General features: G+C 39.7%; 55 protein-coding genes (2 of these 55 cut by a window edge). 27 read left to right on the top strand and 28 right to left on the bottom strand.

Annotated elements, in window-relative coordinates:
- From ATE92_RS09455 to rluF, 11 genes are all read left to right on the top strand, one after another.
- Positions 1-658: the 3' portion of a heme A synthase gene (locus ATE92_RS09455; RefSeq protein WP_100803472.1), read on the top strand. Its footprint begins 368 nt before the window's first position; the window shows 658 of its 1,026 coding nt (coding positions 369-1,026); its start codon lies beyond the left edge, outside the window; its stop codon occupies positions 656-658.
- 35 nt (positions 659-693) lie between these two features.
- The gene (locus ATE92_RS09450) at positions 694-1,206 is read left to right on the top strand and encodes a hypothetical protein (protein WP_100803471.1); all 513 of its coding nucleotides are present in this window, start codon (positions 694-696) and stop codon (positions 1,204-1,206) included.
- 103 nt (positions 1,207-1,309) lie between these two features.
- On the top strand, positions 1,310-2,368 hold the full coding sequence (locus tag ATE92_RS09445) for a nucleoid-associated protein (protein ID WP_100803470.1): 1,059 nt from the start codon (positions 1,310-1,312) through the stop codon (positions 2,366-2,368).
- Between the two features lie 89 nt (positions 2,369-2,457).
- Positions 2,458-3,357, top strand: a complete 900-nt coding sequence (locus ATE92_RS09440; protein WP_100803469.1) for an ABC transporter ATP-binding protein — start codon at positions 2,458-2,460, stop codon at positions 3,355-3,357.
- A gap of 5 nt (positions 3,358-3,362) precedes the next feature.
- Positions 3,363-4,199, top strand: coding sequence for an ABC transporter permease (locus ATE92_RS09435; RefSeq protein ID WP_100803468.1), 837 nt, complete (start codon positions 3,363-3,365; stop codon positions 4,197-4,199).
- A 122-nt stretch (positions 4,200-4,321) separates the two neighbouring features.
- Entirely contained in the window at positions 4,322-6,706 is a 2,385-nt protein-coding gene (locus ATE92_RS09430; protein ID WP_198515612.1) for a gliding motility-associated C-terminal domain-containing protein, read from the top strand.
- A gap of 97 nt (positions 6,707-6,803) precedes the next feature.
- Complete coding sequence (locus ATE92_RS09425; protein WP_100803466.1) at positions 6,804-7,613, top strand: class I SAM-dependent methyltransferase; 810 nt, start codon at positions 6,804-6,806, stop codon at positions 7,611-7,613.
- A 20-nt stretch (positions 7,614-7,633) separates the two neighbouring features.
- On the top strand, positions 7,634-8,146 hold the full coding sequence (locus ATE92_RS09420; RefSeq protein WP_100803465.1) for a DinB family protein: 513 nt from the start codon (positions 7,634-7,636) through the stop codon (positions 8,144-8,146).
- Positions 8,147-8,407: 261 nt separating this feature from the next.
- On the top strand, positions 8,408-8,902 hold the full coding sequence (locus tag ATE92_RS09415; protein ID WP_157809604.1) for a hypothetical protein: 495 nt from the start codon (positions 8,408-8,410) through the stop codon (positions 8,900-8,902).
- A gap of 140 nt (positions 8,903-9,042) precedes the next feature.
- A complete protein-coding gene (gene uvrB, locus ATE92_RS09410; RefSeq protein WP_100803463.1) occupies positions 9,043-11,049 on the top strand; it encodes an excinuclease ABC subunit UvrB in 2,007 nt (668 codons plus the stop codon).
- Between the two features lie 23 nt (positions 11,050-11,072).
- Entirely contained in the window at positions 11,073-11,858 is a 786-nt protein-coding gene (rluF, locus tag ATE92_RS09405; protein ID WP_100803462.1) for a 23S rRNA pseudouridine(2604) synthase RluF, read from the top strand.
- A 64-nt stretch (positions 11,859-11,922) separates the two neighbouring features.
- Here rluF and ATE92_RS09400 read toward each other — a convergent pair whose 3' ends face one another.
- Positions 11,923-12,360, bottom strand: a complete 438-nt coding sequence (locus ATE92_RS09400) for an Hsp20/alpha crystallin family protein (protein WP_100803461.1) — start codon at positions 12,358-12,360, stop codon at positions 11,923-11,925.
- Between the two features lie 208 nt (positions 12,361-12,568).
- Between ATE92_RS09400 and ATE92_RS09395 the strand changes: the two genes are divergently transcribed.
- Positions 12,569-13,858, top strand: coding sequence for a DUF2254 domain-containing protein (locus tag ATE92_RS09395; protein WP_100803460.1), 1,290 nt, complete (start codon positions 12,569-12,571; stop codon positions 13,856-13,858).
- On the opposite strand, the gene ATE92_RS09390 is transcribed toward ATE92_RS09395, so the two are convergent.
- The 3 genes from ATE92_RS09390 to sucC form a co-directional block, all read right to left on the bottom strand.
- Positions 13,855-14,253 (bottom strand): hypothetical protein, encoded by a 399-nt coding sequence (locus ATE92_RS09390; RefSeq protein ID WP_100803459.1) that lies wholly within the window; start codon positions 14,251-14,253, stop codon positions 13,855-13,857. The two genes, ATE92_RS09395 and ATE92_RS09390, sit on opposite strands and share 4 nt — an antisense overlap.
- A 62-nt stretch (positions 14,254-14,315) precedes the next feature.
- Complete coding sequence (locus tag ATE92_RS09385; protein ID WP_100803458.1) at positions 14,316-14,651, bottom strand: hypothetical protein; 336 nt, start codon at positions 14,649-14,651, stop codon at positions 14,316-14,318.
- Between the two features lie 164 nt (positions 14,652-14,815).
- Positions 14,816-16,009 carry an ADP-forming succinate--CoA ligase subunit beta gene (gene sucC / locus ATE92_RS09380; protein ID WP_100803457.1) on the bottom strand — a complete coding sequence of 398 codons (1,194 nt, stop codon included), beginning with the start codon at positions 16,007-16,009 and terminating at the stop codon, positions 14,816-14,818.
- A gap of 188 nt (positions 16,010-16,197) precedes the next feature.
- Between sucC and lysA the strand changes: the two genes are divergently transcribed.
- From lysA to ATE92_RS09330, 11 genes are all read left to right on the top strand, one after another.
- Complete coding sequence (gene lysA, locus ATE92_RS09375; RefSeq protein WP_100803456.1) at positions 16,198-17,403, top strand: diaminopimelate decarboxylase; 1,206 nt, start codon at positions 16,198-16,200, stop codon at positions 17,401-17,403.
- Positions 17,404-17,455: 52 nt separating this feature from the next.
- Complete coding sequence (locus tag ATE92_RS09370) at positions 17,456-18,589, top strand: serine hydrolase (RefSeq protein ID WP_100803455.1); 1,134 nt, start codon at positions 17,456-17,458, stop codon at positions 18,587-18,589.
- Positions 18,590-18,666: 77 nt separating this feature from the next.
- Positions 18,667-19,047: a PaaI family thioesterase gene (locus ATE92_RS09365; protein WP_232729143.1), complete on the top strand. Its 381-nt coding sequence runs from the start codon at positions 18,667-18,669 to the stop codon at positions 19,045-19,047.
- A 59-nt stretch (positions 19,048-19,106) separates the two neighbouring features.
- Complete coding sequence (locus tag ATE92_RS09360) at positions 19,107-19,601, top strand: SRPBCC domain-containing protein (RefSeq protein ID WP_100803453.1); 495 nt, start codon at positions 19,107-19,109, stop codon at positions 19,599-19,601.
- A gap of 88 nt (positions 19,602-19,689) precedes the next feature.
- A complete protein-coding gene (locus ATE92_RS09355) occupies positions 19,690-19,959 on the top strand; it encodes a hypothetical protein (RefSeq protein ID WP_157809603.1) in 270 nt (89 codons plus the stop codon).
- An 18-nt stretch (positions 19,960-19,977) separates the two neighbouring features.
- A complete protein-coding gene (locus ATE92_RS14225; RefSeq protein WP_255396943.1) occupies positions 19,978-20,112 on the top strand; it encodes a hypothetical protein in 135 nt (44 codons plus the stop codon).
- Between the two features lie 148 nt (positions 20,113-20,260).
- Positions 20,261-21,712 carry a RimK family protein gene (locus ATE92_RS09350; RefSeq protein WP_100803451.1) on the top strand — a complete coding sequence of 484 codons (1,452 nt, stop codon included), beginning with the start codon at positions 20,261-20,263 and terminating at the stop codon, positions 21,710-21,712.
- 1 nt (position 21,713) lies between these two features.
- Positions 21,714-22,934 carry a glutamate-cysteine ligase family protein gene (locus ATE92_RS09345; RefSeq protein ID WP_100803450.1) on the top strand — a complete coding sequence of 407 codons (1,221 nt, stop codon included), beginning with the start codon at positions 21,714-21,716 and terminating at the stop codon, positions 22,932-22,934.
- A complete protein-coding gene (locus ATE92_RS09340; RefSeq protein ID WP_100803449.1) occupies positions 22,931-23,614 on the top strand; it encodes an N-formylglutamate amidohydrolase in 684 nt (227 codons plus the stop codon). Before ATE92_RS09345 ends, ATE92_RS09340 begins: the two co-directional genes overlap by 4 nt.
- 47 nt (positions 23,615-23,661) lie before the next feature.
- Entirely contained in the window at positions 23,662-25,185 is a 1,524-nt protein-coding gene (locus ATE92_RS09335; protein WP_100803448.1) for a bifunctional GNAT family N-acetyltransferase/carbon-nitrogen hydrolase family protein, read from the top strand.
- A 5-nt stretch (positions 25,186-25,190) separates the two neighbouring features.
- Positions 25,191-25,625 (top strand): SRPBCC domain-containing protein, encoded by a 435-nt coding sequence (locus ATE92_RS09330; protein ID WP_100803447.1) that lies wholly within the window; start codon positions 25,191-25,193, stop codon positions 25,623-25,625.
- On the opposite strand, the gene ATE92_RS09325 is transcribed toward ATE92_RS09330, so the two are convergent.
- The 11 genes from ATE92_RS09325 to guaA form a co-directional block, all read right to left on the bottom strand.
- Positions 25,622-26,563: a nitronate monooxygenase family protein gene (locus ATE92_RS09325; protein WP_100803446.1), complete on the bottom strand. Its 942-nt coding sequence runs from the start codon at positions 26,561-26,563 to the stop codon at positions 25,622-25,624. The two genes, ATE92_RS09330 and ATE92_RS09325, sit on opposite strands and share 4 nt — an antisense overlap.
- The gene (locus ATE92_RS09320; RefSeq protein WP_100804405.1) at positions 26,563-28,185 is read right to left on the bottom strand and encodes a S8 family serine peptidase; all 1,623 of its coding nucleotides are present in this window, start codon (positions 28,183-28,185) and stop codon (positions 26,563-26,565) included. Before ATE92_RS09320 ends, ATE92_RS09325 begins: the two co-directional genes overlap by 1 nt.
- Before the next feature lie 10 nt (positions 28,186-28,195).
- Positions 28,196-29,386 (bottom strand): tRNA 2-thiouridine(34) synthase MnmA, encoded by a 1,191-nt coding sequence (gene mnmA, locus ATE92_RS09315; RefSeq protein ID WP_100803445.1) that lies wholly within the window; start codon positions 29,384-29,386, stop codon positions 28,196-28,198.
- A gap of 49 nt (positions 29,387-29,435) precedes the next feature.
- The gene (locus ATE92_RS09310) at positions 29,436-30,131 is read right to left on the bottom strand and encodes a toxin-antitoxin system YwqK family antitoxin (protein WP_100803444.1); all 696 of its coding nucleotides are present in this window, start codon (positions 30,129-30,131) and stop codon (positions 29,436-29,438) included.
- Positions 30,132-30,398: 267 nt separating this feature from the next.
- Positions 30,399-32,285, bottom strand: coding sequence for a membrane protein insertase YidC (gene yidC / locus ATE92_RS09305; protein WP_100803443.1), 1,887 nt, complete (start codon positions 32,283-32,285; stop codon positions 30,399-30,401).
- A 101-nt stretch (positions 32,286-32,386) separates the two neighbouring features.
- Positions 32,387-34,003 carry a CTP synthase gene (locus ATE92_RS09300; RefSeq protein WP_100803442.1) on the bottom strand — a complete coding sequence of 539 codons (1,617 nt, stop codon included), beginning with the start codon at positions 34,001-34,003 and terminating at the stop codon, positions 32,387-32,389.
- Between the two features lie 108 nt (positions 34,004-34,111).
- Positions 34,112-34,363 carry a DUF3820 family protein gene (locus tag ATE92_RS09295; RefSeq protein WP_100803441.1) on the bottom strand — a complete coding sequence of 84 codons (252 nt, stop codon included), beginning with the start codon at positions 34,361-34,363 and terminating at the stop codon, positions 34,112-34,114.
- The gene (locus tag ATE92_RS09290) at positions 34,347-34,883 is read right to left on the bottom strand and encodes a DUF922 domain-containing protein (RefSeq protein ID WP_100803440.1); all 537 of its coding nucleotides are present in this window, start codon (positions 34,881-34,883) and stop codon (positions 34,347-34,349) included. Before ATE92_RS09290 ends, ATE92_RS09295 begins: the two co-directional genes overlap by 17 nt.
- 42 nt (positions 34,884-34,925) lie before the next feature.
- Positions 34,926-35,330, bottom strand: coding sequence for an OsmC family protein (locus tag ATE92_RS09285; RefSeq protein WP_100803439.1), 405 nt, complete (start codon positions 35,328-35,330; stop codon positions 34,926-34,928).
- A complete protein-coding gene (locus ATE92_RS09280; protein WP_100803438.1) occupies positions 35,327-37,231 on the bottom strand; it encodes a LysM peptidoglycan-binding domain-containing protein in 1,905 nt (634 codons plus the stop codon). The genes ATE92_RS09285 and ATE92_RS09280 overlap by 4 nt, the downstream gene beginning before the upstream one ends.
- A 1-nt stretch (position 37,232) precedes the next feature.
- Positions 37,233-38,762 carry a glutamine-hydrolyzing GMP synthase gene (guaA, locus tag ATE92_RS09275; protein WP_100803437.1) on the bottom strand — a complete coding sequence of 510 codons (1,530 nt, stop codon included), beginning with the start codon at positions 38,760-38,762 and terminating at the stop codon, positions 37,233-37,235.
- Between the two features lie 183 nt (positions 38,763-38,945).
- On the opposite strand from guaA, the gene ATE92_RS09270 reads away from it, so the two are divergent.
- Both ATE92_RS09270 and ATE92_RS09265 read left to right on the top strand, forming a co-directional pair.
- Positions 38,946-40,769, top strand: coding sequence for a flavohemoglobin expression-modulating QEGLA motif protein (locus tag ATE92_RS09270; RefSeq protein ID WP_100803436.1), 1,824 nt, complete (start codon positions 38,946-38,948; stop codon positions 40,767-40,769).
- Between the two features lie 6 nt (positions 40,770-40,775).
- Positions 40,776-41,819 (top strand): glutathione synthetase, encoded by a 1,044-nt coding sequence (locus ATE92_RS09265; RefSeq protein WP_100803435.1) that lies wholly within the window; start codon positions 40,776-40,778, stop codon positions 41,817-41,819.
- Positions 41,820-41,938: 119 nt separating this feature from the next.
- On the opposite strand, the gene bshC is transcribed toward ATE92_RS09265, so the two are convergent.
- Positions 41,939-43,534 carry a bacillithiol biosynthesis cysteine-adding enzyme BshC gene (gene bshC / locus ATE92_RS09260; RefSeq protein WP_100803434.1) on the bottom strand — a complete coding sequence of 532 codons (1,596 nt, stop codon included), beginning with the start codon at positions 43,532-43,534 and terminating at the stop codon, positions 41,939-41,941.
- Positions 43,535-43,716: 182 nt separating this feature from the next.
- Here bshC and ATE92_RS09255 point away from each other — a divergent pair, with 182 nt between their 5' ends.
- Positions 43,717-46,206 (top strand): M14 metallopeptidase family protein, encoded by a 2,490-nt coding sequence (locus ATE92_RS09255; RefSeq protein ID WP_100803433.1) that lies wholly within the window; start codon positions 43,717-43,719, stop codon positions 46,204-46,206.
- A 42-nt stretch (positions 46,207-46,248) separates the two neighbouring features.
- Here the strand turns inward: ATE92_RS09255 and ATE92_RS14035 are convergent, their stop codons facing one another.
- The 3 genes from ATE92_RS14035 to ATE92_RS09245 form a co-directional block, all read right to left on the bottom strand.
- A complete protein-coding gene (locus tag ATE92_RS14035; protein WP_157809602.1) occupies positions 46,249-46,389 on the bottom strand; it encodes a hypothetical protein in 141 nt (46 codons plus the stop codon).
- Between the two features lie 521 nt (positions 46,390-46,910).
- Positions 46,911-48,146, bottom strand: coding sequence for a DEAD/DEAH box helicase (locus ATE92_RS09250; protein WP_100803432.1), 1,236 nt, complete (start codon positions 48,144-48,146; stop codon positions 46,911-46,913).
- A gap of 133 nt (positions 48,147-48,279) precedes the next feature.
- Complete coding sequence (locus tag ATE92_RS09245; RefSeq protein WP_100803431.1) at positions 48,280-48,741, bottom strand: tRNA (cytidine(34)-2'-O)-methyltransferase; 462 nt, start codon at positions 48,739-48,741, stop codon at positions 48,280-48,282.
- Between the two features lie 146 nt (positions 48,742-48,887).
- Here ATE92_RS09245 and ATE92_RS09240 point away from each other — a divergent pair, with 146 nt between their 5' ends.
- Positions 48,888-49,835 carry a hypothetical protein gene (locus tag ATE92_RS09240; RefSeq protein WP_100803430.1) on the top strand — a complete coding sequence of 316 codons (948 nt, stop codon included), beginning with the start codon at positions 48,888-48,890 and terminating at the stop codon, positions 49,833-49,835.
- Here ATE92_RS09240 and ATE92_RS09235 read toward each other — a convergent pair.
- From ATE92_RS09235 to ATE92_RS09195, 9 genes are all read right to left on the bottom strand, one after another.
- Complete coding sequence (locus ATE92_RS09235; RefSeq protein WP_100803429.1) at positions 49,832-51,064, bottom strand: glycosyltransferase family 4 protein; 1,233 nt, start codon at positions 51,062-51,064, stop codon at positions 49,832-49,834. The two genes, ATE92_RS09240 and ATE92_RS09235, sit on opposite strands and share 4 nt — an antisense overlap.
- A gap of 7 nt (positions 51,065-51,071) precedes the next feature.
- A complete protein-coding gene (locus tag ATE92_RS09230; protein WP_100803428.1) occupies positions 51,072-52,340 on the bottom strand; it encodes a hypothetical protein in 1,269 nt (422 codons plus the stop codon).
- A 52-nt stretch (positions 52,341-52,392) separates the two neighbouring features.
- Positions 52,393-53,694 carry a 30S ribosomal protein S12 methylthiotransferase RimO gene (gene rimO / locus ATE92_RS09225; protein ID WP_100803427.1) on the bottom strand — a complete coding sequence of 434 codons (1,302 nt, stop codon included), beginning with the start codon at positions 53,692-53,694 and terminating at the stop codon, positions 52,393-52,395.
- 72 nt (positions 53,695-53,766) lie between these two features.
- Entirely contained in the window at positions 53,767-54,354 is a 588-nt protein-coding gene (locus ATE92_RS09220; protein ID WP_100803426.1) for an SET domain-containing protein, read from the bottom strand.
- A 758-nt stretch (positions 54,355-55,112) separates the two neighbouring features.
- A complete protein-coding gene (ftsY, locus tag ATE92_RS09215) occupies positions 55,113-56,066 on the bottom strand; it encodes a signal recognition particle-docking protein FtsY (RefSeq protein ID WP_100804404.1) in 954 nt (317 codons plus the stop codon).
- Positions 56,067-56,304: 238 nt separating this feature from the next.
- Positions 56,305-56,457 carry a DUF4295 domain-containing protein gene (locus ATE92_RS09210; protein WP_100803425.1) on the bottom strand — a complete coding sequence of 51 codons (153 nt, stop codon included), beginning with the start codon at positions 56,455-56,457 and terminating at the stop codon, positions 56,305-56,307.
- Positions 56,458-56,466: 9 nt separating this feature from the next.
- Complete coding sequence (rpmG, locus tag ATE92_RS09205; RefSeq protein ID WP_100803424.1) at positions 56,467-56,649, bottom strand: 50S ribosomal protein L33; 183 nt, start codon at positions 56,647-56,649, stop codon at positions 56,467-56,469.
- 28 nt (positions 56,650-56,677) lie between these two features.
- Positions 56,678-56,917, bottom strand: a complete 240-nt coding sequence (gene rpmB / locus ATE92_RS09200) for a 50S ribosomal protein L28 (RefSeq protein ID WP_100803423.1) — start codon at positions 56,915-56,917, stop codon at positions 56,678-56,680.
- 133 nt (positions 56,918-57,050) lie between these two features.
- Positions 57,051-57,671 carry the 3' portion of a competence/damage-inducible protein A gene (locus ATE92_RS09195; protein ID WP_100803422.1) on the bottom strand. Its footprint extends 627 nt past the window's final position, so only the last 621 of its 1,248 coding nucleotides appear in the window; its start codon lies off the right edge, out of view; it ends in the stop codon at positions 57,051-57,053.

Genomic DNA, 57,671 nt, shown 5'->3' with positions numbered 1-57,671 from the left:
AATTATGGCAATCCTTTCATTCAAAAAATGGCGTGATCGAAAAAGAATAACCCTACTTTCCTGGTTGAGTGTTGTATTGCTGGTATTTCAGGCTTGGTTAGGGGCTACGGTGGTTTATTCGGTATTGTCTCCGGTAAAAATTACAATTCATATGGTAATGGCCTTAGTAATCGTTGCGGTACTTCTCTACTTGCTATATATCTCAAAACGCAAAAGAAAGAATTATAACGTTTCACACGGTTATAAGGGAGTGCTTTTGGTAGCATTAATACTAAGTCTTATACAAATTATTCTGGGAACACAGGTGCGACAATTTGTAGACGAGCAATCGACCGCATTGGGATATGAAGCCAAATCGCAATGGCTAAATGACTCTCCGCTTATGTTTTACTTTCACAGGAGTTTTTCTATTCTGGTAGTAATGACCCACATTGCACTTTGGTATTTTAATCGGATTTACAATTATCGCCTGCGCCTGGTGAATTTCCTGATGTTAGTAGTTGTAGTCGAGGTTTTAACAGGTCTGACCATGTATTATTTCGATTTCCCAATCCTCTCACAACCCTTACATCTTATTTTTGCTTCGCTCTTATTCGGACTTCAATTTTATATAGTTTTACAAGCCTTTCAGCAAAGAAATGAATGGAAAAGTTCGTAGCTTTGCAGGCCAATTTAGCAACAAATTAAACACAAATGATTTATCGTTTTAGAATAATCCTGGATGCACACGATGACGTGTTTCGCGATATCGAAATAGAAGCTACTGCGACGCTGGAAGACTTTCACAATGCCATTACGCAGGCATTTGGGTTTGGCGGACAGGAAATGGCATCTTTTTACACCAGCAATGAACTTTGGGAGCAGGAAGAAGAAATTGCTCTGTTTGATATGAGCGAAGAGACAGAAAGCGTGAGAGTGATGCAGGAAACCTTGTTGGAAGATGTAGTTTCTGAAATAGAGCGCAATCTTATTTATGTTTATGACTTTCTGAATATGTGGACTTTTTTGGTTGAATTAGCTGAAATTGCCGAACCCGAAATTGGTCGTATTTATCCCAACCTCATGTTTGCTCATGGCGAAATTCCTGAAGAAGCACCCGAAACCGAATTTATAGCAGAAGGTATGGACGATGTTGACTTCGATGAAGATTTCGATATCGATTCAGAGGATTACAACGATCTGGATTTCGATGAAAACTGGAACTGATTTAATGAGCGAATTAGCGGATATTCCAATTATCAAATAATCCAAAAATCTAACAATCCATTAATCCAACAATCCAATTATCTAAAAATCCAAGGCCCCATATATGATCAATCTTTTTAACACCCACATCGCTTCCCTTTCCATTCACAGAGTGGGTAATAAAAGTAAAAACGAGGCAGTACTGCTTTCTTCCGAACCTTATAAAACAGATGATGAGCTTACACCCTTGTTAAAAGAATTTTTCCTGAAACCGTTTAGAGATAAGGAAGAAACTTACTATCGGTTTTCACACGAAGCAGATCTCGAATTTCATGAATTGTATAGCATTGTTTCAGAAATTTTTGAAGACCCGGAAACCATTCACGAACAAAGTAAAAAAATAACCAAACATCTTTTCGACCAATCCATGCATCCTCATATAAAGAGCGGGGAAGTATATATTGCCTATCTGGAAAACATGCAGATAGACAACGAAAAAGTTAACGGAATTGGAATATTTAAATCGGAATTAAAACAGGACTTCCTTCAGTTTTCAGAAAAAGAGAATCAGTTGGAAGCTTTCTTACAGCACGGGGTAAGCCTCAACCGTTTAGACAAGGGTTGTCTTATTTTCAATTCAAAAAAGGAAGAAGGCTATAAAATACTTTCGGTAGATAGCAATCGATATGACGCCCGCTACTGGCTGGAAAGCTTTTTAGGGGTGGATGCTTTTGAAGATGATAATTTCTTCACCAAGAAATACTTGAAATTTTGTCAAGATTTTGCCAAAGATGTGGTGTTACCCGCCGAAGACAAAAAGCAGGAGGTGTTGTTTATGAATCGGGCTGTAAACCACTTTGCCAAGAACGATACTTTTGAAGAATCTGCCTTTATGAATGAGGTTATGGACAATCCCGATCTCATCCCCGAGTTTCGTCATTATAAGTCGGAAATGGCTCCAAAATACAGTATTGAAGACCTTACTACCTTTCCAATCGCCAATACTGCCGTAACCGCGGCACGAAAAAAGATTAAGAATGTAATTCATCTGGATACCAATATTCAGATTAAATTGGATTTTATCAATGCCGAAAGTGCCGAAAAATTTGTGGAAAAAGGGTGGGATGAAGAAAAGCAGATGTATTACTATTTGGTCTATTTCAACAAGGAGCAAAAAAGTTAACTCATTGTTTTCAGTAAACAAGACCTCTCGTTGTAACAATTTTCGAAGTGATTCGTCAGATACATAGCTAATCACCAAACTAAAAGCGCGTGCAGCCTATACTCACCATAAACAATCTTACTAAAAAATTTGGTCCCATAACGGCAGTCGATGACTTGTCGTTTACTATTGAAAAAGGGAATGTATACGGTATTTTGGGCCCAAACGGGAGTGGTAAATCTACTACCTTGGGAATCGTCCTGAATGTCGTCAACAAAACCCTGGGTAATTTCCATTGGTTTGATGGTTCGGGGTCTACCCATGACGCCTTGAAAAAGGTAGGAGCCATTATCGAACGCCCCAATTTCTATCCGTATATGACAGCGGTTCAGAATTTGGAGTTGGTTTGCAAAATTAAAGGCGTAGCCACCGAAAAGGTTGCCGAAAAGTTGGAAATCGTAGGATTACTGGATAGGAAGAACAGTAAATTCAGTACCTTTTCTCTGGGAATGAAACAACGTTTGGCAATTGCTTCAGCCTTGCTCAATGAGCCTGAAATTTTAATACTAGACGAGCCTACAAACGGTCTGGATCCACAGGGAATTCATCAAATTCGAGAGATTATAAAAAAAATTGCTTCGGAAGGCACCACCATTCTGCTCGCTTCTCATTTACTCGATGAAGTGGAAAAGGTGTGTACTCATGTAGTTATTCTTCGAAAAGGTAAAAGCCTGTATACCGGAAGCGTGGAAGGCATGAATGCCAGTCATGGTTTCTTTATTCTCCAAAGTAAGAATATGGTTGTTTTACAAGCAGCTTTGGAAGGCAATAATGCCTTCGGAATAATAAAAAAAGAAGGAGATCAATTGATTGCTTACCTCAACGAACCCATGGATAGTTCGGCTTTGAACAAAATGTTGTTCGAAAAAGGTATCTCACTTTCCCATTTGGTAAAACGAAAAGAAAGCCTGGAAGAACAATTTCTTGAACTTACTAAAAATAAAAACTAGGGGCCATGATGCGATTACTTTCCATAGAATTACAGAAACTAAAATACAACAAGGCCGCCAAGGTAATTACCATCGTCTATTTTGTGCTCATTACTTTTATTGCCTTAATAGCTTCCATCGAGTTTAATTTCGGCGGTGTTCATTTTAGAGTAGCCGATCAAGGGATTTTCAACTTTCCTTTTATATGGCACTTTAACTCCTTTATGGGAGCCATTTTAAAAATATTCCTTGCCATTGTTATAGTTTCTATGATGGCAAACGAGTACAGCTACCGAACCTTAAAACAAAACCTTATCGATGGTCTCAGCAAGAAGGAATTCATACTATCGAAATTTTTAACCGTTATTCTATTTGCAACCATCTCTACCCTTTTCCTGTTTATAGTTTCAATGCTTTTAGGGTTGAGTTTTTCAGATTATAAGGAAATTGGCATCATCTTTAGTGACCTCCAATATATCCTGGCATACTTTATTAAACTTGTCGCCTTCTTCTCATTTTGCTTGTTTCTAGGAGTTTTAGTAAAGCGATCTGCCTTTGCCTTAGGGTTTTTAATTATATGGTATGTTTTTGAAAAAATTGCTTACGGATTGCTTAAATGGAAGTTTTTTAAAGATACAGACATCGCCGAAAATGTATTGCAATTCTTCCCGCTAGAATCCATGTCTAATTTGATTGGCGAACCTTTTTCCAGGTTAGGTGCCGTTCAGTCTGCTGCGAGCCAGTTAGGTGAAGAATTTACCAAAAGCTACGATGTACCGGTAATGGGTGTTTTTATCGTAATAGCCTGGACAGCGTTATTTGTTTATTGGTCTTTCCTAATTCTGAAAAAACGAGATCTTTAGTATAATTCGAGAGTAAGAATCCGGGTCTTTGCTGAAGTAAATATTGTGTATATTTAGCAGTCAATCACTCACCTATGCTATTTTGCAGGTCACTAATTATTCTACTCCTTTTTGTTTGCCCAATGCTAACAATAGCTCAGGATATTGAATTATTCCAGCAATTTAATGGGCGTTATGATTATTTAGCCTTCGGCAACACACTGAATACCGCCGAAAACACGGGTCAAATTCCTCCATCCCCATGTGAAATTCTTACCGAAAGTAGCGCCGATTTTAATCTGCAGCCAGGACAGACACTCGTTGCAGCCTATTTGTATTGGGCAGGCTCCAGTGAGACTGGAGATCTGGAAGTACTACTCAATGGCTCTCCGGTTGTTGCAGCACGTACTTTCTCTCTGGTATTGGATCCAACACATGTTTATTTTGCCGCCTTTGCAGATGTAACTTCCATTGTTCAAGCAAACGGAAATGGTACCTATACGGTATCGGAATTCGATATTACAGCCGACATTCCAAATTACTGTAATAACACTACCAATTTTGGAGGCTGGGCAGTTACGATTATCTATGAAGATCCCGCAGTTTCTCTCAATCAGGTGAATGTTTTTGACGGACTGGAAAGTGTTTCATCGACAAATACGTCACTTACAATCGAATTGGATAATCTGAATGTACTTGACAATACCGGTGCGAAAATAGGCTTTTTAGCCTGGGAAGGTGACGCATCTCTGGCAGTGGCCGAAACGCTTCAGATAAATGGGAATATTATTAGCAACCCTCCTTTGAATCCGGCAGATAACCAGTTTAACAGTACCAATAGTTTTACAGGATCGGATGTGCTATTCAATATGGATATCGACTTCTATAATATCGAAAATAATATTCAGCCTGGCGATACAACTGCTACAATAGACCTTACCTCAGGTCAGGATTTTGTAATGATTAATAACGTAATCACGGTGCTCAATACCGAACTGCCAGATGCAACCATAGAGATTGATGAAGTTATAGGTGCAACAGAGTGTGGCGATAGAGATTTAGAAATTACATACACAGTTTATAATGAGAACAGCACAGACGAACTCCCTTCGAATACCCCAATTGCCTTTTATGCGAATACAACCCTAATTGGACAATCCACAACAACTACAATCATTCCTATTGGAGGCTCAGAGAGCGGAATTATCAATGTGTCGATTCCTACCGGAATTCCTGCCGATTTTGACCTGAAAGTGTTCGTAGATGATGATGGTTCCGGGAATGGAACCGTAAATGAAACCAACGAGCAAAATAACGGATTTATAGTGGCTGTTCATCTTTTGGTATTTCCTGAAATTGTCGGCCTGCACAATTTAGAGCTTTGTGATGTGATTGGCACCGAATTGTTTGATCTTACACAAGCTACTTCACAAATAAACCCGATAAACGCAATTACGTTTCATGTATCGGAACAAGATGCTATAGACGATTCCAACCCTATAGACACCCCTGAAACGTATGAGAATACATCAAATCCGCAAACAATTTGGATTCGCGTTTCCAACCCCGACTGTTTTTTGGTAGATAGCTTTGACATTGAAGTAATTGAGTGTCCGTTACCCGACGCTACAATTACTATTGACAACGATTTAAACGCATGTAGAAAGCGCGAACTACATATAGACTATACTGTATATAACATTGAAGCCACGGGCCCCTTGCCAGCTGCTACGGCCATTGCCTTTTATGCCAACGGACAATTGGTTGGACAATCTCAAACCCAAAACGTTATTCCCATTGGTGGCAGTGAGCCGGGAAGTATTTTAGTTACACTTCCGGAAACCATTCCCGATACGTTTGATCTTTTAGCTGTTGTTGACGATGACGGTACCGGAACAGGAAGCGTCCAGGAACTCAATGATTTTAACAACGATTTTGGCATTACTGTAACTTTTGGAAGTATTCCACCTATTGGAACATTACCTCCGCTTTTGGAATGTGATGAAGGATTTGATACCGCTCACTTTAATCTTACCGAACAAAACGACAACATATCTACCAATCCGAATGATATAATTACTTATTATACTTCATTTGAGGAGGCCGAAACCCAAGAGAATCCAATTAGTGATCCGGGAAGCTATGAAAACCTGAGTGACCCTCAAGTTATTTATGTGCGATTGGAGAACGATATTTGTTTTACCGTTGGGGAGTTTCTCCTGACAACCGAAAACTGTCCGCCCTTTATTCCGCAAGGATTTTCACCGAATAGCGATGGTATTAACGATGTTTTTGAAATTACCGGATTATTGAATGTGTATGAAAATTTCGAACTACAGATTTTCAGCAGAGAAGGAAATCGTATTTATATTGGACATAATGAAGATGGCTTTTGGGATGGTATCGCAACCGAAGGATTACTATTTACAGGTAATTTAGTACCTGTGGGTACGTATTATTATGTACTCAATTTAAACGACCCCGAATTCACTAAGCCGTTTTTAGGCTTTGTGTATATTAATTACTGATATTTCAGAAGTTCTACAATCAAAGGCATCCTTCTGTTCAAAACTAATCTTCCAACACTTTTTTTCAGTATTTTTATCAAAACTGAAACCAATTCCGATGCAAGAAAAAAACGCCTATATATTAGGAACCGATACCGAAGAATTACATCGTTTAGGTGTGCAGCACCAAGTCTGGGCCGAAGAAGCTCAGCACGGTTGGAGCAAGGCGCATTTTACCGCCGGACAAACGTTACTGGATTTGGGATGCGGCCCCGGTTTTTGTACTGAGGAGTTGGCATATATCACCGGTAGCTCAGGGAAGGTGATTGGCGTAGATAGATCCGCAGCTTTTATAGAACATCTTAGACAGGTTGCAAACCTTCATCATTTATCTATCCAAGGGATTGTAGCAGATTTTGATGATATGCATCTCGATTCTAACAGTCTGGATGGAATGTATTGTCGTTGGGCACTGGCATGGCTTCCTAATCCGAAAGAGATTCTTCAGAAGGTATACAATGCCTTAAAACCCGATGGGAAAATGGTGATACATGAGTATTACGATTGGTCTACCCATCAGATCGAGCCGCACATGCCTCAATTGGCAAAAGCGATCGCCGCTGCATTAAAAAGTTTTAAAGATTCTCCGGGAGAAATAGACATTGGAAGACGCTTGCCTGCTATGTTAGAAGAAATGGGAATGGAGGTAACGAGCATACGGCTCATGTCCAAAATTGCAACCCCGTCTCAGTTTAACTGGCACTGGCCAAAAACCTTTTATCGCAGTTATTTTCCGAGATTGGCAGACAATGGTTATTTAACTAAGGAAGATGTCACTAATGCTCTTTTTGAACACACCAAGCTGGAACAAACCAAAGGAGCAACCTTATGCTGTCCATTAATGGTAGAAGTAATCGCAAAAAAGTAATTTCAGGTTAAAACACACTTATGGAACGACAAAAGTGGACAGAACACAAATTTAACCTCGGCATTCATCCGGGTTGGACCAACAATGTAATGTCACGGGTGCGAGATACAGAGATTCGACTGGAACATTATTGCAAAAATCTTACGGAGACACAATTAATTTTTCAACCCATGGGTGCGTGGAGTATAAAAGAACATATAGGGCATTTAATAGATTTGGAAGAACTGCATCACAACAGAATTCATGAATTTGCACAGCTAAAACCGGAACTTTCAGCAGCCGATTTGTCTAATAAAAAAACTGAGGCCGGCAATCATAACAGTAAAACACTAGATTCCTTGCTTCAGAATTTTCGTAATGCGCGACTTGCTTTTATAAACGATTTTAACGCACTCCCTGAAATGAGTCTACAGCACAATTCGCTTCATCCAAGACTAAAAGTCTTGATGAAACCTGTTGATTTACTATTTTTTGTGGCCGAGCACGACGATCATCATTTAGCCAGCATAGCAGAGATTCGGCAGAAACTCTAAACGCCTTGATCGATAAATGATTTAGTAAGGGAAGTCACAGCTTCCTTATGCATTGGGGCTCACTTTTTACTTTAATTCATTGAAAAACAGAAATTTCCAACGCCAAATTTGTAGGAAAAATGTAATCCTACTCGAAATTTAATTATATTTGTAGACCCAATCTACATTGAAATTTCATCCGTCTTATGTTAGGTTAGGAGTTACTCTATGTAATTCCAAATAACTAATTAATGACCAAAGACGATGAAAACTAGAATCTTCATGCTGTTATTCCTTGCAATGGGAGTTTGCTTAGGCCAGCATCCCGGCAATGGAGAATGTGCTTTGCATCCCGAAAATAAGGCCTGGATCCTTCAGTATAAAAAGGCCGAATCTCAAGAAAATCAAATAGATATGGTTGTTCAGAAAATAATCGCTGATACCGATTATTTTGTGGAGCACCCTGAGATGGCAAACCTCGATGATCGTCGGGTTTTTGGAAAGATGGCCTGCACTACCGACTGCTCCATTCGTTTTGCTTTGGTATATGAAAAGAAAAAAGGGCTTGTTATCGACCTCAAAAAAAATCCGGAATTAGCAGAATTGATTCTTGAATTTAATTCAGAGAATATTGAGTCGATTCATTTAAATGAATATAACGATAAAGATATTTACAGCCCTGCTGCGCTAAAACGTTCGGGTATCATTCTGTATACCAGTGATCGGGACTTAAAAAAGAAAATAAGAAAGGCTGTTAAAAACATGAGCAAGACGTAACCATTTTTTTTTAAAAATTAATAATCCCTCCTTCTTCTCTATTTACTTTGAATTTCAACTTTTGAAATGTTAGCATATTTCCAATACAACATAGGCCTGGAGTTTATTCCTGACTAATTTTCAGTATTTTTGTACCGGCTATGAAATTCAAAATTAAATCGGACTTTACACCTACCGGAGATCAACCTACCGCCATTAAAGCGTTGGTTGAAGGGATTAATTCGGAGGAAAAATACCAAACCCTTCTAGGCGTTACCGGGAGTGGAAAAACCTTCACCGTTGCCAATGTAATTGAAGCCGTGCAAAAACCAACTCTGGTATTGGCGCATAACAAAACACTGGCGGCACAGCTCTATACAGAATTCAAAAATTTATTCCCTGAAAATGCCGTAGAATATTTCGTTTCCTACTACGATTATTATCAACCGGAAGCTTTTATCCCATCGAGCGGTACTTATATTGAAAAAGACCTGTCCATAAATGAAGAAATTGAGGTAATGCGATTGAGCACGACTTCTTCCCTTCTCTCCGGACGTCGTGATGTTTTGGTAGTGGCTTCGGTGTCATGTTTATACGGAATAGGAAATCCCGTAGAGTTTCAGAAAAATGTGATCAGTCTTATAAAAGGACAACTCATTTCGCGTACGAAATTGCTTCATATGTTGGTCCAGAGTTTGTACTCTCGTACCGAAATGGAGTTTACACACGGGCGTTTCAGAATAAAAGGAGATACCATAGATGTGTTTCCCGGTTATGCCGACAAAGCCTTCAGAATACATTTTTTTGGTGATGAAATTGAAGATATTGAAGCCTTTGATCCTCAAACCAACGAAGTAATTGAAAAATACGACCGTCTCAATATTTACCCGGCCAATATGTTTGTAACCTCCCCCGATGTGTTGCAAGGCGCCATTCGCGATATTCAGGATGATTTGGTAAAACAGGTCGACTATTTTAAAGAAATAGGAAAACACCTGGAGGCAAAACGGCTGGAAGAACGTACCAATTTCGATCTGGAAATGATTCGGGAGCTGGGTTACTGCAGCGGTATTGAAAACTATTCAAGGTATTTAGACCGAAGATTACCCGGAACTCGGCCTTTTTGTTTGCTGGATTATTTCCCGGATGATTTTTTAATGGTAGTAGACGAAAGTCATGTGTCCATTCCACAGGTGGGTGCTATGTACGGTGGGGATCGTTCCCGAAAAGAAAATCTGGTGGAGTACGGTTTCCGATTACCGGCGGCCATGGATAATCGTCCGTTAAAGTTTGAAGAATTTGAAGCCTTGCAAAATCAGGTGATTTATGTAAGCGCCACCCCGGCTGATTACGAGTTGGAAAAAACAGGAGGTGTTTTTGTGGAACAGATTATTCGTCCGACAGGTTTGTTGGATCCCCCGATAGAAATACGACCAAGTTTGAATCAGATTGACGATTTATTGGAAGAAATTCAGCTGCGAGTGGAAAAAGACGAACGCGTATTGGTTACTACGCTCACCAAACGTATGGCGGAAGAGTTAACCAAATACCTCACGCGTGTTCAGGTTAGGTGTCGCTATATCCACAGCGATGTAGATACGCTGGAGCGGGTAGAAATTATGCAGGACCTGCGATTAGGAGTCTTTGATGTATTGGTAGGAGTGAATTTATTACGTGAAGGATTGGATTTACCTGAAGTCTCCCTGGTTGCCATTTTAGATGCAGATAAAGAAGGTTTTTTACGAAGTGCCCGATCTTTAACACAAACCGTGGGGCGCGCAGCACGACACCTCAATGGAAAAGCTATTATGTATGCCGACAAGATCACGAAGAGCATACAAGCAACTTTGGACAATACAGAATATCGAAGAGAAAGGCAAATTGCCTACAATCTGGAACACAATATAACCCCAACAGCCATTAAAAAATCCTTCGAGAATTCGCTTACCAAATCGAAGCAGGAGGCATATATGTTTGAGACCAAGGAAAGTCTGGCTGCTGAAGAACCCGATGGCGTATATTTGACTAAAGATCAAATAGAGAAAAAGATAAGAGACACCCGAAAAGCCATGGAAAAATCGGCCAAAGACCTTGATTTTATGATGGCAGCAAAGCTTCGGGACAAGATAAAATCACTTCAAAAAAGCCTGGAAGCAGTAAAAAACTAACCCAAAACCTTTAACCAAATTTAATGAACCACCCCGATTCAATAAGAATAAACAAAGCTATTAGTGACAGTGGATACTGCTCGCGCAGACAAGCGGATACACTAATTGAGCAAGGAAGAGTTACATTGAACGGTGAAAAAATCACCTTGGGAGATCGTGCCATGCCCAACGATGAAATTAGGGTTGATGGTAAACTTATTACCGAAAACGAAGAGTTGGTTTATATCGCCTTGAACAAACCTGTGGGGATTACATGTACAACCGACAGACGTATTGAGGGAAACGTAGTAGATTTTATCAATCATAAGGAGCGCATTTTTCATGTGGGGCGTTTGGACAAACCCAGTGAAGGCTTGTTACTTATGACAAATGACGGGGATATTGTGAACAAAATTCTTCGGGCCGGTAATGAGCACGAAAAGGAATACATAGTAAAAGTAGATCGCCCTATAACAGAAGATTTTATAAAAAAAATGAAGCACGGTGTTCCATTGCATGAGTTGGAAACAACGACCAAAAAGTGTGAGGTAGAACGCATTAGCAGATTTGTATTCAGAATTGTGTTAATCCAGGGATTAAACCGTCAAATTCGAAGAATGTGTGAGTATTTAGGGTATGTGGTAGTCGAGTTGAAGCGTATTCGAATTATGAATATTGAATTGGGAAACCTTCCAATTGGAGAGTGGCGTGATCTTACAGAAAAGGAATTAGAAGATTTAAAAGATTCGGTTTCAGTTTCTGAAAATGCTCCTGAAGTGGATAGAATAAGCAGAATTTCAGAAAGAAAAAGAAGGGGACGTACTGAATAAAAAAACCACGCACCGATTGAGTAGCACGTGGTCATTTCAACTAACTAACCAAATTAAATTTCAATTATGAAATCTCAACCATTCTTTTAATCTCTTGTTTATCTTTTTTCTTAGTTAGGACGATACTCAAAATACCGTCTTTATAAGTAGCATTAACAGCATTTACATCTACGGTATCTGGTAACATAAATGTACGCTTAAATGTGTTGTAATTAAATTCTTTTCGGGTAAATTTTGTATCCTCACCGTCAGTATTAGCTGTTTCTTCAGATTTTACACTTTCAGCAGAGATTTTTAATACATCTTTTTCTACCTCAATGGTCAAATCTTCTTTCTTCAAACCGGGGACAGCCAACTCGAGTACAAAGTTCGCAAAATTCTCTTTAATATTAACCGCCGGAATGCTAAAGTTTTCATAATTAGGCACATCCAATCTATTTTGCGTGAAAATATCATCAAAAACAGATGGAAACCAAACGTTATTTCTTTTAACTACTTTCATATCAATTTAGTATTTAGGGTTTAACTTTCTTAATTGATATGTCTATTGCAATTTGAATTCCAAACGCGTTTTTAAGACATTTTGTCTTCAAATTGAGGTGTTTACCTGTCTTTTTGTCGGGTTTAGCACCAAGATGACGTAATATTTAAATGAATTTTAAGAAATAAAAGGAGTGATTAGTGGTACTTTTAAATTCTAGATATTTATTATGAGAGACGTTTTTGTGAGAATACTTACCTTTTTTAATACGGTTAAGAGCAAGATTGCATTTTATCCTACCCTATTATCATTCGTTGGTTTTGGCTTTGCCCTTTTTATGATGACTCTTGAAGAAAATGGAGTTTCAAAGTATCTCATTGATAAGTTTCCGAAATTGGTTTTAGAAGACGGAGATACAGCGCTTACAATTTTGAGTGTTTGTATTGGTGGTCTTATCTCAATGATGGTGTTCAGCTTTTCAATGGTAATGTTATTGTTGAGTCAGGCATCCAGCAATTTTTCTCCACGTTTGTTACCGGGATTAATTTCTGATAAGAACCACCAAATTATCCTGGGCTCATACCTTGCCACAATTCTGTATAATATTTTTACATTATTTTCAATAGAACCTACGGATGAAAAATACACACTTCCAGGCTTTTCTATTTTAGTGGGAATTGTATTAACCATCCTCTGCTTGGTATTATTCATTTATTTTATACACACTATCTCCCAAAGCATACAAATCAATAATATTTTAGACACTATTTACGATAAATCGCGCAAACGTCTCACTAGTATAATAGAAACGGAAGAAGAAAAAGACGATAAATTAGTTGCCGATTTTCCTGCTATTGATAATTGGTATGTTTATACTCCTTTAAAAAGTGGGTACTTTCAAAATATATCATTGCGTAACATTTTAACCATCGCCAAAGAAAAAGATACACGACTCTTCATTGCGGTACCCAAAGGATTATTTGTATTGAAGAATGTTCCTTTTTTATATTCTGAAAAAGAGCTGGAAGATAAAACCGTAAAAGAAATTCTGTCTAACATCAATTTTGCGAGAGGTGAATTGGTAGAAGATAATTACATTTTAGCATTTAAACAGATTACTGAAATAGCCGTAAAAGCAATGTCTCCCGGAGTAAATGATCCCGGAACTGCCATCAATGCTATTGATTATTTAACTGAATTATTTTCATTGAGAATGAAAAAAAGAGATTCTGGTGTTTTGGTATATGAAGGAATTGCATACCTGAAAATTGCCGTAGTAAATTTCGAAGATTTGCTTTATAATGTTATGGCCTCCTTACGGACCTATTGCAAACACGATCCGATAATTGTTCAAAAACTTATATGGATGCTCAGCTATTTAAAAGAACAAACACCGGTTGCTCAATCCTATACAAGAATAATAGAAAAAGAACTATCTGTGTTATTGGATGAAGCTAAAAATGCTTTCGATTCGAAAACCGATATTCAAAAAGTTATCAAGTTATTCGACAACTCCTAATTGTAATAGGTTTGAAAGATTTTGAGGAGATCTTCGGAAGGGATTATTTTATCTTCAAAATCGTCCATGCGCAATAATATTTGATCCAATACACCGGGTCTTACTCCCATCTTTAATCCGAAGTTACGCACGGCAATTATTTCTTTCAGGTGTGTTTCATTATCTACATTCATCACCAGGACCAATTTGTAAAAATGTGTAATGCGTTCCAATTCGGTAAAAAGCGGCTTTGAAGGTAGAGGATTATCGAAAAGGGCTTCCACTTCGTCTGCCGAGAGCTGCATTCTGCCTCCCAGACGCATGATGAAATCGTATTCTATATCAGTCACCTTATCATCTGCTCGAGCCAGTGCAATCAAATCACTTAAAAGGGCCTTGTTATTTTCTTTTTCCATGAATTCAAAAATAAAAAAATCCCGGATGATGAGACCGGGATTTGCAACTAATTTAGTTTTTTTTAAGCTTCCGCTTGAAGTAAAACAGGGACTTTGTATTCCTTTCCTTTTTCCAATGGTGCTTTTACTTTATGATAGTTTAGTCTCGCCTTTATAAAAGATGCCACTCTATCATTGTCTGTATCTACTGAAAGGACAACGATTTCACCTTCTCTATTCAACATGAAGGTCACAAACGCTGAAGTATCTACTTCCACTATAAAATTAGCGTCGGTTAATAAGCCGCGTATTTCGGCTGTGGTAGGATCCACCATTTTAGAGGTTGGAATAGTTGCAGCAGAAGCATAGGCTCCTACTAATAGCACTGTTGCTAACAAAATTGCTTGAATTTTTTTCATAACTGTTCGATTTTTGAAAGATTGATATAATATATAGACGGTCAAAACCGAAAATGTGTTACGCTTTTCTTAAAAATTTAACACTTTGTTAACGCAACGCTCTAAAGATGAACAAAAAAAGCCCTCTCATTGAGAAGGCTTTATGATAAATAGATTGTAATTCTCTAGAGCTTTAGCAAGGCTTGAACCTTGTTTGCCGCTTCCTGAAATTCGATGGCACTATACACGTCCAATCCGCTGTTGTCTATAATTTCCTTTGCAATATCGGCATTGGTACCTTGTAAACGTACTATTATTGGCACATTGATGGTTCCCATATTCTTATAAGCGTCCACGATACCTTGTGCTACACGATCACATCGTACAATACCACCAAAGATATTAACCAAAATGGCTTTTACGTTAGGATCTTTTAAAATTAGTTTGAAAGCAATCTCAACACGTTCTGCATCTGCTGTTCCTCCAACGTCCAGAAAGTTGGCAGGTTCACCTCCGGCTTGCTTAATTAAATCCATGGTTGCCATCGCCAGACCGGCTCCGTTTACCATACATCCAACGTTACCGTCCAAATCTACATAGTTTAATCCCGCAGCTTTGGCTTCTACTTCAACAGCATTTTCTTCCCGAAGATCGCGCATATCTTCATAATCTTTATGACGAAATAAGGCGTTGTCATCGATACTTACTTTGGCATCTACAGCAATCACTCTATCGTCACTGGTTTTAAGAACCGGATTGATTTCGAAAAGTGAAGCATCCGAATTGATATAGGCCGTATATAAGGCTGTAACAAATTTTGTCATTTGTTTAAAAGCCTGTCCGCTAACGCCTAAATTAAAAGCTACTCTTCTGGCTTGGAAAGGCATCAATCCAACAGCCGGATCTATTTCTTCAGTAAAGATTAGATGAGGAGTTTCTTCAGCAACCGTTTCAATATCCATCCCTCCTTCGGTGGAGTACATAATCATATTTTTCCCTGTACCGCGATTTAAAAGAACACTCATATAGAATTCTTCCGGCTCACTGTCTCCCGGATAGTATACATCTTCGGTAATTAAAACCTGGTGTACTTTTTTTCCTTCAGCACTGGTTTGAGGGGTAATTAAATTCATCCCGATAATATCGCCTGCTATTTGCTCTACTTCGGCTAAATTTTTTGCAAGCTTTACGCCGCCTCCTTTTCCACGTCCTCCCGCATGCACCTGTGCTTTTATCACATGCCAGCCGGTGCCGGTGTCCTCCGTTAGTTTTTTTGCCGCCGCAACCGCTTCGGCAGGAGTTGTGGCAACAATACCACGTTGTATTTCAACTCCAAAACTATTCAGTATTTCTTTTCCTTGATATTCATGTAAATTCATAGTGCAGGTTTGTCGTTTTTGAAAGTGCAAAAATAGCAAATGTTCAAGGATTGGACTAATCTTTTTTAGGTTGCTGCTTACTAAAAACCCTCAACAGAAAAAATATCACAGATTTTATCATTTTATTATCAATTAATCTTCTCGTAGCTAGTATTTTTGCACCCTGAAATTTATTAATTAAAAAACAAATGAAACATCAAGACCTTTTAGCAGTTGCAGAGCAATATGGAAGCCCTGTGTATGTGTATGACGCCTCAAAGATTGAATCGCAGTATAAACGTTTAACGAGCGCGTTTAAAAAGGTTAAACATGTAAAAATTAACTACGCAGTAAAAGCCCTTTCCAATATTTCGGTGCTGAAATTATTGAGCACTTTGGGAAGTGGGATGGATACTGTTTCTATACAGGAGGTGCGATTGGCTTTGGAAGCCGGCGTTCTTCCCGAAAAAATTATATTCACACCCAACGGTGTTTCGCTGGAAGAAATAGAACGCGCAGCGGGTTTAGGGGTTCAAATTAACATCGACAACCTATCTATCTTAGAACAATTTGGAACCAAACATCCCGATATTCCGGTTTGTATCCGTATTAACCCTCACGTAATGGCCGGTGGCAATACGAATATTTCGGTAGGACATATAGACAGCAAGTTTGGAATTTCAATACATCAGATGCCGCATATAGAACGTATCGTAAAAAATACCAAAATGAACATCAACGGTATTCACATGCATACCGGAAGTGATATTTTAGATATTGAAGTGTTTTTATATGCTTCGGAAATTTTATTCCAAACAGCAACCCATTTTAAAAATTTGGAGTTTATCGATTTTGGAAGTGGTTTCAAAGTGCCGTACAAAAAAGACGACATTGAAACCAATATTGAAGAGCTGGGCGAAAAACTAAGCAAGCGATTTAATCAATTTTGCAAAGAATATGGAAAAGAGCTAACGCTGGCCTTCGAACCGGGGAAATTTCTGGTGAGTGAAGCGGGGAAATTTCTGGTAAAAGTGAATGTGGTAAAACAAACGACTTCTACCGTATTCGCGCAGGTGGACAGTGGATTTAATCATTTAATTCGACCTATGCTCTACGGATCTGAACACGGGATTGAAAATGTTTCTAATCCGAAGGGAAAGGAACGTTTTTACAGCGTGGTAGGGTACATTTGTGAAACCGACACCTTTGCCAACAACCGTCGAATTGCCGAAATCCATGAAGGAGACATCCTGGCTTTTAGCAATGCAGGGGCGTATTGCTTTACTATGGCCAGTAATTATAATTCACGCTATCGTCCCGCAGAAGTACTATGGTATAAGGATGAAGCACATTTAATACGCAAGCGGGAAACATTCGATGATATTATAAAAAATCAAATTGCTATAACATTTTAAGTAAATACACCTTCGGTCATCGAAGGTGTTTTTTTTATTCCTATTTTTAGATATGAAAAAAATTGTTGCTCTTTTATGCATTCTTCAATTCCTGGCTTGTGATACTGAGCCTACTTCTCCTTTGGACATTGCCCTAAAAAGCAAGCATCCGGCTATTAAAGAGGTTATGGAAGATCCTAACGGGTATGAAGTACAAATTCTTTATACACAAATCGACAAGGATTCAACAGGTGCCGTCACCTTTACCGATTATTCATTTCAATTGGATGCGGGTAATTATTTTTACCCTGCAAGTTCCGTAAAACTGCCCGTTGCAGTTTTAGCTGTTGAAAAACTAATTCACAATTTCGATAGCCTTACGCTGGACAGTCCGTATCGCATTGGTAATGATTCGGCTTTGCATACCGTTGGGGATGATATTCTAAAAATCTTCACCGTGAGCGATAATGAGGCATATAACAGACTGTATGAGTATTTAGGAAGGGATTATTGCAATAAAAGGCTAAGACGTTTGGGCTTATCCCCGGTTAGAATAACACATCGTCTGGATGTTGACAGTGCCGCGAACCAGAAACGAAAAACGCTTTTCTTCCCAAAGAAAGATACACTCCCGGTAGCATATAACAGCGACAAGGATGGCTCTATAGAAAAGACTATTTTAAAAGGAACACAGAAAGGAAAAAGTTTTATGAGAAATGATTCTCTCATTAAAAAACCAATGGATTTTTCCCAAAAAAATTACTTTCCGCTAAAAACGCAACATGACCTTTTAAAGAGGATATTCTTTGAAGACAATTTTTCAAAAGAGGAACAATTTGGATTAACCCCTTCAGCAAAAGAAACATTGACTACCGCAATGCGAACTTTGCCCAGAGAAGCCGGATACAACCAAAAGGAATTTTATGACAGTTACGGCAAGTTTTTCATTTTTGGAGATAGTAAAGACCCAATTCCCGATCATATAAAAATCTATAACAAGGTTGGGTATGCTTACGGTACTTTGACCGACACAGCTTATATTGTCGATGAAAAAGAAGGCGTGCAATTTTTACTTTCGGCAACCATATTGGTGAACAAAAACGGGATATTTAATGACGAAGTTTACGAGTATGAAACCATAGGGATCCCCTTCTTAGCCCAACTTGGGAGAGAGATATACAATTACGAACTTCGACGCAAAAAGTGATGAAAGTCCCTCAATTCGAAGCCAAGCATTCTCTTTTTGAAGAAAAGGTTAGGGAAAGTTTCAAGAAACAATTGTTCATGAAACATATAGGTGCAGAATTGATAGCAGTAAGACCCGGTTACTGCGAAATAAAGCTTCCATATGCTGAAGAATTAACTCAACAGCACGGTTTTTTTCATGCGGGAGTAGTTGCTACAATCGCCGACAACGCTTCAGGGTATGCTGCGTTTACACTTATGGAGGCTTCTTCCTCTATATTGACCGTCGAATTTAAAATCAATCTCATTGCTCCCGGCCAGGGAGATTTTTTACTGGCAAAAGCCGAAGTTCTTCACCGCGGAAGGACGATAACCTTATGCAATACTCGTGTTTTTTCAGTAACGAATGGCACTGAAAAATTAAGCGCTGTAGTACAGGCTTCCCTAATGCAACTCCACGACAGAGAGGACGGTAAGTAATCCTTTTCGAAATCAAGCACATAATTTAGTATCTTTATAAGTATCTAATTTTAAGAGATATGAAAAATTTCGATTGGACCAAATTTTCGCGAAAGTTGGCTATCGAGGCCAATATTCAATCCTTGTACGATGCCTGGATAATTCCTGCCGAATTGGAGCGTTGGTTTTTAAAGGATGCCGACTTTACCAATGCTGAAGGAAAGTCTATTTCCAAATCACAACGCATTAAAATAGGTGATACCTACAAATGGCAATGGCATCTTTGGGATGGTACTGAAGAAGGAAAGATTACCAAAGTAAATGGAAAAGATCATTTACAATTTACATTTGCCGGAAACTGTCTGGTGGATGTACATTTTGAAATATATGAAAAGGGAACCATAGTTTCTATTGCCCAATCCAACATCCCTACAGACGACGACTCTAAACAAAATATAAGGCTTGGATGTGATAACGGATGGTCATTTTATATAGTGAATTTAAAGTCGGTATACGAAGGTGGTTTAGACCTTCGCAATAAGGACCCGAAACTAAAACCTATGCTCAATAATTAACGATGAAGCACATTCGGAAATTTTTAATTATTCTAATCTCGTAGGTTTCTTCACATGTCACAGTCGCACAATCTAATAGTATCCCGGAGTGGTTTTTACAGGATTTAAAAGCGACATTGGGATTTGGGTGGCGATCAATGCTACCTATACTTCTGCCGAAGAACCCTACCAATCTTACGGAATGGAATGGACGTGGGGAATTGGACAAGCCAGTATTATTGGTCGACTATACGGAATTTTCGACGGAAAAGAAAGTGGTGATTTTTGGCAATTCAGACAGTATTGGGACAATGTGAACAATGTAGGGGTCCTTGTTCAGTTTGGGCACAATGGAATTACAGGAATTGGAACAGTATAGCCCCTTTCTGAAGAAATAATGGAATCTATTCAAACCTTTTCACTTACCGACGGACGAACATGGGAAGAACGACATGAATCTAGAATTACTGCTGAAAGTCTTATCACCACCTCCTTTGAAATGGATTGTGACGGCGTTTGGAAGGAAAAATAACTTATACCTGGCTAAGACAACCGTAAATCGTTCATTATAGAACGGATAGCGCTATTTTATAGTCGGAAAAAAAATAGTTAAACAAAATGTTAAGAACTATCCGCCAATCAAAAATTAATTTACATTTGATCTGTTTTTAAATCATTAGATGAACAAATACATTGTGGTAGACAATCCTAAAAACTGGGAGTTTTTAGGTGAAAATATACCTATCGTTTCTTCACAGGAATATCTTACCAATCCCGAATATTCTAAATTAAAAAAGGCTCGAATTTTTAACCTCTGCCGAAACTATTCGTATCAGTCAAAGGGATATTATGTTTCGCTCCTGGCGGAAGCCCGAGGGCATTTGCCTATTCCTACGATAAAAAACCTGGTAGACTTAAAGGCACCCAAACTCGTCCGGATTGTTTCGGAAGAGTTCGATGACCTCATTCAGCAAAGCTTAAAAGGAATAAAATCGCGAGAGTTTGTGCTAAGTGTATATTTCGGCCAGAACGTTGCGCTCAAGTACAAGGAACTGAGTGCCATGTTTCACAAACATTTTCAAATACCCTTTCTTCTTATAAAATTCAGCTATAGCAATCGCTGGAAAATACAGAGCATCCGTGCTATTTCGATCCTTGAAATTCCTGAAGAACACAAAAAAATTGCGCACGATTTTGCCCTTCAATATTTTTCAAAGAAACGATACGACACCCCGAAGCCTAATAAGGCCATATATGATCTGGCAATTTTAGTGGAAAAAGACGATCCGGCACCGCCTAGTAATTTAAAAGCAATTAAAAAATTTGTCGAAGTCGCCGAGAAACTCAATTTTTATGTAGAAGTTATAGGCCCGAAGGATTTATCACGCCTTTCGGCTTTCGATGCGTTACTTATTCGGCAAAGCACCGAAGTTCACAACGAAGCCTATGCGTTTGCCCGAAAGGCACAACAGGAAAATATTGCAATTGTGGATTATCCCGATGCCATTTTAAAATGCTGCAACAAGGTGTTTATGGCCGAAGCACTTGCAAATGCAGGTATTCCGGCTCCTAAAACAGTTATCATACACCAGGATAATATTATGGAAGCCCTAGAAGCTGTCAAATTACCCTGTGTGTTAAAAGCACCCGACTCTACCTTTTCCTTTGGCGTAAAAAAAGCAAAAACCGAAGAGGAGTACCAAAGTTTGGTAAAACATATGCTTCAGGAATCGGATCTTATTATTGCACAAGAATTTTGCCCTTCAGACTACGACTGGCGCATTGGTATATTAGATGGAAAGCCTTTATTCGCCTGTAGATATTATATGGCAAAAGGGCACTGGCAGATTTACAATTGGGACGCCGAGAAAAAGGACGATCAGGATGGAAATGCCGATTGTCTTGCGATAGAAGATGTTCCGAAGTCCATTTTGGAAACAGCGCTAAACACTGCTAAAATTATGGGTATGGGGTTGTATGGAATCGATATTAAAGAAGTAGACGGGAAGCCTCTGGTAATTGAAATAAACGACAACCCGAATATCGATTTTGGGGTTGAAGACGCATTTTACGGAGATTTGGTCTATTCGCGAATCATTGAAGCCTTGATTAAAAGACTGGAAGACAAATAGTATGGCATATCATCTTTTTGAAGTATTTGGTATCGAACTTGAATATATGGTGGTAACTACCACCGATTTGAAGGTCTCGCCTATTGTTGACAAATTACTTTCCGCTAAGCACGGATCAATTACCTCTGATGTTGACAATGGAGCGATAGAATGGAGCAACGAATTGGTGGCACATGTGGTGGAAATGAAAACCAATGGTCCAACCGATCAATTAGACTCGCTATCGGATGTTTTTCACAAAAATGTAGTTGAAATGAATCAACTGCTCGAAAAATTCGATGCCGTTTTACTTCCAACAGCCTCTCATCCTTTAATGGATCCCAAAACCGAAATGAAACTCTGGCAACACAGTTACAGCAAAATTTATGCGTTGTACAACCGGGTGTTCAACTGCAATGGGCATGGTTGGTCCAATGTGCAAAGCATGCATATTAATTTGCCGTTCTCAAATGATGTGGAATTTGAAAAATTACACGCCGCTATACGTGTGCTATTACCTATCATACCTGCTTTGAGCGCAAGCTCCCCTATTTTTGAAGGAAAGTTCACGGGGTTTAAGGATACAAGGATGGAAGTTTATAAAACCAATCAAAAAGAAATTCCGGCAATGACCGGGAAGGTAATTCCCGAGCAGGTTTTTACCAAAGAGGCGTATGACAAAAAAATATTCAATCCAATAAATAGTGCTATTAAACCGTATGATACCGAAAACATTCTGGATCATCATTTTTTAAACTCACGGGGCGCCATTGCCCGTTTCGACCGTAATGCCATTGAAATTAGGGTAATCGACATTCAGGAATGCCCTAAGGCTGATATTGCCATTGCAGTTCTGGTGATTGAAGTATTAAAAAAACTTGTCGCTGAAGCATATACATCATTAGAAGATCAAAAATCTTGGTACGAAGATGATTTGCTTGCCATTCTCAATTCTGTCATCAAAGATGGTGAAACCGCCCAAGTAGAGAATTTAGAATACGTAAAACTATTTGGATTGAATCATTACGCTACAGCCCAACAGATTTGGACAAAACTGTACAGGGATGTTTCCGCCAATATTTCTCAACAATACAGAGAAACAATGGAGATAATTTTACAAGAAGGAACACTCTCGACCAGGATTCTTTCGGCACTCGATGGGGATTTCAATGAAAACTCCATTAAAAGGGTATATCGAGAATTGGCAACCTGCTTGCAAAATAACAACCTATTTGTTCCATGAAACTGATACTATCCTGTGAACACGGTGGAAATGAAATTCCCGCGAAATACCTTCCATTATTTGAAGGTCAGGAGGCCTCGTTACAGACACACCGAGGCTACGACCCCGGAACTTTGGATCTTTTTGAGTATTTAAAGTCATTGGCTGTCTTTGGAAAAAGTAATGTGCTGAGCCGATTGCTTATTGAATGCAACCGATCGTTACATCATCCCAAATTATTTTCAGAAATTACTAAAGACTGTACACAAGAAACCAAAGATCAACTTATCGAAACCTATTACCTGCCGTATCGAAATGCTTTGGTAGAAGCCATAGAAAAAGAGATTCGTTCGAAAAATACAGTACTGCACATTTCGCTGCATTCTTTTACGCCTCAATTAAGCGGTAAAATTCGAAATAACGACATCGGATTGTTGTACGATTCTAAAAGAAAGGAGGAAAAGCAGTTTTGTGAAAAGTTGAAGCTTCAGCTGAAAACCGAAAATAAAAATCTGAAAATTCGCAATAACTATCCTTATTTAGGCAACGCAGATGGTTTCACGAGTTTTCTTCGGAAAAAATTTAAAAACAATTATATTGGAATCGAATTGGAAATAAATCAGGCGTTAGTTACAGAAAACAAATTTCCGAAGCAATTGAAATTACAATTAAAAAACACTCTAAGCCTGCTAATTAGCTGATTAATGTTAACTTTACAAACATTACAAATACCTGTATCCCATTTTTTATGATGAAAGAAATTGAAAACATAGAGCTTACTTTTTTAAGTGTTAATGATTACGAAGAACTGAAGAGTGCCATGATCCAATCGTATTCGAATATGGAAAACACGCATTGGTCCGAACTTCAAATCCAGCGACTTATAGAGGAGTTCCCGGAAGGACAGGTAACTATCAAAATCAATAACCAATTAGCGGGTTGCGCCTTGTCTATTATTTTGGATTACGACAAGTTTGACGAACATCACTCCTATGCCGAAATTACAGGAAATTACACCTTTAGTACCCATTCCAATGATGGCGATGTATTGTACGGCATCGATGTTTTTATAAAACCTGAATTTCGCGGAATGCGTCTCGGAAGACGGTTGTACGATTACAGAAAGGAACTTTGCGAACGACTTAATTTAAGAGGTGTGGCCTTTGGTGGCAGAATTCCGAATTATCACAAATATTCCGATACTTTATCTCCCAAAGAATACATTGCCAAGGTGAAAATGAAAGAAATCCATGATCCGGTGTTTAACTTTCAGATTTCCAACGATTTTCACCCATCAAAAATTCTAAAGAATTACCTCGAAGGCGATCATGCATCTAACGATTATGCTGTGCTGCTCGAGTGGGATAATATTTACTACGAAAAAAAGCCAAAAAAAGCAGCGACAGTTAAAAAAATTGTACGCCTGGGACTAATCCAGTGGCAAATGCGACCCTATAAAAACCTGGATGAATTAATGCAACAGGTAGAATTTTTTGTAGATGCCGTTTCCGGGTATCGATCTGATTTTGCACTTTTTCCTGAATTTTTTATGGCGCCGTTAATGGCAGAAAATAACCATATGGCGGTTCCGGAAGCGATTCGGGAACTCGCAAAGCACTCGGCAGCTATTGTCGAAAAATTTGCCGAATTATCCATCTCCTACAACATCAATATTATCTGTGGCAGTATGCCCGAAATCAGAGATGGAAAATTGTATAATGTAGGCTATTTGTGTCGCCGTGACGGAAGTCTGGAACGCTATGTGAAATTACACGTCACCCCGGATGAAGCCAAGGTTTGGGGCTTACAGGGTGGAAGTGAACTCAAGGTGTTTGATACCGATTGCGGAAAGATTGGCGTTCTAATTTGTTACGACTCCGAATTCCCTGAACTAAGTAGATTGTTAGCCGATGAAGGGATGGACATTTTATTTGTACCCTTCCTTACGGATACGCAAAACGGTTATTCGAGAGTGCGTCTTTGTGCACAAGCCAGAGCCATCGAAAACGAATGTTACGTCGCCATTGCGGGTAGTGTTGGGAACTTACCGAAGGTGGAAAATATGGACATGCAGTATGCACAGTCGATGGTATTTACCCCTTGCGACTTTGCCTTCCCTGCAACAGGAATAAAAGCCGAAGCAACTCCCAATACCGAAATGATACTAATTGCCGATGTAGACATCGATTTGTTGCGACAACTCAATCAATTTGGAGCTGTTCGTAATTTAAGAGACCGTAGGACAGATCTTTTTGAATTGAGAAAAAAATAGCCCTTATGAAACTCGACGTTAAAGTAAAAAATACTATTCAAAGGTCCGTTGAAGAGGTATTTGAAGCAATTGTCAACCCGGAGAAGTTAACCGGCTATTTTGTTTCTGCAACGAATGCGCGTATCACCGAAGGAGCCAAAATAAAATGGGAATTTGCAGATTACAACGTAACTGTAAATGTTGATGTGAAAGAGGTTGTCCTAAACCGAAAAATTGTATTTGATTGGTCTGCCAGCGGTGTTAAAGCTGAAGTGACACTTTCCTTTCATTCCGAAACAACTTCCAAAACAACACTGGAAATTACGGAGCGCACTTTTGAATTTTCGGAAGAAGGAGTTGCAAAGGCCATGCAACAAACGCAAGGTTGGACCGATTTTATCTGTTCGCTAAAAGCCTATTTGTATACAGGCATAAATCTGCGAAGTGGTAAGTATAATTAGAGTTTTGAAGCTTCGAGTTTGGCAGCTTCAAATTCGGTCATCATGTCTTTTACAATCTCTGCAGCAGGCTTTATATCGTGAATTAGTCCGGCAATTTGTCCAATTTCCAATTCTCCGTTTTCCAAATCACCTTCAAACATCCCGCGTTTTGCACGTGCTCGCCCCAATAATTCCTGAAGTGCCTCTTTAGTAGGATTGGTAGTGTACAATTGCATCACCTCTTCAAAAAACTTATTTTTCAGCATTCTTACAGGCGCCAACTCCTTCAAAGTAAGCAGGGTATCTCCTTCCTTTGCATCTACAACCAATTGTTTAAAAGCAAGGTGTGAGGAAGATTCTTCCGAAGCAACAAAACGGCTTCCAACCTGCACGCCATCGGCGCCTAGTACCATAGCAGCTAGCATTCCTTTTCCGGTTGCGATACCTCCTGCCGCGATCAAAGGGACGGAAATCTGCTCCTTCACCATTGGAATGAGCGTAAAAGTGGTAGTCTCTTCACGGCCGTTGTGACCTCCGGCTTCAAAGCCTTCTGCGACAACAGCATCCACCCCGGCTTCTTGTGCTTTTAATGCAAATTTTACACTGCTCACCACATGCACCACCGTGATGCCGTGTGCTTTTAGTTGAGCCGTATATGTTTTAGGATTTCCTGCCGAAGTAAAAACAATTCCAACTTTTTCTTCGACAATTATTTTGATGATTTTATCGATATCGGGGTATAGCATGGGAACATTTACCCCAAAAGGCTTGTCGGTCGCATTTTTACATTTAATAATGTGCTCCCTAAGCACTTCGGGATACATTGAGCCTGCGCCTAATAAACCCAATCCACCTGCGTTGCTAACAGCGCTTGCGAGTCGCCAGCCACTGTTCCATATCATTCCCGCCTGAATGATTGGATATTGAATGTTAAATAGTTCCGTAATTCGGTTTTGCACTACCTCTTTACAATTTTATAGCTGTTGGTTTTGTTGTTCGATTCAATACTGGCAATATAAATTCCCGATTTTAAATTGACAACGTTCAGCACATTATTTGTTGGAGTGATTTCGCTTGAAAGCACTTTTTCTCCTAAGACGTTGTATATTGCTATACGAGCTGTTGTAACATCTTTGGGAAAGGAAATGTTTAATCTATCTAGAACCGGATTAGGGTATAACGCAAACTGAGATTCGAGCATTTCTTCTTCAATACCCAAGGTAATCACTGCATTGTAGGCATCTTCAAAATTAGGAATCCCGTACCCCATCTGGTTTGTTGGGTTGTTATATAAATTGGCTGATTCCCGAATAATTTGCATGATTTGATAATTACGCAATTCGGGGCGTGCCTGCCATAAACTGGCAACTGCGCCTGCCATGATAGGCGAGCTGAAGGAAGTTCCGTTGTTAAAGTCTACATTTCCGTTTTGATCTACCACGGCAGCATCCTGTCCTTGTGCCATTACATCGGGTTTTATTCGACCGTCGACAGTAGGACCTATAGAACTGAAAGAAGCATAATTCCCCGCCGGGGTTACAGCGCCAATTGTTAAGATTCCAACGGCATCACCCGGGGTACCAACAGTTGGGAAACTACTATTTCCTCCATTTCCGGCAGAGGTAACCAAAAGCATACCTTTATCAAAGGCGTGATTAGCTCCTCTCGCTGCAATAGTTGTAAGCCCATCAAGATCGGCATAGGTATGATCGTAATTTGAATTGTCATAGGCCCGATATCCCAACGAAGTATTTATCACATCTACACCCAGACTATCGGCGCGTTCCAATGCTTCCACCCACCAGGCTTCCTCAACCGGGTTTTCGGATGGACCGTATTCGGTTCGGAATAAATAAAAAGAAGCTTCGGGAGCAGTTCCCACAAATTCATCTAGCAGAAAAGCGCCAATGTCACTAAAGGTTCGCGATCCGTGTGATCCTGTACCGTCTACATTTACTTGTCTTTCAGCAAAATCATAGGTTCCCAGTAATCTGTTTTCACTAATTACATCGGCAAATGCCGGATTAGTCGTCACATTCGGGAATCCGCTGTCCATAACTGCTACTATCATACCTCCACCGGTAAAGTCCTGTTCGTGAACGTAGTCTATGGCAATCATTTCTGTCTGATTGGCAGCAGCCCCATAATTATATATGGTTCTCGTTGATTGATTTTCGAAAGCAAATTTATCTTCTGTAGGGAAAGGATTTGGAAAAAGATTTAAACTCTTATCGGCAAACTCAACATCGGTGACAAAAGCTAAATTTAAAAGATTTTCTATATCGCTTTGTGAGCCACGCACATAAACACAATTCATCCATTTTGACTTGGCATAAACCGAAATTCCTGTGGCGTTTTTAACCTGAGTAATATAATTTTCATTTACAGGCACATCGCGTTCGTCTATTGGCGTGTCGTGCAATGCCTTGCGGTCAATAGCCTCCTGGGTCATAATTGTAATTGGATTGGCTATTGATGCCGCTACATCCTCTTTGTCGGCAAAAAACACAAGTGCATCCTGTGTTTGAGCATAAGATTGTTGTAACGTCAAAATGACAAGGAGAAATAGTAATTTTTTCATAGTATTTTTTTTAAGCAATCACACCACTTCCCAACAATTCTTCGTTGAGATACCAGGCAACAAACTGACCTTCAGTGATTGCAGATTGCGGGTTATCAAATATAACATAAAGTCCCGAATTGGTTCTATGTAAGGTTGCATTTTCCAAAGGTTGTCTATATCGAATACGGGCTTTAACCTGCATAGTTTCATCTTCCTCTAATGAAAGATCTTCACGTATCCAGTGTATTTCTTCTTGGTGTACAAACAATCCCGATCTATACAGTCCTGGATGACTCTTACCCTGGCCTGTATAAATTACGTTTTCATTTACATCGGTGTCGATAACAAATAAGGGCTCCTGAGTGCCCCCCACGGCCAGGCCTTTGCGTTGTCCCTTTGTAAAATAATGCGCCCCTTGATGTTTTCCGATTACTTTCCCGTCGTCCATGGAATAGACCGGTTTTTCAGAAATATATTTTAGTTTTTCCTCTTCGGAATTGAATTCAGGTACTTTTTTTTCATATGCTGAAAAATCTGCAGGAACTTCAACTATTACACCTTCTTTGGGTGCCAATTGTTGTTGTAAAAAATCGGGGAGTCTCACTTTTCCGATAAAACACAAACCTTGTGAGTCGCGCTTTTCGGCGGTAATCAATCCTTGTTCTGAAGCAATTTTACGCACTTCGGGCTTTAGTAATTCTCCCACGGGAAATAATGTTTTTGCTAACTGTTCCTGAGACAATTGACACAAAAAATAACTCTGATCTTTGTTAGAATCTTTCCCGGAAAGCAATTGATATACCTCTTTACCGTCTTTCTGAAGGATTCCTTTTCGGCAATAATGACCGGTCGCCACGAAATCGGCTCCCAGTTCCATTGCAATTTTCATAAATACATCGAACTTAATCTCACGATTACACAACACATCGGGGTTGGGAGTACGCCCCATTTTGTATTCGTAAAACATATAATCTACAATACGTTCTTTGTATTGCTCACTTAAATCGACCGTTTGAAAAGGGATTCCTAATTTTTGAGCCACTAACATGGCGTCGTTACTATCTTCTAACCAGGGACACTCTTTAGAAATAGTCACAGAATCGTCGTGCCAGTTTTTCATAAATAAGCCTATTACATCATAGCCCTGTTCCTGCAACAAATAGGCAGCAACACTGGAGTCTACTCCTCCACTCAATCCTACAACAACTCTTTTTTTCATGGTGTTTTTTACACTGCAAAATTACAACAATACCTACTATCCTAGAAACCTAATTTGCTTTCTTTAAAGGTTTTGGGTACGTTTCTTCAAATTCAAGTTTTCCGTTTTTGAAATATTTCCACAAGCCGTGTTTTTGTCCGTCCTTATAAAATCCTTCAATCACAACATTTCCATGTGCGTCGAAATAAGTTGCTTCACCTTGCAATTGATCGTTGCGATATTTTAGTTTTTTTATGAGAACACCTTCGGGCGAATAGAAATTGTTTTCACCTTCCATGATTCCGTTTTTATAGGTTTGTTCTTCGGTGATTTTACCATTGGTGTAATATGTAATTTTCTTCCCATCCAGTTTTCCGTCGACATAATTTTCGCGGGTCATTACCTCATTCGATTTTTTGTGATAATACACCCACTCGCCTTCTCTATCTTTTTCGTCCATTTTCCCTTCGCTCACCAACTTTCCTTTTATGGTATAATATTTTACGTAAGCAAATTTATCGCCCGATTTGTACTCTTTAACAGCCGTGGGTTTGTCACCACATTCTTCACAGTAAAATTTGAAGGTCCCGACTTCTTTCCCGTGTTCGAAGGAACCTTCGTACCGAAGTTGTTTCGTTCCCGGAAAGTATTTTTTCCAAATACCGTGACGTTTCCCCTGAGCATCGTTTTGATTGATGTCGTTTTGAGAAAGCAATACCGAACAAGTCAGCATCGCAGTGAAGAACATAAAATGTGATATTCGCATAGGTGTAAGGTTTCTTTTAAAAACGAATTATTTTTAATTCTATTGAATTGAGTTATTTCTTAATCAAAAAAAGTACCAAATCGAAACAAAGAGTATGTTTAAAAAATAAAAATAAGTTGGCTTGTCCGGTCGAGCCTTGCCTACCGGCAGGCAGGCGCAGTCGAGACCTAATTGACAGTCACCAACTTGTAGTTCTCGACAGAGTTTATCTTGACCTACGTCGAAAGACCGAACAGACATTAAAACCAGCACTTTAGAAAGTTTCGCTTATTTTTTACCGGCTTTCTTCTGTTGCTCGGCCTGCTCCATCATTTCGGCCATTTTACGTTGAAAACGATTCTGTTTTTTCGGTTTTGCCTTGTTCACCTGAATCTTTGCATGAATTTTGTCCTCATCGATTATAAAATTCTTAATGATCAGCATAATACCGATGGTAATTAGGTTGGAAACAAAATAATACAAAGACAGTCCACTCGCATAGTTGTTAAAGAATACCAACATGAAAAGCGGTGATATGTACATCAAAATCTTCATATTAGGCATTCCCGGTTGCGGAGTTTGCATACTCTGCCCCATGGTCATAGTCATATACCAAAAGATTGCCAGCGATGCCAAAATTGGAAACAGACTTATATGGTCCCCATAAAATGGAATGTGCGGAATCTCGGCTATGGTATCGTAACTGGACAGATCTTCTGCCCAAAGGAAACTTTTCTGTCTTAGATCGAATGCTGTAGGGAAAAATGTAAATAAGGCATAGAACACCGGAATTTGTAAAAGAGCGGGTAAACAACCCTTTAACGGACTCGCACCTGCAATATTTTGCAGCTTCAGCGTTTCCTGTTGCTGCTTCATTTTGTTGTCCTTGTACTTCTCACGGATCTCGTCGAGTTCGGGTTTCAATACCTTCATCTTGGCCTGTGCGAGATACTGTTTGTATTGAACCGGTGAAAGTGCAAGTTTTATTAAGATTGTTAAAACAATGATTGCAATTCCCGCAGGTAGGAAATCACTCAGGAAACTGAACAATGGAATAATAATGTATTTGTTTATCATTCCAAAAATTCCCCAACCCAATGGCATGGCTTCGTCCAGATTACGATCGTATTCTTTAAAAATCTGATAGTCGGTGGGCCCGTAATACATATTCATGTTATATGCAAGGTCTCCGCCTTTAGACTCCAGTAACATTCTTGCACTGTATTGCTTTGTATAAACTGTATCGATCTCTTCATCTATCACCAAATCGACCGAGGCCAATTTCACTTCTTTAAAAGGTGTATCGGTTAATAACATGGAGCTAAAGAAATGCTGACGGAAATTCATCCATGTTACGCCGGTTTCAGTCTCTTCATCGTCGCCGGACGGACTTAATTTCGAGTGATCATCTCCGTTTTCGTATTCGTAGGTTAGGCGTGAATATCTGTTTTCATAGGTGATGCTTTTTGCATGACGATATCCTTTCAGCCCCCAATCCAGATACATGGGTTGACCTGTGTTTATAACATCATTTAAGCCTTGCGTTCTAATTGTAAACCCAAGCATATAATCGTTGGGCAGCATTTCATAGCGATATTCAATAAAGGCATTTGCTGAAGTCTTAAGTCGCATGGTTAAGACACTGTTCTCACCATTTTTGGTCAAACTTGGTTCAAAGAACAGGTCTTTGGTGTTGAGCGTTCTGTTTTCTGAAGCAAATTGAAGATTCAGCGAAGCACTGTTATCTTTAATCAAATACACAGGCTCACCGGTGTACATGGTATGTTCCTTGAGTTTCGCCTCAGTTATATATCCACCTTTGTTGCTAACTGTAAGAATAAGGACTTCGTTTTCCAACACCGTGGTTGCATCGGTTGCTGAAGGTAGCGTCCCGGAATAAGCAAAAGAACCCAATTGGTTCTTCAATTTATCCAGTGCCAGAGAATCGGATGGACTGGCGGCTGTAATTTCGTTCACGCCCTCCAGAGAGGTTGTGTCTACTGAAGTTGTTTTGTCTGAAGCCGTTTTATCCGCATTGACAACCTGTTCGGTCTTGGTTTTTTCAGCTTCAGTTTCTTCGGGAGTTGGCTTCTGAATGTAGAGCATCCAGATTAAAATTCCTCCAATCAGTAAAAACCCAATCAACGAGTTCTTGTCAAATTTCTTTTGTTCCATATTTTATTGGTGCTTCCGAAGCATTTTCAGAAGTAGTTAATTTATGTTGTCAATCTTTAATCAATTATCCGACCTTTCTTTACATTCCGCCAAATTGTCGCTTATTTGCCTTCTGCATGGTCATGAGCCGCTTTTACAAAGGCCACAAACAATGGGTGTGGACTTGCAACCGTACTTTTATACTCGGGGTGATATTGCACTCCTACAAACCAAGGATGACCCGGAATTTCTATAATTTCGACCAACCCTGTATCGGGATTGATTCCGGTTGCCCTCATGCCTGCCTTTTCCAGCTGATCACGATAGGCATTGTTGTATTCATATCTATGTCTGTGTCGTTCTTTGATACTTTTGGTATTGTAAACCTTTCCAACAATACTATCCGGCTCCAAATCACAGTGCCAGGATCCCAAACGCATAGTACCGCCTTTATTGGTAATGCTTTTCTGGTCTTCCATTAAATTAATGACAGGATCTGCCGTAAATGGATTCATTTCGGTAGAATTTGCATCTTTTAAGCCCAAAACGTTCCGGGAGTATTCAATTACCGCCATTTGCATTCCCAGGCAAATTCCCAGAAAAGGTAAATTATTTTCACGGGCATAACGCACTGCTTCCACCTTGCCTTCAATCCCGCGTTCTCCAAAACCGGGAGCGACTAAAATACCGTCCAGTCCGGCCAATTCTTTTTCAATATTTTTTGCGTCTATATGTTCACTGTGAATTGATTTCACCTCAACTTTCACTTCGTTTTCGGCCCCGGCATGTATGAACGATTCTAGAATAGACTTATAACTATCCTGTAATTCTACGTATTTTCCAATGAGTCCGATAGCTACTTTTCCCTTCGGATTTTTATGGCGTTGTAAAAACTGATTCCATCTGTCCAAATCGGGTTCTTTGGAATTGGTAAGTTTTAATTTCTGAAGGGTGACTGTATCTAAACCTTCATCCAGCATCATATTGGGGACGTCGTATATGGTTGAAGCATCAATCGACTGAATGACGGCTTCCTGTTTCACGTTGCAAAACAAGGCTAATTTTTTCTTGAGGTCGTCTGAAAGTTCGTGTTCGGTTCGGCACACCAAAATATCGGCACGAATACCACTTTCCATGAGTGTTTTCACCGAATGCTGAGTTGGTTTGGTTTTTAATTCTCCGGCAGCCGATAGATACGGAACAAGGGTTAAGTGAATAACCAGTGCGTTGTCATCACCCAGCTCCCATTTTAACTGTCGCACCGATTCGATATAGGGTAGGGATTCGATATCCCCCACGGTGCCGCCAATTTCTGTAATAATAATATCGTAATCACCTGTATTTCCAAGCAATTGAACACGTTCTTTAATTTCGTTGGTAATATGCGGAATCACCTGTACGGTTTTCCCAAGAAATTCGCCTCGACGTTCTTTTTCGATTACACTTTGATAAATTCTTCCGGTAGTAACATTGTTGGCCTGTGAGGTATTAACATTCAAAAACCGCTCGTAATGACCCAAATCCAAATCGGTTTCTGCGCCGTCATCGGTAACGTAGCACTCCCCATGTTCGTAAGGATTAAGTGTTCCGGGGTCTACATTAATGTAAGGATCTAATTTCTGAATGGTTACACGGTACCCTCTGGCCTGCAATAACTTGGCCAGTGATGCTGCTATAATTCCTTTACCTAATGATGAAGATACTCCGCCCGTTACGAAGATGTATTTTGTAGTGTTCATGTGTGCTTTGCTGAATTCGCTATACGGGATGCAAAGGTAGGGATTTATTGCGGAAGGCAATAATTAAATATCAACAATCCAACAACGATGAGCAGTTTCGAATCTAGTTTACCTATCAATGAGTTTTCGCACCAAATCTTCCAGGCCATTTAATTTGATTTCATACATTTCCTGAAGCATACGGCCCAGTTTCCCATTGGGGAAGCCTTTTTGTTTAAACCATACATAATACGGTTCCGGAATGTTTACGAGATAGTAATTCTTGTATTTCCCGAAGGGCATTTTATAGTTTGCCAATTCGATAAGATGTTTGGGATTTGGGTTTGAGGATGTTGAAGAGGGATTATTTCCAGCGGCCATATTCTCTGAGTTGTTTGGCAACAAAAATCTGCCATGCTGCTTCAGACGCCTGTATTTGTGAATGATTGGTTTCTTCGTCGTAGCGCCGTTGCATTTCTTTTCTTTCAGCTTCGGTCTTTTCATACAAGGCGTAGACTTCGGCCTTTATCTTTCCTGAAAAGGTGGCTTCCTCCATTCTTTTTCTGAAAATACGCGTGTGCAATTCCGAAATATCGAAATGTGTTTGTTCGTGCTGTAAAATATAATCTGATACAGCTCCTCTTCGGTACCATGAAAGTTTGGGATAGAAATTACTTTCAATTGTAAAATCGTATTCAATCACGCCATTCTTCGAACCATACGAAAATGAAAAAGACATCCCCGAATTGGTACTTGCTACAAAACTACTCCCCCCATTTGGGATTCCTTGGAAATCGGCCCAGGAAAGTTTATAATCTTCGCTCCACGCAATTTTTTCCGTGTTGTTTTCTGAAGAAAAAGTCATAAGACTTATGAAAAAAAGAGCAATGAGTAGTTTCATAAAAAAGTAACGACAAAAATTACTATTTATTGAGTAATTGTCTTATCCCCAATTAAATACAACACTTCGTACAATATCCGGATGCAAGCTATAATGCACCGGACATGTATTTGCGGTATTTTCAAGAATCTGCTGAGACTTCCTGTCAATATTTGCAGGTAAGTCCATCACCACTTCAATTTTTGAAATCCGTCGCGGGTTTGCAGCCATTGTCTTTGTAACCAAGGCTGTTGATCCGTCCAAGATAATATTCAACCCCATGGCCTTAATCCCCATGGTGGTTAGCATACAATTGGCAAGTCCGGTAGCGACCGTATCGGTTGGAGAAAAAGCCTCTCCTTTTCCATTGTTATCGACGGGCGCGTCTGTAATATATGTTCTTCCCGAATTCAGGTGTTCGCATTCTGTACGAAGATTACCCACGTAGGTTACTTTTGCTGTGCTCATTTTACTTCCTCGAATTGGAGTTCTTTATTGTATTTAATGATATAGGTAGCCTCGTTCTGATACCCCGAGAAGAGTTTCTTACTGTAGCGAAATTTATTCTCAATGTACTCGGTCTCTATCTCATTGGAGGATGCTTCGTGCAAATCGTCTCCCGAAGCCAATCGCAACAGCACGTCGTAAGTGACATCAAATCCGCGAACCGCATATCTATTGGGCAAGACACCGTATTTATTTTTATAACTGGTAAGAAAGGCGTTCTTTTCTTTGTAATTATAACTTCTATTTACCGAAGGAAAAGTGAATCCTAATTTTGCCAGATGCACATTGGATACATCGTGGTAATCGTAAGCATCGTTTTTATCGAGGGTAAATAGTCTTAATTTATAAGATTCGGGCATACCGTTTAACAAGCCAACCACATTACTTACTACCACCGGATCTGCCGATTCCAGGATAACCCAGTTTTCACGAGCAGCATCAATTTTTCCTTGTATATCACTTGCATACAGAAATCCTTTTTCTCGTGGAGTCAACGTTTTTACATTCTCCAAAGCTGCCAGAATTAGTTGCTTAGATGCACTTTTCTTCGCATCGCTTATAAGGATAATATTTTTCCCGGCTGTATGCTCCAGAAGGTATTCGAGCATTCGTTCTTGAAGCATCTCATCGGTAGGCAATGTTTGAAATAAATTGGATGATATTTTTATTTCTTTATTGCTTAATGGTGAAAAAACAGGTGTATCGGTGTTGCGAAGATCGGCTGCCGCTTTTTCTACGTTTTTGCGGAGTAAGGGACCAATCACTGCATCTACATTGTCGAAATTATTTTTTGAAATAATACTACTCACTTTGCTCTCACTGGCTTCGGTATCATAGACATCTAAAGTGGTTGATATTCCCTTATCTTTTGCAAATTCTGTAGCCATGAGCACTCCACTGTAAAAATCGAGCGCCACTCGTAGCGTTGCATCACTTTTTAACAGGTCGGTATTGGTTCCTGTAGAATCGGTTACGGAACGATTTAAACGAAAAGGTAACATTAAAGCTATGCGCTTTGTGGATCTATTTTTGATTCTGTTTTCAAGATCTACAATAGGAACATTACTTGAAATAACTGCCGCGCTTTCCTTTGGAATTTTTAAAATCATTCCTTCCTTAAGCCCGTCTTTTGCATAGGGGTTTAGGGCAACAATTTCTTCCTGAGAGAGTCCTAACTTCACTTTCAGCCTATAAAACCCTTCTTTGGGTTTCACTTCGTAAAAGGTGTATTTTTCATCTTCGATGGTGGCCGAGGCAACTACTTCAGTTTTCGGGACAATTAAAACAGCTCCTACCTGAAGGCTTTCACCCATACTAGGATTTAAAGTTTCTAATTCGGCCAAGCTAATTCCGTATTTACGCGCAATTCCGAATTTGGTTTCTTTGGAGAGCACGGTATGTTTTCCCATTTCCGAGTTTGTATTTGTCTCGGTGGTTACTACTGTTGTATTTCCGCTCCTGGCCCGAACAGGAATACGAATTTTTTCACCTTTATTGAGCTCTCTTGAATAGAGTTCTTTGTTGTGTTTTTTAATATCGTCAATCTGAATATTGTATAACTGAGCAATACCAAACAAGGTCTCTTTGCGCTTTACACGGTGCATTTTAAAAGAAACATCCCCATTCACGTCATTGATTACATCGGTTTCAGGAAGGAAGACTAACGAATTCACTTTTAGTCCGTTTTTAGCATTCGGATTTAAGCGATAGATGGCTTCTTCGGAGGTGTTATATTTTTTGGCTATGCTGTACACGGTTTCGCCTTTTTCAACGCGATGTGTATTGTAATCTTGTTTCTGAGCCAGCGTACTGCAGCCCATGCTGAAAATACAAACTAATGCTATATAAAAAATTGACTTCATATTATTCCCATTCAATTGTGGCCGGTGGCTTCGAACTTATATCGTACACTACTCTATTAACGCCTTTTACCCTGTTTATTATATTATTACTGGTTTCCTGTAAAAATTCATAGGGTAAATTTACCCAATCTGCAGTCATTCCATCTGTGGATTCCACCGCACGTAGCGCAACTACTTTTTCGTAGGTTCGTTCGTCACCCATTACTCCCACACTTTGTACCGGCAATAATATTGCTCCGGCCTGCCACACCTTGTTGTACAAATCCCATTTCTTAAGACCATTAATAAATATGGCATCTACCTCTTGTAAGATACGAACTTTTTCGGCGGTGATATCGCCTAAAATTCGAATGGCAAGTCCGGGACCGGGAAACGGGTGTCTTCCTAATAATTCGGGATCGATTCCCATTTCTTTTCCAACACGTCTTACCTCATCTTTAAACAGCATTCGCAAGGGCTCCACAACTTTCAGTTTCATAAAATCGGGTAGACCACCCACGTTATGGTGTGATTTAATAGTAACCGAAGGACCATTTACGGAAACACTTTCGATAACATCGGGATAAATAGTTCCCTGTGCCAACCAATCCACATCTTCCAGCAAATGCGCTTCGGCATCGAATACTTCAATAAAGGAATTTCCAATAGCCTTCCGTTTTTCCTCCGGATCACTTAATCCTTCCAGGGCTTTCAAGAAACGTGCCGAAGCATCCACTCCTTTTACATTAAGACCCATTCCTTTGTATTGTTCCAATACACTGTTAAATTCGTCTTTACGGAGCAATCCGTTGTTTACAAATATGCAGTATAAATTTTTCCCGATTGCCTTATTTAAAAGAATCGCCGCTACGGTAGAATCTACTCCACCGCTCAGGCCAAGAACGACCTTGTCTTTACCCAGTTGGTCTTGTAACGATTGTACTGTGCTGTCCACGAATGCGGCAGGTGTCCAGGTTTGAGCGACGCCTGCAATATGCACCAGAAAATTTTCCAGCAGTTGTTTGCCATCGGTTGTATGATATACTTCCGGGTGAAATTGGATGGCATAGGTTTCTTCGTCTTCAATAAAGAAGGCAGCATTTGCAACGTCGTCGGTGCTAGCTAGGCGCACTCCTTTTTCGGGAAGTTTGGCGATGGTGTCACTATGACTCATCCATACCTGTGTCCCTTCTTTAATCCCTGCAAAGAGCGTATTTCTATTGAGGATTGTAGACAATTTCGCACGGCCGTATTCTCTAATATTTGAAGGTGCTACGCTACCACCATTAAAATGTGCCAGATACTGCGCGCCGTAACAAACCGCCAACAGCGGTTTGTGACCTTTTATTTGTGAAAGATCGGGATGCGGAGCATCCTCGGCGCGCACCGAAAACGGGCTCCCCGATAAAATTACGGCTTTAAAAGGTTCTAAATTCTCAGGAATATGGTGATATGGATGTATTTCGCAATAGATGTTCAGCTCTCTAACGCGCCTTGCAATAAGCTGCGTATACTGCGATCCAAAATCTAAAATTAGGACGTTGTTTTGCATAGGCAAAAGTAGTTGAAAAAAATAAGTTGACTAAAGGGTTATTAGAAAAATTTAACAGCTTTTTTTTAAGGTTTTTTTGAATTCTAAATATTTCGTTAGAGAATGGTTCTTTTCAGTTAAATGTATGCTAAATGTCGTCTTTAAAAACACAAAGGACGTCCAATTATAGTAATTTAGGATACTATGATCGCAACCGACCTTTTAGAACAAGTTTGTCAGAATTTGGAGAGTGAACTGCCCGTTAACCAATTGTTACCGGACGGAGGAATCCTTCACATCGATAAATTATTACCCTATATATGTGTGTATCGTTATAAGGAAACCGATCATTTATTTTCGGGTTTACTAAAAACACAGGGCTCCTATTTAATAGTAAAGGACACATATCCTGTTTCAGACTTATTGGAATGTCTCTCTACTGCTATTTCAGAAAAATTAAACGCCTTTTTGATTATTGAAATGTGGCCGGTACGAAAAGACCATCAGGCGGAGTTCGAAATTTCCTGCCCAAAATCGAAAGCCCCGGCAACCATCAAGGCATTCGAAGATGGTATCAATGAGTTAAGAGTTATCTATCCCGAAATAAGTGTCACAATATCTGATACACACAAAAGACATCCCGATCATCTTGAAGAATTGCTAAACATGGAAGAATCTAAAGAATCGGGAGGCCTTATCGTAGGTCTCGCAGTTCCCACTATTTACGAACGTCCTGAAGAGAATGAAATTTTTTCACTTTTTTACAGAAAGTTTGTCTCCCGTCTTTCAGAAATAATTAAAAGAGCGGTATATGAATTTATTCGGGTTCAGACTTCAAATCCGTACGATCATTATCTCATGCTTGGGAAGACCAATCTCGATAAGATTACGCTTGAAGCAGACACGACGCTCGCAGAGATAAGTGAAAAGATGTCCTTTTTACTTCGAACCACTCCCGTAAACAGTTCGAAACAATGGGATATTTTTAAAAAGAACGAATTCACAAAAACTCCGGCATTTAACTACCGACTCATTGCGCTGGATCCCGAGCAGGAAAAACGAAAATTATACGATATCCCAATCGAAAAAGTGGACGACCCCACCCTGTCCTTTATTTTAAGGGACAAACGTCTGGAAATTGAAAAGCAACTCACCATGCTCGAAGAACGAGGTACCGAAAACTTCCGATTTATAGGTGAAAGCTTGTACGGCGCAATAGAAGCCGATGTGTTATTTGGCGCACAGGCACTGCTTGAAAAGTTTCCTCAGGGTGATAATCCGGAAAAGCTGGAACGGTTTAACTGCTATGAGTTTGCAGAGCGTGCTCAGATAGAATTGGATTATTATCAGGAAAAATTTCCTCAACTACCGCTGTCTCTCGAGATACGAAAGGACGTAGTTGGCATTATGGTTTCTGAAACTAAATTATTAATTAGTGACGATTTATCCATGGATGTTGGACGCTGTGACGCATTGATTCAGCATGAAGTGGGAACACATATTTTAACCTATTGTAACGGGAAAAAACAGCCGATTAAACAAATGTATGCCGGTTTTGCCGGGTATGACCAATTGCAGGAAGGTTTGGCTGTGTTAGCTGAATATCTCGTGGATGGTCTCACGGTCAACCGACTTCGATTACTGGCCGGACGAGTGGTAGCGGCCAATGCCATGGTCCACAATGCGACTTTTATTGAAACATTCCGTCTCCTTGAGCAAAAACATAGTTTCCCCGAAAAGACCGCATACTATATAACCATGCGTATCTATCGCGGTGGGGGTCTTACAAAAGACGCTGTGTATCTGGCAGGTCTCATATATCTGCTGCAATATTTAAAGGATGGAGGGGAATTGGAACCCCTGTATACGGGCAAATTCAATATAACGCATATTCAACTCATTGAGGAGTTACTGCATAGGAATGTAATAAAGCCTCCTGTATTGCCTCGATTTTTGGAGCGTGACAGTGTTAAAAAACGATTAGAAAATCTTAGAAAAGGTGTAAAACTTACCGAATTATTAAACTAGAAACATATGAAAATTGCATTTATAATAAACGACCATGCAACCGAAAAGCCTAATTTCACTACTCCGGCTTTGGGTTTTGCAGCCTACAAAAGGGAACATGAAGTATTTTTTATTGGGGTTGGCGAATTGGCCTATGCAAGTGATGGTCATCTTTCTGCTCGCTGTAAGACCATTAGCGGGCAGATCTTTAAAACACAGGAAACGTATTTTAAAGCGCTTCAGAAGGAAAAATTTACACGCGTATCTTCTAAAGAGCTTGATGTTCTATTTCTTCGAAATGATCCGTCGGACGATATAAACGAACGCAACTGGGCGCAGAATGCCGCTTTTATTTTTGGTGAAATCGCCACGCGAGATAATGTACTTGTGCTAAACCACCCGAATAGCTTGGCCGGAGCCATTAACAAGATGTATTTTCAGCATTTTCCTGAAATATTACGCCCCAGAACCATCATTTCCAGGGATCATCAGGAAATAAAAGAATTTTTTAAAGAGCAGAAACAAAAAATGATACTTAAACCCCTCCAGGGCTCAGGAGGAACGAATGTGTTTATGATGGACAAGAAAAACGAACACAACCTTACACAAACCATCGACGCGATTTGCAGGGATGGTTATGTAATTGCGCAGGAGTATTTAGCCGATGCCAAAGATGGGGATACCCGTCTCTTTTTAATGAATGGCGAGCCGTTGAAATCGGCCGACGGCAAATACGCCATCATGAAGCGGGTAAATGCCAGTGGAGACATTCGCAGTAATATTCATGCAGGCGGAAAACCACATCCTGCAAAAATGACCGATAAAATTATGGAGCTTGCCGAAATTGTACGCCCAAAACTGGTACAGGACGGGATGTTTTTGGTAGGAATCGATATTGTGGGAGATAAATTAATGGAAATCAATGTCTTCAGTCCTGGAGGGCTCAATGTCATGGGGAATATGTACAAAACCGATTTCTCAACTGAAGTCATAAAATCTATCGAGAAAAAAGTGCATTATAGCAAGACTTACGAAAACTACTTGTTTAACAGTAGATTGGCAACGTTGTGAGGGTGAAGGGTGAACGGTGAGCAGTGAAGAGTGAAGAGTGAAGAGTGAAGAGTGTTGCTTCAAAAATAAATCTCAAATCTCAATTCCCAAATCGTAATTCTTAATTAGTATTTTGTAAATTAAATCCTCACCACTGTAAAACCATTGGACAGGGGATTCAGGTTCTCTTTTAAGGTTTTAATCAAGTTTTCGCCGTAGGGTTCGTAGAATTCCGAAAAATTTAAACTGCGTTCTTGAAGACTCTGTTTGGGAAATAATTCATCCTGAATTGCAGTTAACCTGTTTAGCTGGTCAGACAACTTGCGCTTTTGTGCTTTTAGCAATCGCTTTTCCAGATTTTTCAACCCGTTAATTTGTTTCTTTTCCTGGGCATTCACAGCGCCTTCAAACGATTTGTCGGTCTGTAAGGCAATCAGCTTTAAATTTCTGAAATGCGCTTCTAAAAAATCAAGTTCGGTACTAAAATCAATCTTAATTTCCGAAATTTTCTTAGTATGCGCAGACTCTAACTCATGCTGCTCTAAAAACAAGGCTTCGATGTTAACATCCAGTTTCTTGAGTTTTTCTGAAAGGTTTTCGGGAAGTAATAAAACCGAATTCCGAAGTAATAATATCGGAAAAGGAATGGCAACCGATTTAAAATAATCTTTCAACTGAAACCAGTAGGCCAATTCACCACCTCCGCCTACATAACACAAATTGGGCAAATTTACTTCCTGATACAAGGGTCGCAACAAGGCGTTGGGAGAGAATCTTTCGGGATGTGTATTGAGTTCAGCTATAATTTCTTCCTTAGAAAAGGAGCTATCGGTTTCATTTACGTAATACCGACCGCCTTGTTCTATAATCCGCTCTCTAAGGCCTTCTTTTAAATAAAACAGATTGATCTCTCTTGGATGTACCTGTTCATTGTATCCAAGCTGTGTAAGTTCTTTTGTGGTTTGGGTTACGTTCTTGAAGGATAAATTTTCAGTTAACTCCTTTTCAGCAAAAGGAATAAATACTTTTTTAAGTGTTGTATCATTTCCGTCTATAATTACAAGTCCGAATTCTGAAAATAACACATTCGCCAAATACCGCGTCGCATCTGCCAAATTGTGATGTTTGACGTAGGCTTCGGTAAATAACGAAATTAATTTCTTGGCGTTACTACTATTTCCCAACGTATTTTTAAAAACTTCAGCAACTTCAGCCAAACCTTCAGTAGACAACTCACCTACAGCGCCACTACTCTTTCTATTCCATTTAATTTTTTTTCCGAAGAGATTAAAATAATTAATTTCATCGAAGTCGTGATCTTCAGTAGCCATCCAATAAATGGGAACAAAATGCTGCTTGGGATGCTTTTTGTTTAAAGTTTCGGAAAGGTTTATCACCGAAATGATTTTGTATAAAAAATACAACGGACCGGTAAACAGATTAAGCTGATGCCCTGTTGTGATAGTAAAGGTATTAGAAGAAGAAAGGGCGGCGATATTTTTCTGTGTGGCTTCTGAAATTTCTATCTCTCTATTCTGAAATTTCAGTCGTTCCACCAACACATTTCGTTGTTCCTGTGGAAATGATTTTTGTTTTTCCTGAAGCTGCTCCATAAAATTATCCAACTTCGGAAAACGGTGATAAAATGGTTGTAACTCTTTTTTTTCAGCAAGATAATCGCAAATCAAATTTGAAAAATAACCGGTTTCGGAATACGGAATGGTTTGTACAGACATAAACTTTTGGAAAACTGAACACAAAAATAACGACTTTCATCGTTTAATTTTTTAAAGATACGTTAATGTTAAAGTTCGTTACAAATTTTCAGCTTGTTATATGCCTCAAATGATTTTTTGAATTTGAGATTTGCATTCTGGAAATTCTAGTATATTTAACCCTCAAATTAATCAACCACCGCATGAAACGATACATTTCTTTCCTATTTCTACTTTTCACTATTACATTAACTGCTCAATTACAATCTCCTTCCGAGTTTTTAGGGTATGAAATTGGCACTCAATTTTCACGCCATGCCGATGTGGTGCGTTATTTTGAACATGTTGCTGCCAATAGTGACATGGTTACCTACGCTTCCTACGGAAAAACATACGAACGCAGACCTTTAACCTATGCCATTGTCTCAAGTCCGCAAAACATGGCGAACCTTGAAAACATTCGGAAAGACAATCTTAAAAATGCCGGCCTGGAAAGCGGCAGCGCTTCTCCCAATATCGCCATTGTTTGGTTAAGTTACAATGTTCATGGAAATGAAGCTTCAAGTACCGAAGCATCTATGAATACCATATATAAATTAATCACCGAAAATAAGGCCTGGTTGCAAAATACAGTGGTGATTATCGACCCCTGTATCAACCCCGATGGCCGTGACCGCTATGCCAATTGGTATAATTCGGTGAAGTCCACTCCATACAATGCATTACAAGAAGCAACCGAACACAACGAACCCTGGCCGGGTGGAAGAGCAAATCACTATCTTTTCGACCTGAATCGCGATTGGGCATGGCTAACACAAATTGAGAGTCAGCAGCGATTAAAAGTGTACAATCAATGGATGCCTCATGTGCATGTCGATTTCCACGAGCAGGGTATTAATAGTCCCTATTATTTTGCACCTGCAGCAGAGCCGTTTCACGAAATAATTTCTCCATGGCAGCGGGATTTTCAAACGCAAATTGGTAAGAATCACGCCAAATATTTCGACAAGGAAGGGTGGTTGTTTTTTACCCGGGAAAGTTTCGATTTACTCTATCCAAGTTACGGAGACACCTACCCCACTTTTATGGGCTCTATTGGAATGACCTACGAACAGGCGGGTCATGGAGCAGCAGGATTGGGTGTAAATACAGACGAAGGTTATGAGCTTACGTTGGTGGATCGTGTGGCGCATCATACTACTACCGGACTTTCAACAATAGAGATTTCCTCTATGAATGCTGCGAAGTTAAATACCGAATTCAAAAAATTCTTCGACAACAGTAGTTTGAAATACAAAAGCTATGTGTTAAAAGGCAATGCCGATAAAATAAATGCGCTTACCAAATTATTAGATCAACACGAGATTAAGTACGGTTATGCATCCGGCGGAAAAGTAAGTGGTTTTAACTTTGGAGCCAATAAAGACGGCAGTATGGACAGCAACGGAGCATTGGTAGTAAGCACCAATCAGCCGAAAGGAAAAATGGTAAAAGTGCTTTTTGAACCCGACGCAAAACTAAGCGATCCGCTTACCTACGATATTACTGCTTGGAGCGTGCCACATGCCTACGGATTAGAAACTGTGGCAAGCACAACATTGGTAACAGCCAGCGGGTCGAAACCTCAGGCTTTTGCATTAAACATAATGGTTGCAAATTCACCCGGTTATATTGCGAAGTGGAATAGTTTAAACGATGCCGGATTCCTTGCTGAATTACTTCAAAACAATATTAAGGTACGTTTTTCTGAAAAAGATTTAAGTTTTTCGGGAACTGCTTATCCTAAAGGAAGTCTCGTAATTACCCGAAGCGACAATAAAAATAATGCATCGTTTGACGAAACCGTCATTAAAATTGCCAATGCGCATCAACGAAAGTTGTTTGCCTCTCCAACCAGTTTTAGTGACAATGGGACCGATTTCGGTTCGGGGAATATCAAGCTTGTAAACAAACAGCGTGTGGCTATCTTAAAGGGCGACGGAGTTTCATCATTGAGTTACGGAGCCATTTGGCACTTTTTTGAACAACAACTGAAATATCCTCTAACTTCAATTGACACCGATGATTTTGGGTATATAAATATTCGAAATTTTGATGTGTTGATACTTCCGGAAGGTTGGTATCAGTCACTTTTAAATGAAACTAATTTGAACAAAATCAAGGATTGGGTACGCGATGGCGGAAAAGTGATTGCAATGGGTCGTGCCGTGAATTCCTTCGAAGGCAAAGAAGGCTTCGATCTAAAGAAAAATGAAGGTGATAAGAAAGAAGAAGATAAAGACACGGTAAAAGGTAATTTAATTCCCTACGATCAGCGGGAACGTGAAAGTGTCAAGGATTTTATTACGGGAAGTATCTATAAAGTAACCTTAGATCCATCACATCCAATGGCATTTGGGTATGGTGACACGTATTTCAGTTTAAAACAGGGCAACAATTCGTTTGCATTTTTAGAAAATGGATACAATGTGGGTTATATAAAAGATGAGCCTATAAGTGTTTCCGGTTTCTCGGGATCCGATGCCAAAGCAGGTTTGAAAAACTCGGTTGTTTTTGGGGAAGCGCGCATAGGTAGAGGTAGTTTTATCTATTTGGTAGACGACGTATTGTTCCGTTCCTTTTGGGAAAACGGAAAATTATTCCTAGTCAATAGCGTCTTCTTTGTGAATAACAACAAATACATTCTTGACTAAGAATATTTCAATCCAGCAATACAATTAACAGGCGGCATCAATTTATGTATGCCGCCTTTTTATTTCTTTTGAAACAATAACCGAATCTGCCTGGAAATACTTTTCCGACTTGATAACTTCGTACAGCCATTCAAAATAATTGGCAGATCGCCTTTGAAACGGATAGTTTAATGCTTTTTCCATGATATTCATTTTAAAAGCAGAAGAAGGACTAAGAGAATAGCAACTGAGGCAAGAATAAATGTAGGATAAGCTTTGTTCAAAAACTAATTTTTTGTAATCTTTTTCTTACTATTCGATGAAATGTTTTAAAAATAGATGTAGAACTTAGTTCAGGGATTTTAGATTTTAGAAATAAAAGTTAAATTAAACGATTCACTAATCACGGTTCACTCTTCACGGCTCACTAATCACCATCTACCTACGGTAGGTAAACTCACTGCTCACGATTAGGAATTTGGGACTTGGGATTTACGATTTACGATTTACGATTTACGATTTACGATTCACGATTTACGAGTGATGAGTTATGAATCAGACTAAACTATGCCCTATTGGCTAGTGCGTAATTTCTTTATACTTCTCACGACTCACTGCTCACTCCTCACTGCTCACGTTTAGGGATTTGGGATTTGGGATTAAGCAAAATTAAAATTTCGTACAACTCCCTCTTCACCCTTCACCCTTCACCATGCACCCTCAAACTAATACCAACGTTTCTTATTTTTCTTCGAGGCTTCAGATTTTCGTCCTTTTTTGTGTTTGCTCCCCTTCTTTTTATGCACCTGTGGTTTGGCTTTGGGAGATAAGAGGTAAGGATGCTCATCGTCTACCGGCAAGGCTCCTTTTATTAATTTCTGAATACTGGTAACGTATTCCTTTTCATCTGCCGAACAAAATGAATAGGCTATACCTTCCAGTCCCGCTCGTCCTGTGCGCCCAATACGATGCACAAAGGTTTCGGGAATATTGGGAAGATCAAAATTTATAACAGCGTCGAGACCGTCGATATCGATTCCGCGTGAGGCAACATCGGTAGCTATGAGAATATTAACATCGCCATTTTTGAAACTGTTCAATGCAACTTGTCGCGTACTTTGTGCCTTATCACCATGTAAGCTGGCAACCTTATAATTATTCTTTATGAGTGTTTGTTCCAGTTTGTCAACTCCGTTCTTAGTGCGACGAAAGATGAGGATATTTCCTTTGATAGTATTGCGTAGCAGGTGTAAACACAATTCAATTTTTTTAGGTTTGGGAACATAATATAGAATCTGTCTTACCGATGCCGCTGCTGAAACCGACGGAGTTACCTCCACCCTTTCAGGGTCTTTTAAAATGGTCCTCGCTAATTGTACTACTTTAGCAGGCATGGTAGCCGAAAAGAGCAGGCTCTGTTTTTCTTCCGGACACAATCGCTCAATCTTAAGTACATCGTCTATAAAACCCATATCCAGCATAAGATCTGCTTCATCTAAAACTAAAATTTCAACATGTCCTAAATCTACAATTTCCTGCTTCCGAAGATCCAGTAAGCGCCCGGGAGTAGCAATTAATATATCTACCCCTTTTTTTAAAATATCTTTTTGAGGTGCTATGGAGGTTCCTCCAAAAACAACAGTGGTTCGCAAGTTGGTATATTTACTATAGACCTGAAACTCTTCTTCAATCTGTACGGCCAATTCCCGTGTAGGACTCACAACCAGGGCGCGAATCTTTTTAGCATTTTTATTGACATCCTGTTGATGAAACAATCGCTGTAAGATGGGCAATGCAAAAGCTGCTGTTTTTCCGGTTCCTGTTTGGGCCGAAGCAATTACATCTTTTCCGGCAAGTACTAACGGAATCGTTTCCTCCTGAATCTGCGTAGGAGACTCATAATTCTTTTCAAAAACGGCTTTTAGAATAGGTTTGTTTAAGGCTAATTCACTGAAGTGCATAGAGTGGTTTTAATAATGTTGCAAAGATACAGTAATTGGAATTGGAAGGAAGAGGGTTTGTGGAGTTGTTTGTTTGTTGAGTTTTTGATGCGTTGAATTGCATGTTCGTTGCGTCGTTGATGCGTTTTTTCTTTTAACACTTCATGGCTGCCTGACGCAATCCCTCATAAACTACAACTCCAACTGCATTTGCCAAATTGATAGAACGAATGTGAGGTGAGTGAATCGGAATTTTATACAAATCGGTCTCATGCTTGCTAATTAAATCCTTCGGCAAGCCCACAGATTCCTTTCCAAAAATCAAGAACATTTCATCTTTAAAAGGGATGTCCCAATAATCGCGCGTTCCGTGGCTTGAAAAGAAAGCCATGGATTTATTTTTATGGACCGAAAAAAAAGCTTCAGTACTTTCATAAATCTTAAGTTCAACATGTTGCCAATAATCCAACCCCGCCCGTTTTACCCTTGTATCATTGAGTTCAAATCCGAAGGGCTTTACCAAATGCAGCGTACTCCCGGTTGCAAGACTGAGTCGGCCAATATTACCGGTGTTATTTGGGATTTCGGGTTCTATTAAAACTATGTTGTAGGACACTGTTATGCTTTGCTACAAAGTTATCATATATTCTTACCATTTATAGCGTCACTTTGCAACATTCTGCTATTAGTAAATCTGCCCTGCTAATCCTCTTCAAGGCGCACTTAAAAATTGTCTATCTTTAAGTCATTAAAAGAGTCTCCATGAAAACATTCTACACCTTGTTAATTTTTATCACCTTGATTTCTTGTAAAGATAAAAAAGAGGAGCAACTACCACTAAGCGGGCAACCAGACATGCTCTCGGCACCGGCTTATGAAGCAATCTCACTTCTAGGAGATACCTTGTATTCGGCTACACCTTCAGACAGCTTGGTAATGCGTTACAATGAGAAAAAAGTAGCCTACGATGCCAATCCCAACAAAATTGAAACTATTATCTGGCACGGACGGTTTACGGCTTATCTAGGGAAATACAACGAGGCTATTGCAATTTACACCAAAGGAATTGAACAATTTCCCAACGATCCCAGATTGTACCGTCATCGGGGACACAGATATATTACACTACGTAAATTCAACAGAGCAATTGAAGATCTTACAAAAGCAGCTCAACTAATAGAAGGCACAAAGGACGAAGTTGAGCCGGACGGAATGCCTAATGCGCAAAACATTCCGGTGAGTACCCTACATGGAAATATCTATTATCACTTAGGACTTGCACATTACCTTAACCGTAGTATGGGGCCTGCACTGGATGCGTTTAAGAAATGTTTGGAGACGTCCAACAAACCGGACAATGTCGTTTCGGCAACACATTGGATCTATATGATTAATAGAAGGCTGGGACGAGATGATGCCGCAAAAAACTATGTAAAAAATATTACCTCTAGCATGGAAGTTATTGAAAATACGGCTTACCATCGCGCATGTTTGTTCTATAAAGGGGATCTAGAATTAAAGGATATTAATTCAGAAAATGAAGCTTCTACTGCATCGGACACAGCCCTCCGATACGCCATTGCTAACTGGTTGTATTATACCGGCTATGCCGAACGGGCAAGGGTGGTGTATAACGAGATTGTTTCACAGGACGACTGGGCATCGTTCGGCTATATTGCGGCCGAAAACGATTTGGCGAAACTGTATTAAGAGGTCGAATTTTTAGCTTCAATCCACTTACTTAAATACTTACTACTCTGCAATGTGTGATGCTGAAGTATTTGCCCTATAAAGTGCTTTTCTCTGTGTGTCCTCACATTTTGTTGAAGCTTGTTTATTGTTGCAATAAAGGCTTCGGAAAAAAGGCTTTTTTGGAAACGCTTTTCGATACAACTGAAACCATTTTGCTGCGCTTCCAGCCAGATTTCTTTCTGTGTAAATAGTGCGACCGAAGCCTTTGCAAATTCTAGAGGATCATCTGTAATTCTGCCCGGAATAGGTAGGTTTCCATACATTCCTTCCGCGCCAATAGTAGTAGTAACTGAGGGTGTTCCATAACGCATGGCATCCAATAATTTCCCTTTTAAACCAGCTCCGAATCGCAGCGGCGCAAGACACACCTTCGATGCAACCATTACTTTTGACACCTCTTTAGCCCAACCCTGAAATAAAAATCCTTCTTTTGGATTATGAAAATCCAGTATCTGCTGCGTTGCGTAACTTCCATAAATATGCAATTGGGCTTCAGGGAGTTTTTCCCGAATCAGGGGCCAGATTTCTGTTTTTAAATATTTTATAGAATCTACATTGGGCGCATGCAACATATTCCCCACGGTAACAAAACCACTTCGTGCTTCGAACGCAGGTAATTTTGCCGCAGCTTCAGACGAGTGTTCCACTAAAAAAGGTAAATAATACAATAGTTCCGAAGGGATTGAAAAGGTAGTTTCTAGTAGTTTCACTTCAGCTTCCGAAATAAGTATCGACAGATCACATCGTAAAATACTGGCCAATTCCCGCTTGGCTGTTTCAGTAAATAAGCTGGCATCGGCTACAGACAAACCTTTTTTTACTGCCTGTTCTCTTGCCTTTCGAAGAAAATGCAAATCTTCAGTATCGAGTATCCGTAAGGCATTTGGACAGATTTCGGCCACACGCCAACCAAACTGTTCTTCCGTTATAAATCGATCAAAAAGTACAAGGGAGGGGTTTAATTCTGAAATACAATCATCGAAAGAAGCATCATTTAATTGAATAGCAAGAGTATCAACACCTAATTCTTTTAGATTTACTGCTTTATCGGAAGCATTTGCAGTAGTCGCGAAAGTGATTGTAAAGTTGTTTTCAATAAAAAGCTGAATCAACTGCAGCATACGGCTACCCGCGGCTGTCGTTGCAGGTTCGGGAAAAGTATGGCCAATAATGAGTACGCTATTCAAAGCTTATTTAAAAATCTTTTAAGGCGATCGAGGCAGTTTTAATAGTTGCCTCCTTTTCGGAAATCATCGTCCAAGCAATATATGCCGTGTCACCAACTATTTCAAGTTGTGGAAAACCGGTAGATCGATTGGGACTGGTTGTTGCAATAGTGACTGCCGGCTCAGTATAGCCGTGAACGTTTATTTTCATGAGTTGAATAACTGTCTCCTCGCCTTTTGGTTCCATCCAGAGCACGGCGGCTTCTTCTTCCGAGAGCATGGCCACATCAACTCTTCCTGTAGCGTTTCCAACATCTATGCGGAACGATTTGCCGAAATTTGCCCCATTGTCGTTTGAAAAAGCAACATTTACATCGCCCTCTCCTTTTGCCTCAGTGAACCATGCTACTACTGCATTATTTTCAAAAGCATCTATCGATGGTCCGTTTACGGGACATCCCGGAATTTTCCAGTTGTCATTGCCTATAGTCATAGGTTTAGACCATCCTCCGTCTTTTTGCCAACGTACAATCGATATATCCCGAAGCTCTTCCTTGCTGCGATCACGATAGGCAACAATGATTTCATCGTTGGATCCAATGGCAACCGATGTCTGACAGCAATCGCATACACTATCATCCAATAAGGTATCGTATTGTACAGAACCATCCTTAAAAACAATCGCCCCACGTAAGGTCATTTGTCCGCCACCATGATCTTTTCCAACGGTTTCTCTACCATCGAGCCATACTACCAGAAAACTATCATCTACATACGGACGAATGGATACAAAGCCATGTTCACTTTGTGTCCCGTCGTTATGGAGTAAGAAATTCTTTTTCCATAATCCATCGCTATTTTCGGCAGAAGGAGGGGTATATAGGTTTAATTTAACATCATAGGTATAGGTTCCGTTGGCGGATTTCTGAAGATAGTTGGTTAGAATATTGCCGTTGCTTTCGGCAATAGCGGGAAAATCGGCCCAGTTTACAAACCAGTCTTTTCCTGAAGCTACCGCTTCCGGGGTGCTCCATTTTTCGTCTTTTAAAATCGAAAAGTTTAGTGTTGCGACAGAGTCTTTTCTTTCGACCCAGGATAAAAACAAATCTGCACCATTACTAAAAAGTCTTGGCATTGCACTGTTTCCTTGTACGGGGCTCGGAATCTCCTTTAAATGATTGTCAGTATGCGCTGCAGTATGAGTTGAGTCTCCCGTATTTTGTTCTTTATCGGGGTTGTTTTTACAGGAAAACAGAAGAAAAGTAATGGCAATAAATAAGCAAATTTTATGAATCATACGTTCCTAAATTAAGATCCCGGTTCGAACTTTCCGGGATAGTATAAAGGTATTAAATTAATTCAGCATACAAATCGAAATCTTCGGCAGCAGTAATCTTAACATTGAAAAAATCGCCAGTCCGCATATAACCTTCTTCAGCATTGATTAAAACCTCATTATCCACATCGGGGCTATCAAACTCGGTACGTCCCACAAAATAACTTCCCTCTTTGCGGTCTATTACCACTTTGAATTCTTTCCCAATTTTCTGCTGATTGAGTTCCCAGGAAATCTGTGACTGAATTTCCATAATCTCGTTGGCGCGATTCATTTTAACATCTTCAGGAACATCATCGACCAAATTATAAGCGTGTGTGTTTTCTTCGTGAGAATAGGTAAAACATCCCAGGCGCTCGAAACGCATCTCTGTTACCCAATTCTTTAAAGTCTGAAAATCTTCTTCAGTTTCTCCGGGATAGCCCACAATTAAAGTGGTTCGAATAGTCATATCGGGGACAGCTGCACGAAATTCTTCTAGTAATTTGGTGGTCTTTGCCTTGGTGGTTCCACGACGCATCGACTTCAATATTGGGTCGGCAATATGCTGTAACGGAATGTCTATATAGTTGCAAATTTTAGGCTCATTGCGCATCACTTCCAATACATCCATTGGAAATCCTGTTGGGAAGGCATAGTGTAATCGAATCCACTCGATGCCTTCTACTTGCACCAATTTCTGAAGTAACTCGGCCAGGTTTCGTTTTTTGTATAAATCGAGGCCGTAATACGTAAGATCCTGGGCGATAAGAATTAATTCCTTCACTCCCTTGGCTGCTAATTTTTCGGCTTCGGTGACCAAATCTTCCATGGGTGTGCTCTTGTGCTTCCCGCGCATGATAGGAATGGCGCAGAAGGAACAGGGTCGGTCACAACCTTCGGCAATTTTTAAGTATGCGTAATTTTTGGGTGTGGTTGTAAGTCTTTCCCCAATTAATTCATGTTTGTAATCGGCTCCCAGTGCTTTTAGCAATCCGGGTAATTCGGTGGTTCCAAAATATTGATCAACAGCAGGTATTTCTTTTTGAAGATCGGGTTTATAACGTTCTGAAAGGCATCCTGTGACAAAAACTTTATCGACCAGCCCATCTTCCTTTTTCTGAACGTATTCCAAAATGGTATTAATACTTTCTTCTTTGGCATTGGCAATAAAACCACAGGTATTGATTACTACAATATTTCCCTCTTCCTCATGGACTACTTCCTTGTTATTAGCACGTAACTGTCCCATCAGCACTTCGCTGTCGTAAGTGTTTTTGGAGCAACCCAAGGTTACTACATTAATCTTGTTCTTTTTCAGGGTTTTAGTCCGCATAATTTTTTAATAATAAGGCGTGCAAAGATACCTATTAAAATGGGAATACCTCGTAAAATAGTGTAACAGAAATTACTTTTTAGGATAGTAAATTTCCAAAATAGAAGCCAAGGGTTTAGCTCCGCTCAAGACTGCGTCAATTTGCTTTTGGGTGGCTTCAGTCAAAATATTCGCCAGCGGCTGATTTAGTTCTCTGATTTTAGGAAAAACCGCAGCAATTTTCTTATCCCACACCTTGTGATAATTCTTAAGATCGTCCGGATAAACTGTCTTGCGCTTGGTGCCCTCATCGGCTGCACGAAAAGGAGTTTCAATATTTAAATATCCGTAATCGTCGGTTAGTTGTTCTCCCGGTTGAATATCGCGGATGGCGATTTCGAAATCGTATGCCGTAGAAAGACAATTGGATTTAAAACTGTGGTTTACAAACCTTCCATGATCCCAACATAATACATAGTTGCCTTTGCTGTTGCGATAGGTATAAAACTCCAGTATATCCTGATATAGCTTATCTAATTTCTGAAAGTCTTCTATGGTGAATGTCCTGTCTAATTTGTCTAAGACCCAGGTTATGGTACCTGCAGGAATAAATTTGGTTGCTACTACGCCGTGTCCAATTTGGTCGCTGATGAAGCGTAGTTCCGTATGCGGGTGAATCATAAAAAAGAAATGATGAGTTTTTGTTTACTCAAATGTACAATAATATTAATACGAAATAAAAAATAATAATGGAGGTATGGAGTGAAGGGTGAAGGGGGATTTGGGATTTTAGATTTTAGATTTTAGATTTTAGATTTTAGATTTTAGATCTTAGATTTTAGATTTTAGAAATAAAAGTTAAATTAAACTATTCCCGATTGACTAGCGCTTAACCTCTTTTAACTACTCACTACTCACTGCTCACTACTCACTACTCACTACTCACTGCTCACTACTCACTACTCACTGCTCACTGCTCACTGCTCACTGCTCACTGCTCACAATTAGGGATTTGGGATTTGGGATTTGGGATTTTAGATTTTAGATTTTAGATTTTAGATTTTAGATTTTAGATTTTAGATTTTAGATTTTAGATTTTAGATTTTAGAAATAAAAGTTAAATTAAACGATTCACTAATCACGGTTCACTCTTCACGGCTCACTGCTCACGATTAGGGATTTGGGATTTTGGATTGTGGATTTACGAATTATGAATTATGAATTATAAATAAAATTATTCCCTATTGACTAGTGCTTAACCTCTTTTAACTACTCACTACTCACTACTCACTACTCACTACTCACTACTCACTACTCACTACTCACTGCTCACTGCTCACAATTAGGGATTTGGGATTTGGGATTTGGGATTTGGGATTTGGGATTTGGGATTTGTAAAATAAACCAATTCCCTATTCGCTAATGCCTCTTCGCTTTTGTTAAGAAAAAAAACTGTCCACAAATTCTAATTTATTAAACACCTGCAAGTCCTCCATACCTTCTCCTACACCAATATACTTTACCGGAATTTGAAACTGATCGCTAATACCGATTACTACACCGCCTTTTGCTGTTCCGTCGAGTTTTGTAACTGCCAAAGAAGTCACTTCGGTGGCGGCCGTAAATTGTTTGGCTTGTTCGAAGGCATTCTGTCCTGTAGAGCCGTCGAGTATTAAAAGCACATCGTGGGGCGCATCAGGAATTACCTTTTGCATTACACGCTTTATCTTGGTAAGCTCGTTCATTAGGTTCACTTTATTGTGTAATCTACCCGCAGTATCGATGATTACCACATCGGCATTCTGAGTAACGGCGCTTTGGAGGGTGTCGAAGGCTACACTTGCGGGATCGCTTCCCATTTCCTGGCGTACAATTGGAACACCGGTCCTATCTGCCCAAATTTGTAACTGATCGATTGCAGCGGCTCTAAAGGTGTCTCCGGCACCTAAAACCACTTTTTTTCCTGCCTTTTTAAACTGATATGCTAATTTTCCGATAGTGGTGGTCTTCCCTACTCCATTCACTCCTACTACCATGATAACATGAGGCGCATTGCTTTCAGGTAGCTCAAAGTCGGATGCATTTCCCGAATTAGTTTCACTAAGCAGCCCTGCAATCTCTTCGCGAAGAATTTGGTTGAGTTCTTCGGTGCCCAGATATTTATCTTTTGCAACACGTGCTTCGATACGTTCAATAATTTTTAGGGTGGTATTTACACCCACATCACTTGATACCAAGACCTCTTCCAGATTATCGAGAACGTTGTCGTCTACCTTACTTTTTCCTGCGACGGCTTTGCTTAGTTTGTCGAGGAAGGAGTTTTTGGATTTTTCCAACCCTTTATCCAGGGTTTCTTTTTTTTCTTTGGAGAATATTTTTTTAAAGAAGCTCATTGTTGTTTTGTTAGTTGCGTTAGGGGATAGCAGCGGCATCCTTTTTTTGTTGAAACCCTTCGACCCTGCCTGTCGGTAGACAGGTGCGCAAAGAGAGACAAAAAAAGATACAGCGGATAGCCCGTCCCCTCCGAATCTGCCTCTGGCCGAGAAGGAGGGGAAACGCCCGGCAAATATACAAAATAGAAAAAGCCACTCTTATAAAAAAGTGGCTTTGTTTGATTATCGTAAGAACCGATTATTTTTTGCTCAACCAGTCGTTTACCGCTTCGGGAGTCATGATAGATTCCACGAAGGTATAGGCGCCGGTTTTTGGCGATTTTACCATTTTAATGGCTTTTGTTAATCTCTTGGATCCTGTTTGTAACGATGCTACTGATTTCTTTGCCATGGCCTAGTCTTATTTAATTTCTTTATGAACCGTCATTTTCTTAAGAATTGGGTTGAATTTCTTCAATTCCATTCTGTCCGGTGTGTTCTTTTTATTTTTTGTGGTGATGTAACGAGATGTTCCCGGCTCACCGGTTCCCTTGTGCTCTGTACATTCTAAAATTACCTGTACTCTGTTTCCTCTTTTAGCCATTGTAATAGACTTTATTAATTATTTGCAATTATTGATTCAAAAAGCCTTTGGCTCTTGCTTCTTTGATAACCGCAGAAATACCTTTTTTATTAATTGTTTTTAAAACTGAAGTAGCTACACGAAGGGTAATCCACTTGTCCTCTTCAGGAATGTAAAAACGCTTCTTTGCAAGGTTTACATTAAACTTGCGCTTTGTTTTATTCATCGCGTGGGAAACATTGTTTCCTACCATTGCTTTCTTTCCTGTAAGCTCACAAACTCTAGACATTTCCTTAAAATATTTATGGTTATTTTAAACAGGCTGCAAATTTAAGTAATTTTATTGTGATGCACAACAAAAGAAAAATAAAAAATTTCAAGTTTGAGGTTTATAATTTGAAACTTTCAGAACGCAGCTTTGCTTAGTTTTTTAAAATTTCTTTGAGCAGCATTTCGAAGGCTTTGTTCGTTGCTTTTGAAATTACCCGCTCCCGCGCATTACCAAAGCTGAATTTTTCACTTATTACCCTTTTAGGTCCCGCTATGGCAATAAAAACAGTCCCCACCTCATCTTCGCTATCTCCCAAAGTAGGTCCTGCAATTCCTGTAGTTGCTACCCCATAATCGGTTTCAAACAATTTTTTTACATGTTGGGCCATTGCTTCGGCCACAGGAGCACTCACCACGCTGTGATCGTGAATTAATTGTTCGTCTACCCCAAGAACATCCACCTTTTTAATTGTTTGATATGGAATGATACTTCCTTTGAAAAACGCGGAAGCGCCGGGATTTCCAGTAATTTTTTTGGCAATGGCACCACCGGTACAACTCTCGGCAAGACTTAGCGATTGTTCCCTTTGCGCCAACAGCGCACCAATACGTTCTTCGATGCTTGTTTCATCCTCATATCCTACAGCAATGTCTTCCAGTAATTTCCAAAGCACATCCATCTGCTTATCCACAGCCCGGTGTAATTGTGCTTCATCTTTGCCTTTGGAGGATAACCGAAGTCGGACACGCCCTAAAGACGGCAAATACGCCAA

The sequence above is a fragment of the Ulvibacter sp. MAR_2010_11 genome (assembly GCF_002813135.1).
Taxonomy (GTDB): domain Bacteria; phylum Bacteroidota; class Bacteroidia; order Flavobacteriales; family Flavobacteriaceae; genus Altibacter.
Note: the sequence above shows the minus strand (reverse complement) of the source record. Positions and strands in the feature narration are given on the sequence as shown.

What these genes read in the sequence shown, in the direction of transcription:
- ATE92_RS09395 (WP_100803460.1), top strand. Translation starts at nt 12,569, where the DNA reads ATGAGAGACGTTTTTGTGAGAATACTTACCTTTTTTAATACGGTTAAG.
- ATE92_RS09435 (WP_100803468.1), top strand. Translation starts at nt 3,363, where the DNA reads ATGATGCGATTACTTTCCATAGAATTACAGAAACTAAAATACAACAAG.
- ATE92_RS09450 (WP_100803471.1), top strand. Translation starts at nt 694, where the DNA reads ATGATTTATCGTTTTAGAATAATCCTGGATGCACACGATGACGTGTTT.
- ATE92_RS09255 (WP_100803433.1), top strand. Translation starts at nt 43,717, where the DNA reads ATGAAACGATACATTTCTTTCCTATTTCTACTTTTCACTATTACATTA.
- uvrB (WP_100803463.1), top strand. Translation starts at nt 9,043, where the DNA reads ATGAAATTCAAAATTAAATCGGACTTTACACCTACCGGAGATCAACCT.
- ATE92_RS09240 (WP_100803430.1), top strand. Translation starts at nt 48,888, where the DNA reads ATGAAAACATTCTACACCTTGTTAATTTTTATCACCTTGATTTCTTGT.
- ATE92_RS09320 (WP_100804405.1), bottom strand. Translation starts at nt 28,185, where the DNA reads ATGAAAAAATTACTATTTCTCCTTGTCATTTTGACGTTACAACAATCT.
- ATE92_RS09400 (WP_100803461.1), bottom strand. Translation starts at nt 12,360, where the DNA reads ATGAAAGTAGTTAAAAGAAATAACGTTTGGTTTCCATCTGTTTTTGAT.
- yidC (WP_100803443.1), bottom strand. Translation starts at nt 32,285, where the DNA reads ATGGAACAAAAGAAATTTGACAAGAACTCGTTGATTGGGTTTTTACTG.
- ATE92_RS09285 (WP_100803439.1), bottom strand. Translation starts at nt 35,330, where the DNA reads ATGAGCACAGCAAAAGTAACCTACGTGGGTAATCTTCGTACAGAATGC.
- ATE92_RS09415 (WP_157809604.1), top strand. Translation starts at nt 8,408, where the DNA reads ATGCTGTTATTCCTTGCAATGGGAGTTTGCTTAGGCCAGCATCCCGGC.
- rpmB (WP_100803423.1), bottom strand. Translation starts at nt 56,917, where the DNA reads ATGTCTAGAGTTTGTGAGCTTACAGGAAAGAAAGCAATGGTAGGAAAC.
- ATE92_RS09270 (WP_100803436.1), top strand. Translation starts at nt 38,946, where the DNA reads ATGATCGCAACCGACCTTTTAGAACAAGTTTGTCAGAATTTGGAGAGT.
- ftsY (WP_100804404.1), bottom strand. Translation starts at nt 56,066, where the DNA reads ATGAGCTTCTTTAAAAAAATATTCTCCAAAGAAAAAAAAGAAACCCTG.
- ATE92_RS09300 (WP_100803442.1), bottom strand. Translation starts at nt 34,003, where the DNA reads ATGAACACTACAAAATACATCTTCGTAACGGGCGGAGTATCTTCATCA.
- ATE92_RS09330 (WP_100803447.1), top strand. Translation starts at nt 25,191, where the DNA reads ATGAAACTCGACGTTAAAGTAAAAAATACTATTCAAAGGTCCGTTGAA.
- ATE92_RS09265 (WP_100803435.1), top strand. Translation starts at nt 40,776, where the DNA reads ATGAAAATTGCATTTATAATAAACGACCATGCAACCGAAAAGCCTAAT.
- ATE92_RS09385 (WP_100803458.1), bottom strand. Translation starts at nt 14,651, where the DNA reads ATGAAAAAAATTCAAGCAATTTTGTTAGCAACAGTGCTATTAGTAGGA.
- ATE92_RS14225 (WP_255396943.1), top strand. Translation starts at nt 19,978, where the DNA reads ATGGAATCTATTCAAACCTTTTCACTTACCGACGGACGAACATGGGAA.
- rpmG (WP_100803424.1), bottom strand. Translation starts at nt 56,649, where the DNA reads ATGGCTAAAAGAGGAAACAGAGTACAGGTAATTTTAGAATGTACAGAG.
- mnmA (WP_100803445.1), bottom strand. Translation starts at nt 29,386, where the DNA reads ATGAAAAAAAGAGTTGTTGTAGGATTGAGTGGAGGAGTAGACTCCAGT.
- ATE92_RS09365 (WP_232729143.1), top strand. Translation starts at nt 18,667, where the DNA reads ATGAAACATATAGGTGCAGAATTGATAGCAGTAAGACCCGGTTACTGC.
- ATE92_RS09250 (WP_100803432.1), bottom strand. Translation starts at nt 48,146, where the DNA reads ATGCACTTCAGTGAATTAGCCTTAAACAAACCTATTCTAAAAGCCGTT.
- ATE92_RS09340 (WP_100803449.1), top strand. Translation starts at nt 22,931, where the DNA reads ATGAAACTGATACTATCCTGTGAACACGGTGGAAATGAAATTCCCGCG.
- rluF (WP_100803462.1), top strand. Translation starts at nt 11,073, where the DNA reads ATGAACCACCCCGATTCAATAAGAATAAACAAAGCTATTAGTGACAGT.
- sucC (WP_100803457.1), bottom strand. Translation starts at nt 16,009, where the DNA reads ATGAATTTACATGAATATCAAGGAAAAGAAATACTGAATAGTTTTGGA.
- ATE92_RS09350 (WP_100803451.1), top strand. Translation starts at nt 20,261, where the DNA reads ATGAACAAATACATTGTGGTAGACAATCCTAAAAACTGGGAGTTTTTA.
- ATE92_RS14035 (WP_157809602.1), bottom strand. Translation starts at nt 46,389, where the DNA reads ATGGAAAAAGCATTAAACTATCCGTTTCAAAGGCGATCTGCCAATTAT.
- ATE92_RS09295 (WP_100803441.1), bottom strand. Translation starts at nt 34,363, where the DNA reads ATGGCCGCTGGAAATAATCCCTCTTCAACATCCTCAAACCCAAATCCC.
- ATE92_RS09370 (WP_100803455.1), top strand. Translation starts at nt 17,456, where the DNA reads ATGAAAAAAATTGTTGCTCTTTTATGCATTCTTCAATTCCTGGCTTGT.
- ATE92_RS09360 (WP_100803453.1), top strand. Translation starts at nt 19,107, where the DNA reads ATGAAAAATTTCGATTGGACCAAATTTTCGCGAAAGTTGGCTATCGAG.
- ATE92_RS09210 (WP_100803425.1), bottom strand. Translation starts at nt 56,457, where the DNA reads ATGGCAAAGAAATCAGTAGCATCGTTACAAACAGGATCCAAGAGATTA.
- ATE92_RS09345 (WP_100803450.1), top strand. Translation starts at nt 21,714, where the DNA reads ATGGCATATCATCTTTTTGAAGTATTTGGTATCGAACTTGAATATATG.
- bshC (WP_100803434.1), bottom strand. Translation starts at nt 43,534, where the DNA reads ATGTCTGTACAAACCATTCCGTATTCCGAAACCGGTTATTTTTCAAAT.
- lysA (WP_100803456.1), top strand. Translation starts at nt 16,198, where the DNA reads ATGAAACATCAAGACCTTTTAGCAGTTGCAGAGCAATATGGAAGCCCT.
- guaA (WP_100803437.1), bottom strand. Translation starts at nt 38,762, where the DNA reads ATGCAAAACAACGTCCTAATTTTAGATTTTGGATCGCAGTATACGCAG.
- ATE92_RS09430 (WP_198515612.1), top strand. Translation starts at nt 4,322, where the DNA reads ATGCTAACAATAGCTCAGGATATTGAATTATTCCAGCAATTTAATGGG.
- ATE92_RS09310 (WP_100803444.1), bottom strand. Translation starts at nt 30,131, where the DNA reads ATGCGAATATCACATTTTATGTTCTTCACTGCGATGCTGACTTGTTCG.
- ATE92_RS09390 (WP_100803459.1), bottom strand. Translation starts at nt 14,253, where the DNA reads ATGGAAAAAGAAAATAACAAGGCCCTTTTAAGTGATTTGATTGCACTG.
- ATE92_RS09220 (WP_100803426.1), bottom strand. Translation starts at nt 54,354, where the DNA reads ATGATTCACCCGCATACGGAACTACGCTTCATCAGCGACCAAATTGGA.
- rimO (WP_100803427.1), bottom strand. Translation starts at nt 53,694, where the DNA reads ATGCGGACTAAAACCCTGAAAAAGAACAAGATTAATGTAGTAACCTTG.
- ATE92_RS09335 (WP_100803448.1), top strand. Translation starts at nt 23,662, where the DNA reads ATGATGAAAGAAATTGAAAACATAGAGCTTACTTTTTTAAGTGTTAAT.
- ATE92_RS09425 (WP_100803466.1), top strand. Translation starts at nt 6,804, where the DNA reads ATGCAAGAAAAAAACGCCTATATATTAGGAACCGATACCGAAGAATTA.
- ATE92_RS09280 (WP_100803438.1), bottom strand. Translation starts at nt 37,231, where the DNA reads ATGAAGTCAATTTTTTATATAGCATTAGTTTGTATTTTCAGCATGGGC.
- ATE92_RS09445 (WP_100803470.1), top strand. Translation starts at nt 1,310, where the DNA reads ATGATCAATCTTTTTAACACCCACATCGCTTCCCTTTCCATTCACAGA.
- ATE92_RS09290 (WP_100803440.1), bottom strand. Translation starts at nt 34,883, where the DNA reads ATGAAACTACTCATTGCTCTTTTTTTCATAAGTCTTATGACTTTTTCT.
- ATE92_RS09230 (WP_100803428.1), bottom strand. Translation starts at nt 52,340, where the DNA reads ATGATTCATAAAATTTGCTTATTTATTGCCATTACTTTTCTTCTGTTT.
- ATE92_RS09420 (WP_100803465.1), top strand. Translation starts at nt 7,634, where the DNA reads ATGGAACGACAAAAGTGGACAGAACACAAATTTAACCTCGGCATTCAT.